Genomic DNA, 57671 nt, shown 5'->3' with positions numbered 1-57671 from the left:
TTCATTATAACTTAAATTTAATTTGGTCAAAGATAAATATAATTATCGAAAAACCACTTATTTATAAATTTTTTATTAAAATTTTTTATCTGAGGCTTCAGGTAAAAATGGTCATTTGAATATGTTGTACAATTATTGACCCTGTAACATTTCCTGCATTCTTTGTTGCATCTCAGGATTTGTTTGTAATGCCATAGCCAGTTTTTCATATCTTTCCATGGTAAAGCCCTGCTCTGTAATTACTTCTTCCATTCTTTCCTGAAACTCACCTTGCATTCCTTCGATTTTCTGAACAATCGCTTTGTACTTTTCCATTTCGTCTGCGCTTGCATCCAGTTCTTCGTTAGGATTCATAGAAGTCTGGTACATTTCATTAAAACGTTGTATTTCAAATCCTTCACTTTCTACCACCTTCACCATCTTTTGCTGAGCTTCCTGGTTTACCATCCTTAGGCCCTGATAAGCTTCTGCAAATTTAGCAAGCTCTTCGTTATCAACATCTACTTCCACTTTTTGCTGTTGCGGCATTGGCTGGGTCTGTGCAATGGCATTCATAGAACCAATAAGTGCGATAAATACGAGTAGGCTTGCAATTTTTTTCATTTTAAGCATAATTTAGTCTCTTTAATTATTTCAATTTTTTCAAACATATAAAAATGTGAGTCGGCTCAAAAGCAAAACAGACGATAATTCCCCTTTTTTTTAAGAAATTAACAATGAATGAGCCTTTTTTGTAGTCATTTTCTTCACTTTAAATAATCAAATCTTTTTTTTTGCAGAAAATTAATACGAGGATACTGTTGTTTTGAAATATCAGAAACCTCTGGCCGATAGCACTTCCAGATTGATAGGTTCCCCAATCTCATCTTCAATCTTTGTTTTTATTTTCCTTATTTCATCGCTTTTTAGTGTCTCCGAATTTACCAGGGTGAGGGAAACACGTAAGGTATCAGAAAACCTTACTCTTACATCCCTTACCACCACATCATTCACTGTGGTTCCTTCCAGCTTTTGAGTAATATTAGCTTCTTTTTTTATTCGGTTAAAAGAAAGGGAAAGGGGGACCATCACCAGCCCAATAACTATTAAGGTGTAGACAAGGCCCATTCGCGCTTTTTTAAAAGGAGCAAAACCAAGTACAAGAAAAGTTATTCCGGCAAACATTATAATTCCTGCAAGATTAGTAAGGTAAAGTAAAAAAGCACCTGAAAAAACTTCCCAATCCCACCAGCCCACACCAATTCCCGCTACTGCTAAAGGTGGGACAAGTGCAACTGCAATTGCGACTCCGGCAAGACTTTTCGCTATTCCTTCTTTAGCATGGGCGTAGGCTGCGGCAATACCAGAGGCAACTGCAATACCCATATCTAAGAGGGTAGGAGAGAGACGGGCAGCAATTTCAGAAGTAGTGATCTTTAACGGAACTGTAATGCTGACTGTTGCGGCAAATAATAAGGACACACCTGTACCTATTAAAATGGTAAGTATTCCCTGTTTCAGCATACGGGTATCATACCTTACCATTCCCATAGAAAATGAAACAATGGGGGCGATAATAGGAGCCAGGATCATTGCGCCTATAATTACAGGAGAGGAATCTGCAAAAAGTCCAAAGGTGGCAATTAGCGTAGAGAGAATCATCATCACTACGTATATAGATGTAGTTCTGGAGTTTTCACGTAAAACTTTAAAAAGGTCCTGGAATTCTTCAGCTGTTGCTCTGGGGAGGATTGGAATTGTTCTTTTTGATAATTCTTTCCGTTTTTCTCCTGTGGGTAAGCCTTCTGTTTTTAAACTCTTTTTTTGTTCAGGTCCATCTTTGGTGGTACAGTAAATACTTGCTTGCTGTATACACAGGGCTTCCTGCTGGATTCTAAATACTATTTCCTTAGCTTCCTCTTTCTTGCCATCGAGCGTAAATTCCACCGGAGCAGGGTTGTCAATTTTCAATTCTGCAGTCCGCAGATGTCCTATAAAAGGAGGTAAGTTGCTAAGTTTTTTTTGAAGGGGAATCAGGCTCCGGAATAAGAACCATAAAAGTTCCAGGAGATTTTGAGGGCTAAGAACAAGAGTGTTAAATAACCCGTCATTCATTGCGTTCTCAGAGATTAAGCGTTTGGCTACTACCGAACCCAGCGGATGTTCTACCACGATGATGCCGAGGGCAGAAGTACTTATTATTTTCTCTTCTCCAGCACTTATCGTAAAAGCCTGGTGGGAAAGCGAAGAAAGCCTCCGGATATTTTTTAGAAAAGAATATACTTCAGAAAAGAAATTATTCGAATTATTATCTTTTGAGAAAATAAAGACATTACCAATGTTCACCGACTGAAACACCGGGATATCATTGCAGAAAAGCATGTCTAAATGTCTTGTTTCTCCCGTCTCTACAATTTCTTCTATTGCTGTTCCAAGATCGCTGGACAGGCCCAGACCTTTTATTGTATGTGTGTTTTCGGGATGTGGAAGTATCCCCACTTTCCATTCGTTTTTGGATGCCTGTGGCAGGAAGTCACGTAGATCTTCACTGTTAAGATAGCAACAAATTATATCATTTTCCAGGGGAGACAGCTCCGTCGGAGGATAAGTTACGGTCTTGACCTCTACAGATTCAAGTAGTGGTAAAATTTCTTCTTTTACCTGTTCCTGATCTTCCGGTTGATGTAATAAATATAGCATAGGCTATGTGATGGTTCTTAAGCCAAATTAATATAAATTACTACTACAGGTAAGTTTTTAACCTCAGTTTTGGAAAACAACTGATCTAAGGTTGAGATCAGGGGCACTTGCTAACGATATCATTAAAGTCAAACAACAGCTATCTCATCTGTTAGCCTGTAATTTTTGATAAACTCTAAAGCTGCGGAGAGTTAATAATGACAGTGTGTTCTTCTGAATTATCATATGAAAAAGGAAGTTCAAAGAAAAAATCATCAAGATTTTCTCCATTATTTACAGCTCTTAAAAGATACGGTGCTTCAGCTTCCAGATCATGAACGACTTTTTCTTCCCCTGTATTAATTATTCCATTGTTCACAAACCCGCGTGTATCCGTCGTATTGTTTACATATATGATAATCTCCTCTTCAGTTTCGTTCCTGACGACAAGGTCATATCGCATTATATCTTCAGTTGCATCATCGTCGTCGCTGCAGGAAAAGCTGCAAACCAGGAAGAGAGTTGCCAATAGGGAAACTATATACTTTTTCATTACTATAATTTTTTGTTTTTAATATAGCAAAGATTTTTTCGTATCTCTCCCAACAAGATTTTAAATTATGTTATAGTTCTCAATTTGACTGGAAAACCGGCAAATAATCATAAAGCTGAAAAGAGAAATGAAGAAAAACAGACTTATGTTACTTCTGAATTATGAAATCAATGCTGTTGTTTCGGCCAGAGAGTTGAAGTTCCCGCTACTTCAACACATATTGTTGATCTGGTTCCACGTGGATAAGCACATCAGAAATTTCAGGAAATTTTTCCTGTAATTCACTTTTTAGGTTATGAGCAATAGCATGACCTTTAGTAACTGTAATATCTCCTTTCACAATAAGATGAAGATCAATATGGAAAAATAATCCGGCTTTTCTCACAAAACACTTTTCAATAGCTATGACACCGTCCACAGAGTCTGAAATCGTCCTGATCTCTTCAATAAAATCATCATAGAGATGCTCATCCATAATTTCGCTTAGAGCAGGACGAAAAATCAGAAACGCATTGTAAACAATAAATCCTGAAGCTAATAAAGCCGCCCAGTCATCTGCAGTTTCGTAACCTTTGCCCATATAAACGGCGATGGAAATTCCAACAAATGCCATAAGGGAAGTAATTGCATCGCTGCGGTGGTGCCAGGCATCGGCTTTAAGGGAAGTACTGTTGGTAGTGTCACTTCTTTTTGAAACAAAACGATAAAAAAGTTCTTTAATGATTACAATAATTCCCAGAACTATAAGTGTATATTTTTCCGGGATTTTATGCGGTGTCTGGATGTTAATAATGCTTTCATAAGCAATAATGGTAGCAGAAACTAATAAAAATCCGACTACTGCAAAGGTGATTAGCGGCTCGGCTTTTCCATGGCCGTAGGGATGATTTTCGTCTGCCGGCTTGGTAGAGTATCTTATCCCGAAAAGCACTAAAACAGAAGAAAAGACGTCTGTAGTAGATTCTATTGCATCTGCAATAAGAGCATAAGAATTCCCGAATATTCCTGTAATACCTTTGGCAAGGGCCAGCAGAACATTCCCCAGTATACTGAGATATGTAGTCCTTATTGCTACTTGTTTTTTGCTTTCCATCTGCCAAAAAAGTGTAGTAAATTTTGGCGCAAGTTACATAAATCAACAGGAAAAATGCTTCTCATATTAGCAGAAACTGCGCTATTGATCCTTTGGAAAAGATTCCTTGCTGAGTAGAATTCCGTAGGGTTTTAGAGCAGGGACATGAAGCAAAATTACGGTGATAATCGCCATAATCGGGATGGCCAATACCATTCCTACAACTCCCCACATCAAGTTGCCAATTACTACAACGAGAATTACAACAAAAGGGTGGAGATTTACACGATCGCCAACTACGTAAGGTTCCAGCACATAACTTTCCAGAAATTGTGCAATTCCAAAGGTAATTAACACTCCAATTAGAACTCCGGTTTCTCCCGAGGTAAGATAACCAAAAGCCATGGCCATGGCGAGCCCTATCATATTTCCTATGTAAGGGATTAGACTTAAAAATGCAGCAATAATACTTACTAATACAAAATTATTAACTCCTGATATTCCTAAACCTACAGCGTACAAAATGGCAAGGAAGGCAATAAGCATTAATCTTCCAACCAGGTATTGGGGTGCAATTTCCGTACACTTACCAACAACTTTCTTTACTTTCTGTCGCTTTTCCTCGGGAAATAAATGCAGAATAAACTCATTCAGTTTATGCCTGTAGTTAAGAAGAAAGAAAATATAAATAAAGGTAAGTAGGTAATTACCAATGGCTCCCGTTAGCGTACCAAGAAAACTGGCTGCTTTTTTTCCTGAATTTTCTCCAGAACCTCCTACAATAGGAATATCAGTGTTTTTAGAAGTACTTCTAGAATCTGATATCTGAAGTTGCTCCTCATTTAAAGGAGTGTTTTTTTGTGCAAAATCCTTTAACTGCTCAATCTTGGGTTTCATGGTTTTCTTAATATCCGGCCACTGCTCTACGAAGTTTTTAAGTTGAAAAGAAACTAACGCAAGAAATCCAACAGAAACAAGAAAAATAAGGAAGGCGCTTATTAAAGATGCCGCAGACCGGCTAATTTTGCGCTCCATGATTCTGGCCAGAGGGAGCATTAAGAGTGAAAGGATAACGGCAGTTATGAAGGGAGATAAAAAGCCTTCCCCCTTTGAAAGTCCAAGAAATAAAAAATATAATCCTACAACAATTATCGTGGGATACAGGAGAAACTTTTTGCCTTTGGACATTTTAATCTGATTTTTTATGAAGATACAAAAGAACTAAGTCTTCATGTTTAAGAATTCGTTAAAGCAGCATCAGAGGATTAGCTCTCTTCTTCCTCAACCACTTTGGTCTTGGCAGGAGCGCTTATGATATTATGAATTTTTATATGCTGCAGGAGCATAATGGTTTTGCCGTCTTTAATTTCTCCTTTCGCTATTTTAGCATAGGCATCCTCAAAATCCATTTCCAATACTTCAATATCTTCCTGCTCTTCCTGCAGCCCACCGCCTTCACTCACCTTCATGTCTTCTGAATATTCTCCAATAAAGAAATGAATAAGTTCTGTGACAGATCCTGGCGACATATAAGAATCAAAGATTTTTTGCGCTTTGGGAATTCTGTAGCCTGTTTCCTCTTCAGTCTCTTTAATGACGCATTTTTCCGGATAATCTTTATCCAGTAATCCGGCACAGGCCTCTATCATCATGCCGCCGGGATTGTTGTTCAGATAAGTTGGTAAACGGAATTGCCTGGTGAGGATTACTTTTTTTGTGCACCTGTTGTATAGAAGTATACAGGCGCCGTCACCCCGGTCATAGGCTTCCCTGTTCTGTATTTCCCAGGAGCCGTCCCTTCTCTGGAAATCATAGGTTATTTCGTTTAATAAAGCCCATCTGTTTGATAATACTTCTGTTTTCTTAATTTTTATCTTTTCGCTCACACCTGTTTTTATTATTTCGTTTTTGTTGAAGGATACGGCCAACAATGTTACGCAAGGCTTTGCAAACTTTCTAATGCATTAGGTTTATTTTATAAAACTTATACCACTTTTAGGAAATTTTTAAATTGTATCTGGTCAGAAGGCCCGGTAAGCTCTCGAGTGAAAATTTGGCATTTTTAAGCCTGTTCTCTTCAGGATTTATCGTGATATTCTCACATTTTCGGAAATCTGCGCCTTCGAGGATAGAATTTCGGAAAGTAGCATTGTTCAGGTCCGCATTGGTGAAGATAGCACCGGTTAAATCTGCTCCGGAAAACTCTACCTGCTCCAGTTTGCAGTTATCAAACCTTGTTTTTTTCATTTTAAGCTGAAAAAATGAAGAAAAACTGAGATCACAGGCTTCAAACCTGAAGGAAAGCAGAAAATCACTGCATTCTTCAAATCTTAAGCCTAAAAGCTTACAATTCTTAAAGTTACAGTCTCTAAACGAAGTACCGTTTAGTGCGGAAGAACTAAAATCACAATCTTCAAATTCACATTCCGAGAAGATAACTTCTCCTAAATTCAGATTGGAAAGAACGCACCCTCTAAAATGGCAATTTTCGTATTCAGTAAAAGGTTTCTCGTTTCTGAAATCCAAACGTTCGTACTCCTGATCTGCTGCGTAGCTTTCATCCATAACGGCTACTCAGGAATTAGTAATCTGAATATTCAGTTGGATACAAAAATAGAATATCTGCATGGGAAACATTGTGGGAAGGATATTCAGGTCGGGAACTGAGTTCCTGCCAGCCTTCAGATGAGCCAAATTGTTCCCAGTGCTTGTCACGGCTTTCTTTATTGGGAAAAGTGGTCATGTACATAAGGTTGGGCATATCTGGTCCAGAAATTACTTCCGCATAAAAAACAGCGTTAAAACCAAGTTCATCAAAAATTTCCACTTCGCCGTCATTAAACATGTCCACCTTATTCTGAAAAAGCGTTTCTGTTGGAGATTCGTAACTACGCAACTCGTAAATCCTGTCTTCCCTTGGAACTTCTAAAGCAGAAGCCTGCATTTGCGGCATATCTTCAAAAGCTTTTAATAAGATGGACTGGAACCGAAGATATGGTGCATCTTCGTAAGCCGAATTTATAAAATTCTCAGCTTTCTCAAGAAAGTCGTGATTCTGTCCAAGTTCCTGGTTTAAATTTTTCCATTGTTCCAGCGAATTAAAAGGAATAAGCACATAAGTTTTTTTAATGGTGTCGTTTTCCTCGTACTGGCGCGGTTTAAATACTCCAATATTTTGGATTCCCGTTTCTTTTAAAGCAGGTAAATAAGCATTTTTTAGATAATCATCTGTTCGCTCTACCTGCGCTTCATCCTCGAAATGGTAAATTTTTAGCTGGTAAAATTCCTGATCTTGTGCATTGGTAATTGCCGTAAACAGTAAAAGGAAAAAAGCAACGGTAGGTTTGATGATTTTGATCATTTCTGAATTTTGAAGGGTGGAGTCACTAAGATATTCTAAAAAATGTAAAATCAGAAAGTAGTCCGGTTTTTCTTTTGTTGAAGCTACCCTCCTAAAGCGAATTCCTTCAGCACATCCCATGTTTTTCCGTTATGTTTAAAAAGCGTAAGGTTTTCGGCCACAAAAGAAGCACTAAATTCACGTTTCTTATATTCCGGCCAGGCATTTTTGAATTCTTTCCGGCTAAGATCACGTGTGGCAATAGTAATATGCGGATGGATATCTAAACTCTTTTCCCGATCTTCCATATAGATTGTTGAAGCTAAAACCTCCTGAATGTTTTTATGTAACTGAAGGACCGGCGAAGGGTTAGATACATTCACATAAATTACCCTGCCCGAAAAATTACCAAAGCCCGATAATTGTAGTTTTAAAGCATTGGCTTTATCGGCTATTTCCTGCAAAGCTTCTGTTAAAGCGCCTTCATTTTCCCCATCCATCTTAAACGGAATCTGAAGCGTGATATGTGCAGGTAATCTCAGTGCTTTTTCAGAATTGTACTTTTCTTTTATCTCTTCTTTTAACCTCCGTATTTCATTTTCCAGTTCATTATCAGGAACAAGAGCGATAAAATAAAGCGGAGCCTTCGTTTTTGCCATTTTCGTGCAGTTGTTCTAGTTCCAGTTTATTTTCAGGTACTTTTTTATACGATTTTTAAAGGCTTTAGGTTTTTCAGCATAAATGAGTGCTCCCTGCAGTTCAGCATTCGTCCTTAGATGGTCGCTGTATTCTTTTATTAAAGCGTGGATCATCTCTTTTTGCTTGTCATCTTTAAAGTTGAAGTCGGAATTCACTAATTTTTCATCCAGCAACATAAGATCGTGGTCGTCACCAAGATAATCGGCTAATAGATGAATTTCTGCCTCCAGAGTTTTGAAGAGTTCCGGCCAAACGTCCTGAAGCAGTTCACTGTGATGCCACAGGTATTTTGCCCTTTTTCGCCATTCATGAAAAGTTTCCGGATTAGGATTGGCATAAGCCTCTTCCAGGGCATTGGCTCCCTTTTCGTAAACCCTCTTAAGACTAGGCAGGATAACTGCAATATCTGAAGATTTTACCGGCCATTCTTCCAGTTTTTCCTTTGCATTCTGCAGTTCTTCTACAAGATGTTGTGAGAAAAAATCTTTTTCCTGAAGCTCTTCTGTCACCGTATCTCTTTCCTTTTCCAACTCCTGTGTAATGCTATCAAAAAATTTCACATAAACATGATCGCCATACCTTTCTTTCAGGATATCCACAGTTTCTATGTGTGCCGTAAGGTCTCTAACTGGCGCGAGTTCCCTTCCAAGATCCCGAAAGTAAACATTGATTTTTTTATATTTTTTCTCACCCATCTCGTCCCTTACAAGCCTGGCAAGTGCGCGGAGCTTCTTAAGGCGTTTGCGAATGTCGTGGACCGCTTCATGAATTTCTGCCTTTTTAAGAGAAGTAAGGCAGGCCTCTATTTCTTCAGAAGCAATTCTAGTAATGTTTTCGTCAAGGCTTTGCTGTTTTTCCAGTTTGTAGCTCATTTCCCGATTTTTTCCTTAAGATACAGAATAGCAGCAAAGAAAAAGGTTAGGATTTTATTAAAACTGAAGGTCTTTCGGGTGAAAGAAACGCTTTTTCAATAAAACTTCAGAAGAAATTACAGAAAACAGAATTTATTTACAATTTATATGTTCCTGCAAGGTTTTTTGAACCTTGTAGGTATGGCAAGTAAATACACCTACAAGGTTTCTCAAACCTTGCAGGAGGTAAAAGAAAAAAAAGAGACTGCTCTAAAATGCCAATTATCGACCTGCAGTTTGATCCATGGCTTATAAAGACTGTGCACTTTCCACATTAATGTCAAGATCTACGGGAACCTGGTGTTTTGACTCGCCACAATTAAAGTAACAGTGTGGTCAATTGGTTACTGTTTTGATCTTCTTATTTTTGTTGGATATTGCTGGGTATCGAAAATATCTACAATTTCGATCTGATTTTTATCTATGTTTATCCAATAAATAATCTTATAAGTCTGATGAACTAAATACCTGAATTTCAGTTTACTGTCCGCTAATAATTCTTCAATTTGTCCAATTTCCGGTTGCTTTAGAAGTCGAAGTGTTTCTGTGACTATTTTTCTGGTTTCGTTTCTTGCAACTCTGAGACTGGCGTTTTCTTTTAAATACTTAAAGTTTTTTTGAAGTTCATTTTTTGCGAAATCGGTCCAGAATATTTTTAGCTCCATTTTTCAATGTCAGCTAATAAATCATGTACCTCGGTAAACTTTCCTTCTTTAGAATCTTTCATGGATTCATCAATTCTTTTATTAAACTCCTTTACAGTCATAGGGGAAAATTCTTTATTTCCTGACAACTTTTGCTCTTTCTTTAAGAGGTTTTCAAACCTGGCAATAGCTTGCTCGCTTTGGAGTTCCAAAAAATCCTGAATAAATTCTATTTTTCTAGCCTCTAAATTCATGTTTCAGCTTTTATCAAAAATACAAATTCTAATTTTATCATTTTGTGCTGAACTAAAAATTTATCTTGATTAACTGGAAATGAAGGTGAAAAAAATGTCCTGCAAGGTTTTTTTGAACCTTGTAGGTATGGCAAGTAAATAAACCTACAAGGTTTCTCAAACCTTGCAGGAGGTAAAAGAAGAAAAAAGGAGACTGCTCCAAAATGCCAATTATCGACCTGCAGTTTGATTCATGGCTTATGAAGACTGTGCACTTTCTACATTAATGACAAGATCTACGGGAACCTGGTGTTTTATAAGATCGTCAAAGGTTTCCCTTTTTCTTATTAAATGTGCTTCGCCTTTGTACCACAAAACTTCTGCCGGGCGATATCTTGAGTTAAAATTGCTGGCCATAGAATAGCTATATGCCCCGGCATTGCTAAAGGCGAGAATATCACCTTCGGTAATTTCAGAAATGCGCCTGTTGCTGGCAAATGTGTCTGTTTCGCAAATATATCCTACCACAGAATAAAAACGTTCTTTCCCTTCAGGATTTGAAATATTGGCGATATGATGATGCGATCCATAAAACATGGGGCGGATAAGGTGGTTGAAACCTGTATCGATTCCTGCAAATACGGTTGAGGTTGTTTGTTTAATAACGTTAACGCGAGCAAGGAATTTTCCGGCTTCGCTTACTAAATATTTTCCCGGCTCGAAGGCTAAAGTAAGTTCCCGGCCGTATTCTTTGCAGAATGCTTCAAATTTTGAGGTAAGTTGTGCGCCAAGATCTTCAATATCTGTTTCGATATCCCCTTCTTTGTAAGGCACTTTGAAGCCGCTGCCAAAATCAAGAAATTCGAGGTCTTTGAAATTCCTGGCGGCATCAAAAAGAATTTCTGAAGCGTGTAAAAATACGCCGATGTCCAGAATGTCACTTCCTGTATGCATGTGGATGCCGTTGATGTTCATTCCGGTATTTTCTACAATCCTAAGCAGGTGCGGCATTTGATGTATGGAAATGCCAAATTTTGAGTCAATATGGCCAACAGAAATTTTGGAATTACCTCCCGCCATCACATGCGGATTTATCCTGATACAAACAGGAGTTTCAGGATGTCTCGTCCCGAATTGTTCTAAAATGGATAAATTATCGATGTTTATCTGCGCTCCCAGAGCGGCAACCTTTTCGATTTCTTCCAGAGAAACGCCGTTTGGTGTATAGATGATCCGGGAAGGATCCACACCGGCTTCAAGACCTAATTTTACTTCCTGGATGGACACCGTATCGAGTCCGCAGCCAAGAGAGTTGAGAAGCTTCAGAATAGAAATATTGGATAGCGCCTTTACCGCATAATGTATGCGCAGTTTTTCTACATTAAAAGCACTGGTTAAGCGGTTGTACTGTGAGATGATTTTTTCAGCATCGTATACATAAACCGGACTTCCAAATTCTTCGGCTACAGCTAAGAGGTCTTGATTGTTCATTTGTTCTGAATTATGAGGTGGCAAAAATACAGGAGAAATTGGATTTTCGGCAAACGGAATTTGAAAAATAACCAATTCAGTAAATTTGTTATATAAATCAGGTCTGCAGCGCTACTCTTTGTGTATTCCTTTTTCTAATCCAGATTACTCCCATGGCAATAAAAATACCTGCCCCTGCCATTCCGGCTCCAACCCAGTCTGCAGAGGTAAACCCATAACCATAGGCGATTGGCAATCCTGCAAGATAAGCTCCGGAAGCATTTCCCATATTAAAAGCACTCTGATTTAAGGAAGATCCCAGCATTTCTGATCCTTTAGCTGAATTTATCACCGCCATCTGAATAGGAGTGGAAAGCGTAAACGCTACCGTTGCGATGATGAAGGTCATCACGAGTACTGCAATTTTATCTGAAGCCAGATAAGTATTGGCAATAAGTACGATCACCATTAAAGCGAGACTGATTAAGACAGAATATATAGGAGAAAATTTTTCAGCAAGTTTAGCGCCAATCAGGTTACCCAGCACCATACCAAGCCCCGCAAGAATCATGGCGTAACTTACTATACTTTCCGGGTGACCTGCAACTTCAGTGATTAGCGGGGCTATATAGCTGTACCAGGCAAAAAATCCGCCGGTTCCCACGGTAGTAAGTAATATTACCATCCACAGTTCCAGTCTTTTTAAAACCTTCAGATCTTTTATAATTCCGTTGTTGGAAGGACGGGATAATTCCGGCATCCAGAATTTAATGCTCAGAACTGCCAAAACTCCGACTACACCCACAGCCATAAACGAGACGTTCCAGCTATAGTTATGTCCTAAATACGTTCCGAAAGGTACTCCCACGACGTTGGCAACGGTAAGCCCGGTAAACATTGTGGCTATGGCCCGTGCAGATTTCCCCGGCTTTGCAAGTTGCCCTGCAACTACGGCTCCAATTCCGAAGAAAGCACCGTGAGGTAAACCAGATAAAAAGCGGGAAATAAGTAGTAAGTGATAAGAATTGGCAAAGGCAGAAAGGGTGTTAAAAACCGTAAACCAAACCATAAGCAACATTAAAACTTTATGTGCAGGCCATTTTGATCCTATTCCGGTGAGCAACGGAGCGCCAACAACAACCCCAAGAGCATAAGCCGAGATGAAATGCCCTGCCTGTGGAATTGTGATATTAAGAGCAGTGGCGACATCCGGAAGGATTCCCATAATCACAAACTCGGTCATTCCAATACCAAATCCTCCAATTGCCAGAGCTAATAATGCTTTATTCATGCAAGAAAGTTAAAAGCGCAAAAATACGGGAGAATTCCTGATTAGAACAAAATAGACAGAGAAAGTTACGATAACCATATAGTTGATGGGGGGTGCTTAAAATATATGCCATATAATTAGAGGTGAGTAGTGGCTTTGTTCTTTAAGAAACTTTTGAGCGGTTATGAGTTAATCAAAAAAGATTGGTACAATACTATTGTATTTGTTACTTTTGTGAACCATAAATAATACAGAAGAAATACCTGATTATGAATATACACGAATATCAAGGAAAGGAAATACTGAATAGCTTCGGAGTTCGAATCCAAAGAGGGATTGTTGCTCACAATGCGCAGGAGGCAGTGAATGCTGCAAAAGAATTAACCGAACAGACCGGGACTGGCTGGCACGTAATTAAAGCACAGGTTCACGCCGGTGGACGTGGTAAAGGTGGTGGGGTGAAACTTGCCAAAAACCTTAAAGAGGTTGAGGAAATTGCACGAAACATTATCGGGATGGACCTGGTAACTCCGCAAACGAGTGCTGAAGGTAAAAAGGTACACCAGGTACTTGTTGCTGAAGATGTATATTATCCGGGGGAAAACGAGCCAGAGGAATATTATATGTCTGTATTGTTAAATCGTTCTACAGGTCGTAACATGATCATGTATTCTACTGAAGGTGGAATGGATATTGAAACTGTTGCTGAAGAAACTCCGCATTTAATTTTTACGGAAGAAATAGATCCTTCTGTTGGACTTTTAGGATTTCAGGCACGTAGAATAGCTTTTAATCTTGGTCTTAGTGGTACAGCTTTTAAAGAGATGGTTAAATTTGTAAGCTCTCTTTATACTGCTTTTGATAAATCTGATTCTTCGCTTTTTGAAATCAATCCGGTTTTAAAAACCAGTGACGATAAAATTATGGCTGTTGATGCAAAGGTAACTTTGGACGACAATGCACTTTTCCGTCACAAGGATTATGCTGAAATGCGTGATATACGTGAAGAAAATTCTACTGAAGTTGAAGCTAAAAAAGTCGGACTAAACTATGTAGCCCTTGATGGAAACGTAGGGTGTATGGTAAACGGAGCCGGACTTGCAATGGCAACAATGGATCTTATTAAGCAGGCAGGTGGTGAACCGGCTAACTTCCTTGACGTTGGAGGTACTGCAGATGCTAAAAGGGTAGAAGAGGCTTTTCGTCTTATACTTAAGGATGATAAGGTAGAAGCTATACTTGTAAATATCTTTGGTGGAATTGTACGTTGTGATCGTGTTGCACAAGGTATTGTAGATGCTTATAAAAATATGGGTGACGCTATAAATGTGCCAATTATCGTAAGGTTACAGGGAACTAATGCAGATGTTGCCAAAAAATTAATAGATGAGAGCGGACTTGGAGTGCACAGCGCTGTACAATTCCAGGAAGCTGCAGATAAAGTACAGGAAGTACTTTCTTAAATAAAGAGCTTAAGCTTAAGATTACTGAAGGCTGTCCAAAACGGGCAGCCTTTTTTATTTGCCCTTTCCCCGTCATCCGGTACAGTTTCTTTTAAGACTGATAAAAGACTATCCTCATAAACCTGAATTACCAGGATCAACAAAATCTGGTCAAAAGTTAAAAATATATTAAAGTAATTTTCTTTTTGTAACAGCGAAGGTTAAGTATCAGTCTTTTAAGTATAACCTTTAAATTTATTTATTATGAAAAGAATTCATGTTTTAATGCTGATGTTTCTATTTTGCATTGGCAGTGTGTTGACCGTAAATGCCAAAACGGTCACAGAAGATCCTAACGCTGTAAAAGTGGAAATCCAGGAGCTCTTAAAAGATCACAACCTGGAATTAGAGGAAGATATTGTCACCAGGGTGCTTTTTATGGTAAACGATGACAAAGAATTGGTGGTATTGTTCATTGATTGCAAGAACGAAAATGTGAAAGCTTATATTAGGAGCAGGCTTAACTACAAAAAGATTAAATCTTCCATGGACACCGACTTTGATAAGATTGTAATACCTGTTAAAATAAAAGCTTAACATCATTCATCTATTTATTTCAGTCAAAAAACGTTATTACACAAAAAAAGCTGACCAATTTGGTCAGCTTTTTTCTTTTTTTGAGAATTTTGATCTGTAGGTTATTCCCTCTCCGGATACCAATCCGCAAGAACTACTTCAATATCTTCATTTTCCTGGTTGACCAGTTCTTTAAACTTTTCAACGTCTGCCAGTCCGTCCTGTCCTCTGTAGTGGTAAGGGTAAACCTTATCTGGAGCAAATGCCAAAACTCCTTCCGCAGCCTGATCTACCGGCATTGTGTATGGTAAATTCATCGAAACCAGCGCTACATCAATATTCTGTAGATTTCTCATTTCCGGAATATCTTCAGTATCACCAGAAATATAAAGACGTGTACCATCTTTTTCCAACACGTAACCATTTCCGCGGCCTTTCACGTGCATGGCGTCTTCAGCTTCAGGTAAATTGTACATCGGCACAGCTTCAATAGTAAATCCCATATGCGCCATGCTTTCTCCGTTGTTCATTACAACAAGCCGATCGCTCATTTCCGCAGGTAATTGATCTTTTACCGCCTGTGGAACTATAATTTTAAGGCTATCGTCCAGTTCCATCGCCTGCAGGGTTTCGGCATCCATATGATCTCCATGAATGTCTGTTATTAAAATAAAGTCAGGCTCTTCAGCATCGCTAAATGCTTCAGCTCCACCAACAGGATCTGTATAAAATACTGCGTCACCCCATTTAAACACTGCAGTAGCATGAGAAATGGGTTCAATGTCTATTGAAACAGAATCCATTTCCTCCTCTACGGTGGTTCCTGTCATTTCTGTGACATCATTTTCTGCCTGCTCTTTTTGTTCATTTTTACAGGAGACAAGTAAAATAGCAAGCGTTAGAAGTGTAAATATTCTTTTCATAATTTGAAGTTTAAATGTAATTTATTGAACTTAAAAAGAGTATCAAAAAATGACAATTATTAGCATTATAGCTGCATGCGCTGCATAACAGCAGATTAGGTATAAATTTACGCAACCTGATATTGAATGGGTTTTCGTTTAATAAAGATTTAAGAAAGGTTCAGCTTTAATTTAATGTCTCCACGTGCATATGGGTTGTTTTCCTCTATGGGAATCTCCTCAAAACCGTACTTTTTATAGATGTAAAGGGCGTTTTCAAGTTTGCGACTGGAATATATAATAAGATGATCCCAATGCTGATTTTTGGCAAATTTCAGCGTATGTTCCATCAGTTTTTGCCCAATCTTCTTTCCCTGATATTCTGGTGCGACGGCCATTTTAGTGAGTTCATAAACTCCTTTCTTCATTTTCATCAAAGCCACGGTAGCGATAATCTTACCGGCGTCTTTTACGAAGAAAATGTTGCCTCCGGGTTGGATAATGTATTTATCGGGATTTCCCAGCACTTCTTCATCATGTGGTTCTACAGAGAACAGTCGTTCCAGCCATGCGAGGTTTAAATTTTTAAAGTTTTCGGCATATTGAGGAGCATAGGTGAGTATTTCCATTATTGATTGCAATTTTTCGGACAAATTTAGGAATTACTTATTTCTGAAAAGTTAATTTTCAACTTCTATTCTATACATAGCTGTGGTTCAGGATTAAAATTTTTAATTTAAGCTGAAAATCCTTCTTTTATGTATAAAGCAAAGCACATTGGCCTCCTTTATTCTTTAATGGTCATTTTCCTTTCGTCCTGTTCTGCAGTTTCAACAGAACAGCAGGACGAAATTATGATTCTGCCGCCGGAGGAACTTTACGGAGAGCTTTTTTATGACGTGCAAACCAAAGAAATCTTTCCCGATAGCAAAGCTTTTGTAGATGCCATACCAAAAAAGGATGTAGAGGAGATTAGAGAAGAATATCGTAAGCTGGATGATAAATCTGTAAACTCAATTTCAGCATTTGTAAAATCTAATTTTGAAATTCCGGGAGACACTGATATTTATAAGTCAGATTCTTCGTCAATTAATCAGCACATAAAAAAGTTGTGGAAAGTTTTAAAACGCCCTGCAGATGAACAAATTTCCGGTACACTTATACCTTTGCCCAATCCATACATCGTGCCCGGCGGGAGATTTAGGGAAATATATTACTGGGATAGTTATTTCACGATGTTGGGACTACAGGAAGATGGAGAGACAGAGACCATCCGGAATATGGTGGATAATTTTGCATACCTGATTAACACTTACGGATTTATTCCGAACGGAAACAGAACCTATTACCTTGGTAGATCTCAACCGCCATTTTTTGCAATGATGGTCGAGGTTTTGGCTGAAGAGGAAGGAGATGAGGTTTACTTGGAATATCTCGAGGAAATGCAGAAGGAGTATAATTTCTGGATGGCCGGTGTGGAAAATTTGAGTCAGGAGAATCCTGCCCATCGTCGTGTGGTTCAGATTGCTGAAGGAGAAATCCTGAACAGGTATTGGGATGATAATCCCGAGCCAAGACCCGAAAGCTATCGTGAAGATATTGAAACGGCTGAAGAGGCCGTAGCCGCTTTTCCTGAGTTAACCAAAGAGGAAGTCTATAGAGATTTGAGGGCCGGCGCAGAGTCCGCTTGGGATTATTCCAGCAGATGGCTGGATGCAGATGCTTCAGGCGATTTTAGTCTCTATACAATTTATACGACAGACATCATTCCGGTAGATCTTAATTCATTGTTGTATAACCTGGAAGGAACAATTGCTAAAGCATATCAACTTTCCGGCAATACTTTTGAAGCTGAAGAATTTAGAAATAAACAGCAAAGGAGAAAGAAACTTCTAGATAAATACTGCTGGAATAGTCAAAAAGAATTCTATATGGATTATAACTTCAGAAGAAATAAGAATACTGAAGTAGTATCACTCGCAGGAGTTTATCCGCTCTTTTTTGAGGTTGCAGCCCCCGGGAAGGCCGGCGAAGTAGCAGAAAAAATTCAGAGTGATTTTCTGAAATCAGGAGGTGTAGTGAGCACACTTAGTCACACCGGGGAGCAGTGGGATGCTCCAAATGGATGGGCGCCCTTACAATGGATTAGTATTAAGGGCCTAAGAAATTATGGAAAGGAGGCATTGGCAAATAAAATTAGAAATCGCTGGCTGGGGATTAATGAAGCTGTTTATGCCCGCACTTATAAGATGCTGGAAAAATATAACGTAGAAGACCTAACAAAGAAAAGTGGCGGGGGAGAATATCCTACACAGGACGGTTTTGGATGGACCAATGGCGTATACCAAAGGTTATCTGGTGAAAAGTAGTGGTCCGGTTTAATAATTAATTTATAACTTTAAGAAAAAAGCAGCATTTAGTAATTATGGAAGAGCTACAAGTTTATATAGAATACACAGCAAAATTTATAGAAGTAGCGGGTATACTCACTATTGTGATTTGGACTTCAATTGCCCTTGGCAGATTTCTCTTTTCTATACAGGGAACCAAACCACGTTCTTACCGGCTGCTAAGACAGGAATTAGGTAAAGGAATTCTTCTGGGACTGGAAATACTTGTAGCGGGAGATATAATTGCTACTGTAGTGACAGAGCCTACTATGGATAGAGTCCTCGCTCTTGGTGTAATTGTACTAATTAGAACCTTCCTTAGTTTTTCTATTGAACTGGAAATTGAAGGTAAATTTCCCTGGCAAAGAGAAAGCCATGAGAAAAGGCTTGATCGGGATGAATAAAAGGATGTCTTCTTCAAATTAAAATCAATTCTAATTTCTAAAGCACATCCTGATTCTAAAAGTGATAATTGCGTTTTGTAAAATCTACAGCGTGAATTCAGCTAACAATTTCTGAACTTCATAAATGTCCACTTTTTTGTTAAAACGTTTTGAAATGGAAGGTGTCTGTTCTCCTGAAATCCAGATTTTTAATTCTGCATCCAGGTCAAAACTTCCTGCAGTTTCTACACTAAACCTGGAAATACTTTTATAAATTACAGAAAAATATTCAATTTTTCTACCCGTTAATCCCTGCACATCAATAATAATTAATCTTTTGTTGGTGAAAATAAAGGTGTCTCTAATGATTTTGAATCCTGCTTCAAGAGTTTCAGAAGGAATTAAAAGTTTACCGTAATCTGCCTGAAGTTGATCTTTATCAATCGCACCGGCATTTCCTAAGAGGGAAGAAAGTATACTCATATCTACAGCAGTAATTAATTTGGTATACAAGTATATTCTAATTTGATGAAATTAGGAACTTCCCTACAATGTTTTTTCAAGAATAGAACGGTTATGGTGCCAACAAAAAAGAACATCAGCTGTTCCAATTCGGAGTCAACTGATGTCCTAATCCATTCTAAATAATCAAGCTAAAGTTTTTAAAGAAAAGAAGAGTATTTATTTTGTAAAGCTGGTTACAACGTCAACTTCATCTTCCTGTTCAAGTGTGCCGCGGTGTGTATTTATGCTACTACCATTTTGTACAACTACTACCCAATTAATTGGTCCGGTAGAAAAATAGTCGGAATAATAATGGACTTTAACAGTGTATTCACCACTTAACAAAGTTGATCCTTCGGGATAAAAAATGTTTTCGGGGCCAAAGCCTTCTACGTTGTCGTAATCAAGAAATCCTCCGGTTTCAGAAGCCTGATTAGCATAATAAATTTTATTCCCGTCCGGCTCTTCCAGCCAAAGGTCCACGTCTGAGTTGTCCTGATCCCAGGTAAGGGTAATGGTGACATTTCCTGTTCCTGTAGGAACTGCTCTTATCTGTACCTTTTGGGGTGGAGACCATAGCTGTAGATTGCTGAAATCTACGGGCGCGCCCTGCATAGGCATTTCAAAGGTCTGCACCGTTGCTTCCTGGCTGATAGTATTTGGTATCAATGCGTGAGCTGTTAATCTTATTGGAGGATTAGGCCTACACCAGTTTACTTCTGTTTCCTTAGAAGTTGCCATGCGTTTCATTGCTCGCCGGGCCACTTTTGGGTCCGAGGACATTCTCAGGTTATCATTATCATCGCGGGAGTAGGGAATTTCAAAATATTCATCGGTGCCGTCAACCTTTAGAAAGAGAATTCCTGCTTCACCTTTTGCTCTTGCAGTAAAGTTGAATTCAGAATTAGGAGTCACGATTACACTTGTGGTCTGAACCTCTAGCTCACCTCCGTATTCGCCGTTACCAGGGTATGGGATATCTCCTGTTTTTCTTGTTCCGCCTTCTACTTCAAGAGCTTTGCTTAAAGAAGTAGCATCGGTTATTTGGATTTCGGAATTTTCTTCTTCCTCTTTGTCAGCCTCACTACAGGAAATCGTGAAGATGAACGCCGGAAGGCACAGTAATAATAGTAATTTGTTTTTCATAAAAAAAGGAATTGATTGGTTAGTGTTAAAGATCATTTTACTAGTTGGTTTTTCTTAAACTGTATAAATAAAAGTACCCTGAAAGTGTGCAGGACACAATACCCAGTTTTAGGTATATTTAGAAATGAGCTCAGGTATGTTCTTAAAGCTTTCAACATTGACTAATTTTGGAGAAAGGAAACAAGTGTTAACCAAAGCTCTTTTTAAATTATTCTTTTTACTTTAGAAAAAAATTAAAAATAGGGTTATAATAATCGGAATATGATGAAGAAATACAAAGGTATTAATACCATCTGTACCCACGTGGGTGAACTAAAGGACGAACAGTTTAAGGGAGCAGTTTCCCCTCTTTACATGTCCACTTCTTATGCTTTTGAAGATGTTGAAGTTAAGCGTTATCCGCGCTATTTTAACACGCCAAACCAGGTTGCCCTGGCCCAGAAAATGGCAGCTTTGGAACATGGTGAAGCTGCGCTTATTTTTGGTAGCGGAATGGCTGCAGTGAGTACTTCAATGATGGCTTTTTTACATAATGGAGATCATGTGGTACTCCAGAACACGCTGTACGGAGGGACGAGCAACCTGGTAGTGGAAGAATTTGACAAATTTGGGATAGAATATACGTTTACAGAAGATTATAGTCCTGAATCTTTTGAGAAGGAGATAAAAGATAATACGAAGGTGATATACATTGAAACTCCTTCTAATCCGCTGCTCACAGTTACAAATATAGAAGCTATAGCGAAAATTGCCAGAAAACATGGGCTGGTAAGTATGATCGATAATACGTTTGCCTCACCGGTAAATCAAAATCCTATAGATTTTGGTATTGATATCGTGATCCACTCCGCAACTAAATATATGGGAGGGCATAGTGATATTCTCGCCGGTACTGTAATTTCTTCGGAAGAACATATCGACAAAGTGTTTCAACTAGCCAAAAATTTTGGTGGCAGTCTGAGTGACTATACAGTTTGGCTCCTGGAAAGAAGTTTAAAAACCATGGGGCTTCGCGTTAAGGCGCAAAACGAAAACGCACAGGAATTGGCAGAATTTCTGGATAAAAATGAAGATGTGGCAAGGGTTTATTATCCCGGCTTGCAATCTCATCCAGATTACAAGGTTGCGGCTGCTCAAATGAAAGGTTTTGGCGGAATGCTTTCTTTTGAACTAAATGAAGAGTTGAATGCAGATTTATTTCAGAAGAAACTGAAGCTGATCAAATCCTCAATGAGCCTTGCCGGTGTCGAGTCAACGATTTTGTCTCCATCCAAAACTTCCCATGGATTACTATCTCCGGAAGAAAGGGAGAAACAGGGAATAAGAGACGGATTACTGCGATTTTCAGTAGGCATTGAAGAAAAAGAAGATCTTATAGAGGATATTAAACAAGCCATTGAAGCAGTGAGAGCTTAGGAAAAGCAGAAAGTAATTGAAGGTTATTTCGGATTCAATCGGTATTGGCGAAAAGTAAAAAGAAAAAATGAAATTAGATATATTGGCTGTAGGATCACATCCAGACGATGTGGAGCTTAGTTGTTCAGGAACTATAGCAAAAGAAGTAGACCGGGGGAAAAAAGTAGGGATCCTGGATTTGACAAGGGGAGAACTGGGTACGCGCGGTACTGCAGAAACACGTGACAAAGAAGCAGCAGATGCAGCGAAAATACTTGGTGTAAAAATGCGTCATAACCTGGAATTCAGTGATGGTTTTTTTGTAAACAATACTTCACACCAGCTGGAAATCATTAAAATCCTAAGGAAATATAAACCTGAAATAGTGCTTTGCAATTCCGTGGAAGATCGCCATATCGATCACGGGAAAGGAGCAAAATTGGTAAGTGACGCATGTTTTTTAAGCGGCTTAAGAAAAATTGAAACTTATCATGAAAAAGTAAAGCAGGAAGCCTGGCGCCCAAAACATGTTTTTCACTATATCCAATGGAAGAATCTGGAGCCTGATTTTGTGGTGGATATTTCGGGTTATATGGATATAAAAATGGCAGCTGTCAAGGCCTATAAAACTCAGTTTTTTGATGCGGAAAGTAAAGAGCCGCAGACGCCTATTTCCAGTAGTAACTTTTTGGAGAGTATTACTTATCGGGCAAGGGACTTAGGCAGACTTATTAATAAAGAACATGCTGAAGGCTTTATCGTAGAGCGGCATGTAGCCGTAGATTCGGTATTTGACCTGATATAAATAATAATTTTTTCTTTGGGAAATTATAGAAATAACTTACATTTGCAACCGCAATTAAAATGGTGGTTGTAGCTCAGCTGGTTAGAGCGCCTGATTGTGGTTCAGGAGGTCGCCGGTTCGAACCCGGTCTTCCACCCTTTAGAGGCTCCTTAGGAAACTAAGGAGCTTTTTTTTGCCCAAATCCGGAGTAAAAGGAGCCATAAACAACTCGATTTGATTTACAATACACTGTTTGATTAGTTTTTTAAAGCTCCTGTAAAACCCGGATCTAAAAGATTGTAAAGGGTCATGCCTTCAAAATGACAATTATCCACTCAGTAATTTCTTCTTCTCTCTATTTCTTTAAGCGCGGCGTTCTATATGTTTTATAAAATTTTAATAGAAATACCTTTACCGCACGCAACCTTCTAGTGGAAATTGTATCTATTATTAAACGATAAATTATGAAACTATTTCTTCAATTAACTGCGTTAGCCTTTGTTTTACTTTTTTCCGGATGTGAATCTGATGATGAAGAACAGTTAAAAGTTTTGGATTTAACCACTACCAATCTTGTAGGTACGTGGAAACTTTCAGAAACCTATGTAAGTCCTGGTGGAGAAACTTCGTGGCAGCCTGTAGAGGATGGAAGCTCTTATACTTTTACTCAGGAAGGAACTTTTACTTCAGATAACAATGAGAATTGTGCAGAGGGAGAATATACAGTAGCCGATGATAATCTGACGCTAACTTACACTTGCGAAGATTTGGAGGAAGGACAAGCTGATGTTTGGAATCTGGCAGTGCATTCACTTACAGAGGAAACACTTATTCTAAGCGGCATTGGTTGCATCGAGGCCTGTTTGTATAAGTACAAAAAAATCTGATTCGGAATTAATCTACCTTAGTTTTTAAGTTCTCTGGCAATTATTCACCTTATCTTCTTTAGCGTCTCTTTCTTTTATCTTGTATTTTTGGAAAAACTGAAGAAACACAATGAATTCAAGAGAGGAGCAATTAAAGGCCTTCGAGCGCCTTCTGGATATTATGGATGAACTACGGGAAAAATGCCCGTGGGATCGTAAACAGACGATGGAATCGCTGCGACACCTCACCATAGAAGAAACCTATGAGCTGGGTGACGCCATTCTGGATAAGGACATGGATGAGATAAAGAAAGAACTGGGAGATGTTTTGCTACACCTTGTGTTTTACGCAAAAATTGGAAGTGAGACTAATGATTTTGATATTGCCGATGTTTCTAATTCAATTTGCGAGAAACTCATTTCCCGGCATCCGCATATTTATGGGGATGTAAAAGTAGCTGATGAAGAAGAGGTGAAGAAGAACTGGGAAAACCTGAAGCTGAAAGAAGGAAAAAAAAGTGTGCTGGAAGGTGTTCCCCGTTCCCTGCCGGCCATGGTCAAGGCTAACCGGATACAGGATAAAGTAGCCGGAGTTGGATTTGATTGGGAAGAACCGCAACAAGTATTTGAAAAGCTTCAGGAGGAGCTGGGAGAACTTCAGCACGAAGTAAATTCTGATAACAGAGACGAAATAGAAGCGGAATTTGGTGATGTTTTGTTCTCGATGATCAATTACGCCCGCTTCCTCAAGGTCAATCCGGAAAATGCCCTGGAAAGAACTAATAAAAAGTTTATTAAGCGTTTTCAGTACCTCGAAGAAAAAGCAAAGGAAAACGATAAAGCATTAAAAGATATGACGTTGGCTGAGATGGACCTTTTCTGGAATGAAGCTAAAAAGCTTTAGTGCGGAGCAGTAAAGGGTGGAGAGTGAAGAGTCGATAATTTTTACTCTTCACTCTTCACTTTCCATTTTATAACCTAGTACAAGGACTTCACTTTTTGTAACTTCTTTTTCCAGACTTCCAACTGTGCTTTGTGGTCATTAATATTCTTGTGTACGTCCTGTACCAGTGGGTTATCTTCATCTACATTAGAAAAGAACTGAAGGTTGTTCTCGAGCTGTCTAATTTCGGCAGTGGTTTCTTCAATTTTCTTCGTTAAGAAATAATGCTCATTTCTGATTTTTTTCTCGTCATCTTCATCATTTAGCGCCTGGATCTTGTTCTCGTACTTCATCATTTCAGCTTTAGTACGGTTCACATCAAGTTTTCCGAATAACTGATCTAAGACTTTATTGAATTTCCCTTCAATAAAACGCTTGCTGTAAGGCACTTTACCAACGTTTTTCCATGCGGCAATATATTCCTTTATTTTTGCCAGGTCATCTTCTTTTTTGCCTGTAAATTCAAGAGCTTTTAATTTGTCCAGGATATCTTTTTTCTGTTCAAAAGCTTCGGTTTCTTCTTTGTTTTCTTCGTTTTTACTGGCATGTAGTCTGTCAAAATAATGGTTGCATGCAGCCTTAAACTGTTTCCAGACTTTATCACTGTCTTTTCTGGGAACATGTCCAATCTTTTTCCAGTCTGCCTGGATTTTCTTCATTAAGGGAGTGACAGTTTTGAAATCGTCACTGTCTTTATTATCATCTGCAATTTTTATAAGCTCACGCTTTTTCTCAAGATTGTCGTACTGCTGCTTTTTTAGGTTTTTGTAGAAGTTGTTTTTGTTCCGGTTAAATTTGCGAACGCTCTGTTTAAATTCGGTCCAGGTTTCTTCATTTTTAGCTCTTGGAACTTTTCCGGCTTTAAAGAATTCTTCTCTTAAAGCCTCAAGTTCCTTGATCTTTTGTTGCCATTTGTTATGGCTGTTATAATCCTCTTCAGCAATTTCCCGGATCTTACCTATGATTTCCTGTTTTTTAATCCAGTTCTTTTCATAAACCTCATCTAGGTTATTAAAGTACTGCTGTCGCTTATCGTGTATTTTTTTGGTCGCATCACTAAACCTTTCCCAAATATCTTCCCGGTATTCCTTTCCGACAGGCCCCAGCTCTTCTTTCCACATTTTGTGAAGCATTTGTAGTTCACGAAAGGCGCGGTTAACATCTTCCTCTTCTGCCAGCTCTTCTGCGCGATCTATAACTTTGAGTTTTTGCTCCAGGTTGTGTTTAAAATCTAAGTCTCTGAATTCTCTGTTTAGATGGAGGAAATCATAAAAATTCTCTACGTGGTGATGGTAAGTATTCCAGACATTATTGTAACGATCACGGGGGATTGCACCCGCCAACCTCCATCGATCCTGTAAATCCTTAAAATGTTTATAGGTGGTGTTAATATTTTCTTCAACATCGATAAGCCCTTTGAGCTCCTCGATAATTTCAAGACGCTTATTCAGATTTTGATTGAGGTCCTGCTTAAGTTTTTTATAGTAAAGATTTCTTTTCTCCTTGTAATCAAAGTAAAGATCATTAAACCTTTTCTTGAGTGGAGTGGAGTAGTGGAAGTCAATAATATTACCGCCATCTGCAAGAAACTCTTCTTTCTTCTCTTCCAGCTCTTCATCAAACTTAGCATTAAACTCCGCTCTTATTTCAGTAACGTGATCTTTAATTGCCTGCACCTTTTCCTTTTTCAGTAAAGCTTCCAGTTCGTCCGTCAGCTGTTCCTTACTCATGGAATGGTAATCTTTCTTCTCAATATCGTGTCTTTCAACTGCACTTTCATCCTCGCTGTCTTCAGCGACTGCTTCATCAACGTCTTCCTGGTGACTTTTAAAAGTCTTTCGGTTTTCATTCACCATTGCACCGGCTACATCTCCCTCCATATCTTCATCGTGCTCAGTCTCGCTGTTCCTGTTTTTAGCAGATAAATCTTGCTGTTTTTTGTTTTCCTGAACAAAGGCATCTGCAGAATCATTGTCAGAATCCTTGCCTTTTTCAAGTTCTGAAACTTTAGAAGCTGCAGCACGTTTTTCTTCTTCTGAAGCGGGGTCTGCCTCAATCGCGTCCGGCTTTGCAGTGTTTATCTTCTCCTCCAGGCTTTTCGACTGCTCCTCTTCTTTATTACTGTCAAAAGTAGGGTTCGCAGCAGTTACGTCTTCCTGCTTCATATTTTCCTGTACGATAGCATCTGCCGTGTCATTCTCGTTCTCTTCATTTTCTTCTTCGGAAGCTGAAGATGCCGCAGTGGATTTGTCTTTAGCTGAAGCAGGCGCGTTAGAATTGCCATTTCCAGCAGGCTGAGCTTTTTCTGTATTCTCAACAGGTTCAGAAAATGAATTTTCATCAGTGCTTTCTTCTGCTGCCTTACTTTCACTTTCCTTCATAGCTCCTTTTTCTGAATTGGTATTTTCAGAAGCATTAGGATTAACGCCGGAAAGGTTTTTATTTTCCTTATCATTTTCTTCGTGAGACATATCGTTCAGTGTTAACGTTCGTCGTAAAGTTTATGCCTGAAAGATAACAACTCCCCTAAAATTGGGCAAGGGATTGAGTCTATTTGTAATGAGATGGAATAAAAGGAAGAGGATATCAGATATTCCAGATTTCCCAGGCTTTTTCTGCTTGTAATTGCAGCATTTGCAGACCGTTACTGGTAGAAGCACCGTTTTTTGCCGCCAGTTCCATGAATTTTGTGGTCGACGGATTGTAAATTAAATCGTAAGCCAGATGATCCTGAGTTAAATAGTGGTAAGGAATATCGGGATGATCTTCAGTATTTGGAAAAGTTCCTAAAGGAGTGGTGTTGATTATAATTTTATACTTCTGAAGGATTTCCTCATTTAGATCCTGATATGAGACCTGGTCTGGCCCGGGTTTTCTGGAAACGTAAAGGTACTTTATTCCGAGTTTTTGAAAGGCAAACGCAACTGCTTTCGAAGCTCCGCCCGTACCCAGGATTAAAGCACGATAATTGCCATTTTTAAGCATCGGCTTTATTGCGGCTGTAAATCCAACATAATCTGTATTATACCCGGTAAGGCTTTTGTCTTCTTCAATTTTAACGGTATTTACCGCTCCAATAGCTTCAGCATTCTCATCAAGACGGTCCAGATAGTCCATAACCGACTGTTTATACGGAATTGTAACATTTAAGCCCTTCAAATCTTCATTTTGCTGAATTACAGATTCAAATTGGCCAATTTCGGCAATATCAAAATTACGATATTCAGCATTTATAGCTTCCTTCCGAAACTTTTCAGAAAAATAGCTTCTGGAGAAAGAATAATCAATGTTTTTTCCGAGGAGTCCGAATAATTTCATGGTTTTTTAGCTTTTTTCTCATACCACGCGAGCGCAAATACGATAAATATTCCAAATAATATAAAGAAAATGGCAATCCAGGTTTGCTCATTGGCAAAATCAGGAAAATACCTGTCATAGTTGTCAATAATTCTGTTTCCCTGGCTGTCCGTAAGAATATTTCCGAAGTTGTCTACTTTAAAAATGGCTTCTTTCCACGGCCAAACCACTCCAAGTGATCCCGTGATAAAGCCAATTATCACTGCGAAGGTATCTTTTTTATAACGTTTTAAAACGTAACCGAGCAAATGCGACAGAGAAACAAGGCCGGCCAGCGAACCCACTGAAAAAACCACCAATACCTGTAACATTCTTAGCCGTTCCTGGTTGTTGAGAAAGTCGAAATGCAAGCTTAAGATGTCGGCTACTGTATCGTACAAAGCATTTACAGATTCTACGAGTAACAGTACATAATTGCCAAGTAAAATGAGAATAAAAGATCCGGAGAGGCCTGGAAGTGTCATCCCGGAAACACTAATCATCCCGCAGAAAAAAACAAACCATAAATTGTCATTTTCTTTAGCGGGTTCCAAAAAACTAATTGCGACGCCTAGAGTTATTCCCGCCAGGACAAAGAGAATGCTTCTTTTGCTCCACTCATCAAAATCTTTACTGATGTAGTAAATGGAGCCAATAATCATCCCGAAAAATGCGGCCCAAACGTAGAGCTCGTAATAAACAATAAGGTAATCGAGGATTTTGGATACACTAAAATAACTTATTAGCATACCTAAAATAAGAAGCCCAAGAAATTTTCCGTTTATATATTGAAAAAGACTCCGAAACCTGCCGCTTACAAGCAGTTTAAAAGCTTTAAGATTTACCTTTTGAAGAGAATAAATAAATTCTTCATAGAAGCCGGCGACAAAAGCAACGACACCGCCAGAGACACCGGGTACCTTGTTGGCAGCTCCCATGGCAAGGCCTTTGAGCACTAAAAAGAATTTATCGGTAAAGGTCCTAGTCTGCTGCATTAGCACTCAAAGGTTTTTGACTGGCAAAATATTCGAGGGCCAAAATAAGTAAGAAACCTGCCAACATTAGGATAACTGCAAAGAAGGTGTTAGGTTCTCCTTCAAAATTCCATGGTAATACAGATGTTTCTCTTAACACAACTTCTTTGTCACCATAAGTGGCTGTTTCCAATACTTTTTTCCAGGGCCATATTTTATTCAGCGAGCCGGCTATAAAACCTGTAAGAACAGCCAGGGTAATGGTGCTATAATTTGTAAAAAGCCATTTAAGTAAGCGGGAGAAGGTAAGTAAACCAAAAACAGCTCCAGTGGCAACGACCGCCAGGGTCTTGATATCGAAATTATGCGCTGCTTCACTAATCGTCTTGTAAGATCCCAGAAGTAATAAAATAAAAGCTCCAGAAATCCCCGGCAAAATCATGGCGCACACTGCTACAGCCCCGGCAAAGAACAAAAAAAGAGAACTGGAACTACCGGCCATTGGCGGGAGAGAGACGATATAAAAGGCAACCAATGCTCCAATAAGTAATGCTATCACAACCTTAAAATTCCATTCAGGGATCTGTTTTGCCACAAACCAGATGCTGGCCAGGACCAGGCCAAAAAAGAAAGACCAAATTAGGACGGGATGAGCTTCCAGAAGATAGTTGGTAAGACGCATGACAGTGAAAATACTGATTAAAATCCCTGATAAAAGAGCAACAAGAAAAGAACCATTCAGTTCCTTCCACATTGCAACGAATCCGTCTTTTTTCCAGATTTTAAGCAAGGAAATATTTACTCCGCCAATGGTGCCAATAAGTTCTTCGTAAATCCCCGAAATAAAAGCTATAGTTCCCCCAGAAACACCAGGAACAACGTCTGCAGCCCCCATAGCCATACCTTTTAATGTAATTGTAAAATAATCCCTGATACTTCGCTGCATGTTCTTAAATTAAGATTCAACCAAAGGTATAAAAAAGTTAAAGGTGGAAAGTTTAAAGTAAAACGTAAATATAGAAACTTAACGAGACAGGAATAAAATGATTTACAAAAATATATGCATTCTATGTTATCAGTTTCTCAGATTTAAGACAGCTTTTAGATATCTGAGTGATTTAAAGGAAGAAAAGTAGTTGTCAAAGGTTATAGAAATGAAAGTTTATCTTTGGTTGAAAGCTGGATGAAAAAAAATAAAGAGATATATCCACAGGAATTTTATGTTTTTCCGGGAAACTTAGGAGGTTTTTACGTAGGAATTGATAATCTCCTTTACGCTCTTGCGCCTAAAAATAGTAGGAAATAATTCTTCTATAATGATGTAGTATTCTGCATCAAGTTTAAGGCCGTTCTTCAAATGGAAATATGCTTTTTCTCCTTCGTTAAGGGAGAAGAATAATCCCGCGAGGCGGTATTCAATTTCGGCAGTTTCAGGATAAAATTCCATTGCCTGCATCAGGTTTTGAATGGCAGTTTCAAATTCTCCCAAATCTATGAGAATGTCACACCGTTTGATCCAGGTTTCCAGCTCATAATTTCCCAATTCCAGGCTTTTCTTGTAGCCTTGTTCAGCTTCTTCGTAAAAGTTTAACCGATTATTAATTTTCGCGTATCGTTTCCAGTAAAGCACGTTTTCTTCATCTATATTAATTGCTTTGTTGATATAGTAAAGTGCTTTTTGATAGTTGCGTTTTTTGATGTAGAAATCTGTAATGGCAATCCAGCCTTTGTCAAGAAGCGGATCTTCATGTACCGTCTTTTTAAAATTATCCAGCGCCAGCTTGTCTGCTCCAAGTTTCTCAAAACATTTTCCAATTCTCAGATAAGCAAAAGAAGTGGGGTCGTCCAGCTCCAGTGTTATACGGTAATTCTCAATAGCTTCATTGTAACGGCCAAGCTTTTCCAGCACCTTTCCTTTTTCAAGGTAGGCACCAATAAAATAGTCGTCACTAATAATGGCGAAATCAAATGCTGTAAGTGCTTTTTCGTAGTCCTTTAGATCAAAATACTGTTTTCCAACCTGGTGCCATGCCACTTCGCAATATGGATTCTTGTTCAGGTACATGTTGAGATACTCAATTGCTTCATTTTTTTGATCAAGAAAATCAAAGCAGTACATCGCGTTATACAATGCCGAATAGTCTTCCTCATCTGCTTCCAGGCACTTCATAAAACTATACTTGGCATTTTCGAAATCTTCAAGAAAAAGATATTCCATTCCTATTAGGGAATGCACATCGGCTTCATCTAAGGTTATTTCAAGAGCCATTTCGAGCGCATGAATAGCAGCCTGGTGGTTGTCCCTCTTAGATAATATTTGTGCTTTTTGAATATACACCTCTTCATTGGAAGCTTCCAGTCCCTGGAGCTCATTAAGCAATCCATCGGCCAGATCCAATTTATCTTCAAAAACAAGGATTTCTACCTTAAAGAGCTTAAGATTTGTGGAGGTTGGGTGTTGCGCGAGCCCTAATTTGACAGCCTTTTTTGCCAGTGCAATTTTGCCGTTCTCCAAATAATGATGAATGATGTTCTCAAACTCATTCGAGTCAAAGAAAAGAACATCGTTTGTTTTCAGCATCGATTCAAAGCGGGTAAGCGAGAAATTGTTTTCTTCGTTATGGCTCAATTGCATAAACAAGGTGTTACGGGATTTCTACTGTAATAAAATTAAAAATCATAACAAGCGTTTCCGGCAAATGGTAATTTTGTTGTTAACAATTTAATCAACAGGAGCGGCCGCGCTCATATATTTCTTCCAGTAGGTCAATAATAATGCCACAACCTTCTTTTATTTCTTCTACTGAAATAGTTAGTGGAGGAGTGATACGAATTGCTTTCTTTTCAAATAAAAGCCAAAATAAAATTAGTCCTTTATCTTTTGCTTTAAGTATGATTTCTGAAGCAATTTCCTCAGAAGGTACAAGGGCTGCGAGCATCAAACCTTTTCCGCGTACTTCCGCTATTAGCGGGTGCACGAGCAATTCGCGGAACAATTTCTCTTTCTGCAGAGTTTCAGGAATTAAATCTGTTTCCGTTATTTCTTTTAATGTTGCCAAAGCGGCAGCCGCAATTACCGGATTGCCCCCAAAAGTGGTGATATGTCCCAGTTTCGGATTGTCTGCCAAAAGGTCCATTAATTCTTCTGAAGCAGCAAAAGCACCTATAGGCAACCCGCCACCCATACCTTTTCCTAAAGCAACAATATCTGGTGTAACATCGAAATTTTGAAAGCCAAATAGTTTGCCTGTTCTTCCAAATCCCGGCTGAATTTCATCCAGAATTAATAATGTTCCGGTTTTTTCGCAACGCTCTTTCACCTTTTTCAGAAAATTGTTTTCCGGAAGAATAAAACCCGCACCTCCCTGGATCGTTTCCAGGATAACACCTGCTGTGTTTTCAGTAATTTTCTCCAGATCGGCTTCATTATTAAAAGTAATAAAGGAAATATCTCCAATTAATGGTCTAAAAGGAGCCATGCGTTCTTCCATGCTCATAAGGCTTAGCGAACCCATGGTGTTGCCGTGGTAAGCATCTTTGGCTGCGATAATTGCACTACGTCCTGTAGCTCTTCTGGCAAGTTTTAACGCGCCTTCAATAGCTTCGGTTCCCGAATTGGTCAGGTATGTTTTTTTGATATTATCGGGAAAGTATGTGGCGAGAAGCTTTGCAAGTTCCACCGCTGGTTCCTGGGCATATTCTCCATAGACCATCACGTGCAGGTATTTCTCTGCCTGATCTTTTATTGCATTTACTACTGCAGGATGGCAATGACCTAATGAACATGCCGAAACTCCAGCCACGAAATCGAGATGTTTTCTACCGTCTGTAGTATAAATATAAGAACCCCTGGCATGTGAGACTTCCAGCCCCAGTGGATGTGGAGTGGTTTGCGCCTGGTATTTTATAAAATCTTCTTTCAAATCTGCTCATTTTCGTCCTCAGAAGATGTGTTCTTCAATTGGTTTACAGGCTGGATTTCTTCCTGTTCTCTTCTGGGCAGATTTCTGGAATTCTGAAGATCTTCGGGTTGCAGTCTGGAATTTTCATTCAGCAAAAGATCATCGTCTTCCCGCTCATCAAAAAATTCTTCCTGCTCTTCCGGTAAAGGAATGCCCTGAATCCGGACAAGTTGAGGTACAGGCTTTCCTTCAAAAAGGTCTTCCTTTGTCGTTAGCCTTTCTTCGCCCCGCCAGTTAAAACCAATAAGTAGTCTTTGATTTATGGGAAATTCTTCTTCGGGATATAATCCGCCTTCAGGATCGTCAAAATAATAAATTTCATCTATATCCTGCTCACTGAACAAAATCCTTATAGAACTTGATACTGTTCGGTTTATCCCTATAAGTTCCTGTTGTTCGTTGCGCATGTAATTCAGCGTTTCAGTATTCTTGTTTATGTCTACCTGATAAATGTCGTTTTCGCGAAACAGTCCTACCAGTTCCATACCCTTTACCTGATTGTAACCTTCAACAGTATCCTTTTGAACCAGAAAAGCATTGTCGAATACCATTAATGAGTCCAGTTGTTCGGTATCAGGATTAGATTTAAGATGAATAGTGTCTCCGGTCATCTGGCTTTCTCCAGACCAAATCACGGGATTTCTTCTTTTCGTCACAGAAGTAACCGGGCCGCTGGTTATATTAATAAGTTTGGTTAATCCGGTTCTTTGATCTACATAAATAGAGTCGCTCTTCCCGCTCATATCTGTTTTAAATATCCTTACATCATAAAATCCGCGAATCACTCTTTCCTCAGGAACGCCTGTGATCATGAGAGTGTCACTGTGTATAAATACGGAGTCTTTGTCCTGTAAAGTAGCCGCTACGGGTCTCTTAGTAATAATTACTGAATCTCTTTCGCGAAATACTTCAGCGTAGTGACCTTTTACCACACTTTGATTTCTGGTATCTGTAATTATAATGTTATTCGTGGCTGAAGCAAAATTTCTGTTCCTGTCAAAATAAAGGCTGTCTCCTTCTACCTGTCTGTTTTTATAGTCGATCTGGGAATTTTTAACAAAATATCCGGTATCGCCACGGGTATCATAAAAACCTCTTTCGCAATAAACTGTGCTGGTTTCGCTTTCGATGGTTGTAGGACCGTAGAGATAAGCGTGGCCGGTATCAGAATAGAAATCAAGTTGTTCAGAATTGATGACATATTCCGGGTTCGTTAAAACAACATCAGAGAGAAAGGAATATTTATCCTGCTCCATGTAATACCTGCCAACAAGGCTGGTAAGTACACTGGCGGTATCGGTTACCTGGCCTCCACTGCGATAATATGCCTGTTGTTTTACACGATCAAAAAACAAACTATCTGTTTTTAAAGTCGTTTGCGGCCTTTGCATAACCACTTGACCACTGGCAAAAGCAAATTGTGTAGTACCATTATACTCGGCATAACTACTGGCCATGCTCACAGTATCTCCCTGCTGCATTCTTACATTTCCAAAAGCTTTAAAAAAATTATCCTGATTGTAAAAAACTGCATTGTCGCACCATACCTCGATTCCCTGATGAGTAAAATGTACTTGGTTCTCAACTTTACTAAGAATAATAGCGCCAGGATACCTCTCTTCATTTTTTACCTGCCGGTCACTGGTGTAATTAATTTTCTTCCCATCCTGAGCATAACTGAAACAGGTACAGAACAGGATAGAAAAAATGAGGAGAAATCTGAAGTAATTCAAAAGAAAAAGTTTTAGCGAAAATAATGAAAATTCTGTGTAAAAAAGTATATACTTTTTCTGAATGCAGCGTAGATTCAATTAATATTAAAAATGATATCCACTCAAAATACCAGCCAATTATACTTGAACAACTCATAAGATAATCTTAATATAACACAATAAAATATTAAAAACGTCTCTGCTGCGGCTGGTTTTTGAAAATATTAACATGCGCTAGCGGCCATCCAGCTAATAAACCTGTAAGTTTAGGCGTGAACTAAAAATTATATTATGAAGAAACCAGTTGTAAAGGTTGATTTTGTTGATGAATCGCCAAAAAATGGAAAATTTAAGTCTCGAAGGAGATTTATAAAAATTGGAGGATTAGCTTTTGCAGGCTCCAGCTTTTTAATGTATTCCTGCAGTGAAGATGATGATTTTAACCCGGGCCAACAACAAGGTCCCGATCCGGAGCCGGAAGAACCGGAGGAGCCAGAAGAACCAGAAGAACCCATGGAGCCGGAAGAACCTGCTGCTTTTGACTTGGGTAGCGGTGACGTAGGGATTCTTAATTACGCTTATGCGCTGGAACAATTAGAGGCAGCTTTTTATACTGCGGTAAGAGCAGGAGATTACTATTCAGGAGCTCCGGCAGAAGAACAGGAACTTATAGATGATCTTTATAACCACGAAGTGATTCACCGTGAATTTTTTAGAGCGGCAATTACAGCTGCAGTAGGAGAAGGAAATGAAGATATGGTATTACCAGATCTTGAATTTAATACTGATTCCATTGACTTTAACGATAGAACATCTGTATTGGAAACAGCAAGATTACTGGAAGATACCGGTGTAGCTGCCTATAATGGTGCAGGGGATAGACTGGAAAGTGCTACTTACCTTACTATTGCTGGTAAAATTGTTTCTGTAGAGGCCAGGCATGCTTCTGCAATTCGTTCCTTACTTAATCCACAATCTGCGGATTTTGCAGGTGATGACATTCTTGTAGATATTCAGGGTACAGGTATAGCTTATGACAGAGCTGCTGATCCATCTGAAATTATTAGTGAGGCCGGTGGTTTCATTGCTACAGAATTTACAGCAGATAATTTACCGTCACCAATGACCGGAGCGTAAGCGATAACAATCAAAAAAGAAAAAAATTATGAGTATTATAAAAATGTTGGATGAATTTACATCCGAAAACTTAACCAAAAAAACAAGTTCACGCCGTGAGCTTTTCAGCACATTTGGCTCTCTGGGCAAAAAAGCTGCTGTTGCAGCAGTTCCTTTTGGACTTGCAGGAAAATCTGCAAGTGCGAGTACTTTTTTTCAGCAAAGAGCTCATGAGGAGCCGTTTAGACTAGCTTTAACTCTAGAATATCTTGAAGCTCAGTTTTATATGATGGCACTTGAGTCTGGAGTTCTGGAAGGTGGAAGTCGTGAAGAAATTGCTTTCATGAAAATTTCAGAACACGAAGATGCGCATGTTGCACTCTTACAGGCTGTTTTAGAAGAGGCTGAAGTAAATACAGATTCACCTTCTTTTGATTTTACCGTCGGTGGAATGTTTGATCCTTTTAATGAGAACGGAGACATAGAAACTGCGAGAGCTCAGGTACTGGCACTTGCTCAGGCTTTTGAAGACACGGGAGTAAGAGCTTATAAAGGTCAGGCTCCAATGTTAATGGGAACACCATGGCTTGAACCGGCCTTACAGATCCATTCTGTAGAAGCACGACATGCTTCAGAAATTAGAAGAATAAGAGGCCTTAAAGGTTGGATAACCGGAAGTGAACGTGGTGCAGGAATGCCGGAAGCAACCCAGGCTGTCTATGATGGCGAAGATGTTGTGACCCAGGGAGGTGTAGATTTAACTACTCTGGATTATGGGGATTCTCCTATAGTTGGTGATGTTACTGCGGCAGTAACCCAGGCTTTTGATGAGCCAATAACAGGTGAGACTGCAACAGCTATTGCCAGCCTGTTCATTGTTGCAGATGATAATGGTGGTGAAGAAGATACAGAAGGATAAAAAGGATAAATTTATTCAAAGAAAAAGGCTGCTTCTCTCGAAGCAGCTTTTTTTATATATTCTAAAAAAGTAATTACCGGGTAATCGTTTGTTTACGATCCGGTCCAACCGAGACTACAGAAATTGGTACTTCAAGTTCTTTTTCTAAAAACTTCACGTAATCATTAAATTCTTTTGGTAACTCAGATGCTTCGGTCATTCCGGTAAGATCAGCAGCCCAGCCTTTCATTTCAGTGTAAACAGGAGTAATATTTTCTGCTTCTATATTGTATGGCAGATGTGTAATTTCTTCTCCTCTGTAGTTATAAGCAGTACAAACTTTTAGAGTTTCAAATCCGCTTAAAACATCACCTTTCATCATAATTAGCTGCGTAATACCGTTCACCTGCACAGCATATTTTAGTGCAACAAGATCCAGCCAGCCACACCTTCTTGGTCTACCCGTGGTAGCTCCAAATTCATTACCTACACGCGCCATAGTTTTTCCGTCTTCATCAAAAAGTTCGGTAGGGAAAGGACCACTACCTACGCGGGTGGTGTATGCTTTAAAGATTCCGAAAGCTTCTCCAATCTGTCTTGGTGCCACACCCAAACCGGTACAGGCTCCTGCTGCAGTGGTATTGGATGAGGTAACAAAAGGATAGGTTCCAAAGTCGATATCCAGTAAAGATCCCTGTGCGCCTTCAGCTAAAATACTTTTATTGTCGGCCTGTGCTTTTTGGAGGTAATCTTCACTATCTATAAACGTAAGTTCCTTCAAGGTTCTTACAGCATCAAAAAATTCTTTTTCGAGTTCTGCCAGGTTGTACTGTACATCCACATTATAGAACTCAATCATTTTTTCATGCTTATTGGCAAGGGAACGATATTTCTCCTCCCAGCCGTCAAGCTCAAGATCTCCTATTCTAATTCCATTTCTTCCGGTTTTGTCCATGTAAGTTGGACCAATACCTTTTAAGGTAGATCCAATTTTGGCTTTACCTTTAGAAGCTTCAGAAGCTGCATCGAGTAACCGGTGTGTTGGTAAAATTACGTGCGCTTTTCTGGAAATAAGGAGCTTGGATTTATAGTCGACTTTGTGTTTGTCGAGATTCAGAAGCTCTTTTTTAAAGATTACCGGATCGATTACGACCCCGTTACCTACTAAATTAATTGTACTGTCGTGGAAAATTCCGGAAGGAATAGTATGCAACACATGTTTTTGTCCGTCGAATTCGAGCGTGTGTCCGGCATTTGGACCACCCTGAAAACGTGCTATAATGTCATACTTGGAGGTGAAAACATCAACAATTTTTCCTTTTCCCTCGTCGCCCCACTGGAGCCCGAGAAGTAAATCTACCGCCATGAAATATTTGGGTTAATTAGTTTCTTCTTTTTTGTTGCCGTAAAAATATAAAGAATGTTTGGTAATTTCGATATCAAAAACCTCTTCTATGGTTTTTTTGATAGTCTGTATCCTCGGATCGCAGAATTCGATAACTTCCCCGGTATCGGTAAGGATAATATGATCGTGATTACGGTCAAAATAGGATTTTTCGTATTGTGCCTGGTTCTGCCCAAACTGGTGCTTTCTTACCAGTCCGCAGCCCAACAACAACTCGATAGTATTGTATAAAGTAGCCCGGCTAACGCGGTACTTTTTATTCTTCATTTTGATATAAAGGGATTCAATATCAAAATGATCGTCATTATTGTATATTTCCTGGAGTATCGCAAAACGTTCCGGGGTCTTTCGATGGCCCTTATCTTCCAAAAATTTGGTAAATACGTTTTTTACGACAGCCTGGTCGTTCTTATTTACAACTTTTTTACTCATAATTCTTTCTCCAAAGCAAAGATATGGGATTATTCACGGCTTACCTTGTCTATGCCGTTAATTTTTTTAAGCCGGCTAATGATGGTGGAAAGGATGGAATTGTTCTTGACCACCAGGGTAATCCTCCCACTAAAAATACCATCTGAACTTTCAAAATTGATGTTTTTCATATTCACATGCAGGTTACTGGAAATCTCTTTGGTAATCTCGCTTACCAAACCTAAATTATCGATTCCGGTAAGTCTAATTACCGCCTTAAAGTCCTGTTGGGAACTATCAATCCATTTCGCCGGAATTATTCTGTAGGCATAGTTACTCTGAAGCTGGATCGCATTTGGACAATCTTTTTTATGTACCTTAATTCCATCGCTAACGGTTACGAAACCAAAGACATTATCTCCCGGAATCGGGTTGCAACAACTGGCGAGTTTATAGTCCAGTGTTTCGTCCTGATCTTTGCCAAATACCAGCTGATCGTATTTGGAAGTAATTTCATCTTTATCAAGATCTTCGGCCACAACCGGTTTTTTGATCTTGCTCTTAATATAGCTAACCAGGGCATTACTTCTGGAGGAAGCAAATTCTTTTATTTTCTGGTTATCGATTTTACCGATTCCCACCCGGTAGAAAAGATCCAGACTGGTTTTTAAATGAAAAAATACAACCAGCTCGTTTACTGTTTTTTCGTTGAATTGTATCTTCTGAGATTTTAATTTTCGGGTAAGGATAGCTTTTCCTTCTTCGGCGATTTCCTTTTTTTCATCTTTAAGCGAAGACTTTATCTTAGCTCTCGCCCTTGCTGTAGTGGCATAATCCAGCCAGTTAACATTCGGTTTGGCGTTTTCGGAAGTTATTATTTCTACCTGGTCCCCGCTTTTTAATTCGTGACTTAGCGGGACAAGTTTATTGTTAACCCTTGCACCACGAGTGTGCGTTCCAACTTCAGTATGAATACTGAAGGCGAAATCCAGCGGAGTAGCTCCCTTTGGAAGGGACTTCAAGTCTCCTTGTGGTGTAAACACGAAAATTTCTTTAGAATATAAGTTGAGTTTAAACTGTTCTACAAAATCAACGGCATTAACTTCGGGATTTTCGAGAGCTTCCTGCAAACGGTTCAGCCATTCCTCAATTCCCTGTTCTTCCTGGACACTTCCCTGTTTATATTTATAATGGGCAGCATAACCCTTTTCTGCAATTTCATTCATTCGCCGGCTCCTTATCTGCACTTCTACCCATCTTCCTTTTGGGCCCATTACGGTGATGTGCAGCGCTTCGTAGCCTGTAGACTTCGGAGAAGAAATCCAGTCTCTTAATCGGGTAGGATTTGGCCTGAAGTGATCGGTTACTATAGAATAAATTTTCCAGGCAAAGAATTTCTCATCATAAGGCTCGCTTTTATATATGATCCTAATCGCAAACTTGTCGTAAACTTCATCAAAGCCCACGTTTTGGTTGAGCATTTTGCGATGAATAGAATAGATCGATTTTGGCCTTCCTTTGATTTCATAAACAAATTCTTCCCGTTCAAGAGAGTTTTCTATAACCCGGGAAAATTCCCTGATGTACGCATCCTGTTCCTCTTTACTCTCTTTTATTCTGGTGAAAATATCATTGTAGACTTCGGGTTCAGTATATTTTAGTCCAAGGTCTTCAAGCTCAGTTTTAATGTTATAAAGCCCGATTCTGTGGGCCATGGGAGCATAAATATATAATGTTTCTGAAGCGATTTTCACCTGTTTATCCGGACGCATGGCGTCCATCGTTTGCATATTGTGCAGCCTATCTGCTATTTTAATGATGATTACCCTAATATCATCATTTAATGTGAGCAGCATTTTTCTGAAGTTTTCGGCCTGCAACGAAACATCCTTGTCTTTTTTCAGACTCGAAATTTTGGTGAGTCCGTCCACAATTTTTGCAACGGTTTCACCAAACATTTCTTCAATTTGCTCCAGCGTATAAGGTGTATCTTCAACTACATCATGAAGTAGAGCTGCAGCTATCGAGGTCGCATCCAGCCCAATTTCCGCAGCAACAATCTTGGCCACTGCAATAGGGTGGAAAATATAAGCTTCACCAGATTTCCTACGCTGGTCTTTGTGCGCATCTACGGCTGTATCAAAAGCAGAACGAATTAATACTTTATCCTCGGAGGTGAGTGTCTGGTAACTTATACGCAGGAGCTCCTTGTATTGTCTCGCAATATCCTTGTTTTCCTTTTTTATAGCGGCTTCTGTCATCATGTTTTAAAAGTACAATTAAGATTATAAAGAAACAACTACAAATCTCCTTGCAGGTTTCTAAATCTCTGCAATAGTGTAGGGTGCGAGTAATGTACCTTAACATAAGCTTTATGCGGAGTCAGATTACTCAGGCTGTTTTTGGATAGCTTTTTAAGACTGGAAATGAGGTGATTACCATCATAGGTGTCTTTCGCAAAATCATCTGCCTGATATTCGAATTTTCGGGAAAGATAGTTCATGATAAAACCTGTAATTTCAGAAATGGGGCTATACAATATTCCGAAGGCAACAAGGCCAATGTGAAAACCAGGCTGTGAAACTCCCAAAGCTTCAGATAGCACTGGATTTCCCACAAAAAGAGATAACAGCCATAATGTAAATCCGGTGGTAAGGATAGAAGCGGTAAGATTTACGATAATATGGTTTTTTTTATAGTGACCTACTTCGTGCGCAAGTACCGCGACAATCTCTTCATCTTTCAGGTCGTTTACCAGTGTGTCATATAAAGTAATCCTTTTTTCCTTCCCAAATCCCGAAAAATAGGCATTTGCTTTTGTACTTCTTTTAGAACCGTCGATCACAAAAATATTGTCTAGCTTAAAACCAACGTTTTCAGCGTATCTCTCTATTTTTTCCCTTAACGAACCATCCTTTAAAGGAGTTTGCTTGTTGAAAAGCGGAACAATAAGTTTCGCATAAAACATGTTCATAAAAATGGCAAATATCGCCACGAGAATCCAGGCATACCACCAAAAATTATCTCCGGCAATCTGGTAAAACCAGATAATAAGTGCCAGTATTACGCCGCCCAGGATAGCCATCATCAGCCAGCCTTTGAGTTTATCCAGCAAAAAAGTTTTTTTAGTGGTTTTGTTGAATCCGTATTTTTCTTCAATCACAAAAGTACTGTACCAGGAAAAAGGAGTGGTAAGAATATCACTGCCAAACATAATTATTCCGAAGAAAATAAGTGCTACCAAAATCGGGTTATCACTAACACTCCTTGCAATTTGATCTGCCCATTCAAAACCTCCGAAAATAATAAAACCTAAAGTCAGCAGCACTGAAAAAGTTGACGTAATTATTCCGAATTTGTACCGCTCTTTTTTGTACCGCTGCGATTTCTCATATTCTTCGGAATTGTATACATCTTCTAATTCCTGTGGAACGGGATCGTCAAAATGTTTTGCGTTTAAGGCATCCAGGATTTTATCGAATATAAAATCGATAATTATGATCCCGATAATGATATAATATAAAGTCTCTGAGCTCAAATGTGTTTCTTTTTAAATGAAAGTATTCTTTCCTGAACAAGTTTATTGTATAAATTTCTACAGCCTACAGCCTACAGCCTAATTTAAAAATCCCCGTTGCCGCTTGGCTTCAAAAATAAGGATCCCTGCTGCAACCGAAACATTCATAGAATCTATTTCACCACTCATGGGAATTATGATATTTTGATCTGAATTTTCAAGCCATTCGCTGCTCAAACCGGTCGCTTCTGTTCCTACAACGATGGCCGAACTTTCCCTAAAGTCGACTTCAGCATAATTTTTTGAATCCTGCAGCGCGGCGGCATAAATTTTAATATTTTGTCGTTTTAGGAACGCAATAATTTCAGAAGTAGAGCCGGTGGCAATTTGATTGGTAAAAACACAGCCCACGCTGGACCGTATGATATTTGGATTGTAAAGATCGGTCTTTGGATTGGCAATTATCACGGCATCTGCATTTGCAGCATCTGCCGTTCTTAATAAAGCGCCGATATTTCCTGGTTTTTCGGGTGCTTCAGCAATAAGAATCAGTGGTTTTTCTGAAGAAAACTGCAAATCCTTCAGCGTCGAGGTTTTAGACTGAAAAATGGCAATTAAGCCTTCAGTACTTCCGCGGTACGCAAGCTTTTTATAAACTTCAGAAGAGATTTCAGTAATATCAGGTCGAAAATTGGCATTTTCGAGCATTGACTTTATTTCATCTTCGGAAGATAATCCAGGTTGAAAATAAATTTCCTTAAGCCGAAAACCACCTTTTATCCCTAACTGAATTTCCCGAATTCCTTCCGCTGTAAAAACACCTTCTTTTCTCCTGTTTCGGGATTTTTCCTGTAACTGAAGAATTCGTTTTATTGCAGGATTCTGTAAGCTCGAAATTTGTTTGTGCATACAGCAAAGATAATAAAAGAGTCTCCCGCCTTACACAATCCTGAATCTAAAGTTAAAATAGCTTAGACCTGGGTTAAAAAATAACCGATATTAATATAAAATTTTGTGTATCAGTCGGAAAACAGCTAATTTGTGTATTATTACTATAAAAAGAAAAAGTAATGTTAGTAGAAAAAACAACAAAGAATAAGTTACCTATAAAAGAAGGTTTTAGAATATTGAGTTTTATTTTTGCAGCCATCTTAGTAAGCGCATGCTCAAGCACCATAAACTTTCCTAATTCTGAAGTTATCCCCGCCGCCGATGCAAAGCTGAAGGTCGAGAAAAATGATAATAATAACTACGAACTGGAATTTGAGGTAGAAAATATGGCTGAACCCGACCGTCTAACCCCTGCCAGAAGAAATTATGTAGCATGGATGGAAACTGAAAAGCACGGAACCATTAATATTGGAAATTTAAGGATAAATCGTAAGAACAGCGGAGAAATACGTACCGTTACACCTTATAAACCGATTAGAGTTTTTATTACGGCAGAAGATCGACAGGATGCGGTAACTCCTTCTACACAGGTAGTACTTAACTCCGGAGAATTTAAGGTGAAATAAAGAGAGGCCCCGAAAATGCCAAATATCGTCCCACTGAAATTTTACTGCTGAAGAAGGGATTTGAACCTAAAACCTGTTTTCTTCTTCTTCAAAATAATTTACCAGCAGTGCCACGACGTAACTGTAACTTTTTAAACCTTCAGACTGGTTGTTGGCAATCAAGTATCGATTATAGATAATCTGAAAAATTGGCTCAAACGGATTCTTATGCGCCATCCAGAATTCTTCTACTTCTCTATAATTAGCCAGAATTCCCGGATTAAGGGTTGCAATCAATTCTTCAGAAACTGCTTTATCCCTTCTATGTAATTCATTTAAACAATACCGTAGTGCAAATGTAAAACCTGAATATCTAAAGTAAGGGTCGGGATGGTTCATTGTCACCAGACAGGCAATAAAATTTGCTTCATTTTCTTTTGCAAAACCAAGCTGGTGACCAAGTTCATGACTGGCCGTTGTTGGAATTTTGTACGGAACAATGAGCGTGTTAACTTGAGCCTCGTTGGTAAGCGGATTTAAGTATCCATTAAAGCCCATATACGACAATGGCATGCTGTAGATAGAGGATTTTAGGCTTTCCCCACGGTATGCCAACTCAGGAAATTCTTCGCTTACACTCTCGTAACCTTCAATTGTTCTTTCAAAAATTTCTGATGTGATATAGGGAATTGTGATTTTCAGCGAGTCGTTTTCAGCAAGTTCAGAATGGATTTCATTAGAACGTTCAATGAATTGCTTTGTGAGGATAATTAACCTTTCTGTAGTGTATTCATTATCAATTTCTAATGACCGGTGCAACGGCAAACGGTAATAATTATATCCCCAGAAGAGATTAAAACAGAGATAAATAATAGACAAACTGGCAAAGGCTTCTATTAACCATTTTTTAGGATTTCTAAATCGTTCTTTTATCCTGATAATGATCCACCTGATTAATAGGATTACCAAAAATGCGTAAAGCAAATCGCCAAGTGAAAATGGAAGAATTCCCAAAGAAACTCGCATTATTCCGGAAATCTTTGGATAAAGGAAATTGCTGTACCAGATTTCAATAAAAAGGGGGTGATTGGATAAAATCTTGATAATGATGATCTGCAGGGGTAGGAATAAAGCAAGAACTAAGGTGGTTTTTCTCTTCACGGCGCTATATTACAATTTTTATAACTTTTCAAATTTTCCAGCTTACGCAATTACCAATACATTTGTGAATATACCAAAATATTAAGATTATGAATGAAGAAATAAGAGAGTTAGAACCGCGCGAATTATGGAAAAACTTTGCAGATTTAAACGAAGTTCCAAGGGCTTCCAAGAAGGAAGAGCAGGTGATAGAGTTCATTAAAAACTTCGGAAATAATCTTAATCTGGAAACATTGGTAGACGATACCGGGAATGTGGTTATCAGGAAAACTGCCACTGCCGGTCTGGAAGATAGAAAACCAGTGGTGCTTCAGTCTCATCTTGATATGGTGCACCAGAAAAATAATGACACAAAGTTCGACTTCGCCACTCAGGGGATAGAAATGTATGTAGACGAAGATTGGGTGCGGGCCAAAGGAACCACGCTTGGTGCCGATAACGGTCTTGGTGTGGCTACAATTATGGCAATTCTCGAGAGTAAGGAAATTGAACATCCTGCAATGGAAGCTCTTTTTACAATAGACGAAGAGACGGGAATGACCGGGGCAAAAGGCCTTGATCCCGATTTACTTAAGGGAGAAATTCTGCTTAACCTGGATACTGAAGAAGATGACGAAATAGGAATTGGTTGTGCAGGAGGTGTGGATATTACGGCAATCAGGGAGTACGAGCAGGAAAACACCCCCGAAAATTCTGTGGGTTACCTTATAAGCGTAAAGGGGCTGAAGGGAGGACATTCCGGTATGGATATCGACAAAGGTCTTGGGAATGCGAACAAATTAATTACCCGTGTACTTTATGATTCCTTCCGTGATTACGGTTTGCGGTTATCTACACTACATGGTGGCGGATTGCGAAACGCCATTCCGCGTGAAGCTGAAGCTGTTGTGGTTGTAGATAAATCTGATATCGAACCTTTTCTGAATGAAAATCTCATTTTGATCGACGACATTAAAGCGGAATATAAAAGCCTGGAACCAAACCTCGATATAAGTATTTCTGAAGCTGACGTGCCGGAACATGTGATGAAGGTTGAAGATCAACAGGATTTGCTGAAGGCGGTTTCTACAGCGCATAACGGAGTCTACAGAATGAGCCCTGAAATTGAAGGACTTGTTGAAGCATCTAATAATATCGCAAGGATTTCTGTTGAAGACGGAAGGGTTGAAGTTAACTGTCTCACAAGATCTTCAGTAGAATCTTCCAGGAATGATTTATCCAACAGCGTGGAGGCTGCTTTTGAACTGGCGAAGTTTAAAGTTAAACTTTCGGGGGAATATCCGGGCTGGGCACCAAACAGAGAATCTGAAGTTTTAAAAGTTGTAGATGAAACTTATCAGAAGCTGAATGGTGAAAAAGCCAAAATAGAAGCCTGTCATGCAGGACTGGAATGTGGAATAATAGGAAATCACTATCCGCACATGGATATGGTTTCCTTCGGGCCTACTATAAGAGGCGCACATTCTCCAGATGAGCGCGCCAGCATTTCTTCAGCAAAAAAATACTATAAACTGGTTCTTGAAGTTCTGAAAAATATTCCGAAGAAATAATTGTAAATAGCTTTTAGATAGGGTGCTGAAAATGGCAATTTTCGACCTGTAAATAAAAATGACCTAAAGATTAGTAATTAAAAAAGCCCCAAAATGGGGCTTTTTCAATTGATGTTCGGGAGAGTTTTACTATTCCTGAATATCTGTGAGTTCCAGTTTAAAAACAAGATCTGTGTTTGGTGGAATAGGACCGCGGCCTCTTTCTCCATAAGCCAAATGACTTGGGATAAACGCTACAGCTTTGTCACCAACCTTCATTTGTTGTAGTGCTTCATTAAAGCCTGGAATCATAGGGGCATCTGGTCCGTACTTGATGTACATAGGGCCATATCCTCCCTGTGCAGCACGTTGCTCATTAAAAGCACCTAATTCCCGTGCAATGTCTTCTTTATTAGTATCGAAATAACCTCCGTCTTCAAAATAACCTTCATATAAAACGCCAACAGTTTGCCCTACTTCAGGTTTTTCACCGTCGCCTTTTTCTTCAAAGTATATTTTGAGTCCGCTATCTAATGAATCTGCCTGTTCCTCTAAGTTCTGAAGTTCTTGTGCAGTTTCAGCTTTGGCTTCTTCCATTTTCCTTGCAGCTTCCTCTTTTTCAGCTTCTATTTCCTGAAGTCCGGTTTCAAAAGTTTCGGCAGCATCAAAATTTTTAGCTTCTCTTCCTTTTCTGATGATATTTAGGGAATTTATCACCACATCTTCCACAGGTTTGTCCCTTGGTCCGGTCTCGACCTGGCCGATAGAATCAACAACATCAAGGCCTTTTACCACTTTTCCAAAAACGGTATGTCTTCCGTCGAGATTAGGAGTAGGAGCCAAGGTGATAAAAAACTGACTTCCGTTGGTTCCCGGGCCTGCATTTGCCATAGAAAGAATTCCTTTGGCATCATGACGAAGACTGTCGTTAGTCTCATCTGGGAAACGGTAACCTGGTCCTCCTGATCCGGTTCCTGTAGGATCTCCTCCCTGGATTACAAATCCATCAATTACCCGGTGAAAAATGATTCCGTCATAAAAAGGTTTATCCTGGTAAGTGCTGTCTACCTGTGGATTTGTGCCTTCAGCAAGGGAAACAAAACTTCCAACGGTAATTGGGGTTTGCTCAAAATAAAGCTCTGCAACAATAGGACCTTTAGAAGTATTAAATTCTGCATAAAGTCCATCTTCTAAGTCTGGATATTCATCATTACAGGAGAAAAGGGAAAGTGCTATTGCAAATAAAAATAATAAATTCGTTTTTTTCATTTCTTAATTATTGATTTCGTTATCGGTTTTCGTTTTTATTGAATGTAAAGTTACTTTTGTTTTAAGGGGAACATTAGTCCCAATTTTTCCTTTGTCACCATAGTAGCCAAAAGCCTGATAAGAAGGAAAGAGAAAAGTTACTGTTTCCCCTTCTTTCATAAGTTTAAGGCCTTCGCGCAGACCGCTGAAAAGCTTTTCCTGGTCTATTGCATATTCCCTGGTAGGTTTTTCACCTTCAGCGTAAATTGGTTCTCCATCCAATGTGGAAATGCTATAATCGAAGACCACAACATCACCAAAGTCTGGAGTTACCGTATTTGTGGAATCGGTAGATTTTTGGTTATAATAGTACCAGAAATTATTGCTTGAAGCAATATAATTTTGGGTGCAATCCTGTGCGATAATAAGCTGAATTTTTTCTTCTTCCTGTGTAAGTAAATCTTTATTGCGTTGTGCAGATTCGTTTATATAGGAGCCGGAACTCTGAGTTACAGGGTACCTTGCTTCCGGAGACTTGCAGGAAGCCACGGCAATTACAAATAAAATCAGCAATTTCAGTTTCATAGCGATAATTCCTTTGAATATTCCGGCAGAATTCTATTAAACCTCACCACAGTTTCTTCAAGGGACAAATCACTTTTTCCACCGGCTGCGTTAATATGTCCGCCGCCGTCAAAATGTTTTCTTGCAAAATCATTTACAGAAAAATCCCCTTTAGAACGGAATGAGATTTTGATCATATTTTCTGCTCTGTGTTCTATAAAAATTACAGCAAAAACTATTCCTGCAAGAGACAGGCCATAATTTACAAAGCCTTCTGTATCCCCTTTTTTAAAGTTGTGTCTATCCAGTTCTTCCTGAGAGAGTGTGATATAAGCGGTTTTCAGCTCCTGATTTACCTTTAAATTCTGAAGTGCAACACCAAGCAGCTGCAATCCGTTTTGTGAATTGGTGTCGAAAACATTGTTATGAATAATGGAATTGTCAGCTCCTTTTTCAATTAGATCTGCAACAACGCGATGCGTATCGCTTGAAGTGGAGCTAAACCTGAAAGAACCGGTGTCTGTCATTATTCCCGTGTAAAGACAGGTTGCGATTTCAGGAGTAATTTTTTTAACGGCCATTAATTTCTCGATAAAATGATAGACCATCTGGCAGGTGGAACTCATGCTGGCATCGCTATAGGTGTAATCTGCATACTCTGCCGGTTCCTGGTGATGGTCGATCATAATAAAAGTAGCTTCAGACTGCTCCAGTTGTTCCACCATTAAGCCTGATCGGGAAAGTGTATTAAAATCTAGAGTAAAGATAATATCTGCCTCCGCAATTAATTTCTTCGATTTTTCCTGGTTACTTTCATAAATAATAACTTCTTCATTTCCCGGAAGCCATTTTAAAAAGTGCGGATAATCATTAGGTGCGATCACGTGCGCATTATGTCCTTTCTCTTTCAGAAAATGCCATAGTGCCAATGTAGAACCCATTGCATCGCCATCGGGACCTTTGTGCGGGACAATAACAATATTATTGGCTCGTGAAAGTTCTGCTGTTATTTCTAATATATTCTGTTCGATCATACCTGGTGGTAAAGATACGATTTATTAGATTTCGCTAATAAACGGACCTTATTTTTTGGTTATTGACAAAGCAACAAAAAATGAGCTTTAAATCTACTTTTTTCTATTTTTTTTCTAATCTTCCGTTCTTTAACGCATCAAAATTGTTGAAAGTGGTGCAAGAATAAAAATAGATTACTTAAGATAAAGTAATTATGAGTTTGTAATTGATCTGAATTGTCTATTTTTGCACCAAAATTTAAAAAGATAAAAATGGCAGGAAATAAAACATTCACCATGCTGAAGCCAGATGCTGTTGAAAATGGGCACATTGGAGCAATCTTAGAACAAATCACAGCTTCAGGATTTAGGATAGTAGCAATGAAGCTTACGCAAATGACAAAAGCTGATGCTGAAAAATTCTACGATATCCATAAGGAGCGTCCGTTTTTTGGAGAGTTGGTGGAATTTATGACTCGCGGTCCTATTGTGGCAGCTATTCTTGAAAAAGAAAATGCAGTTGAAGATTTTAGAACCCTTATAGGTGCTACAAATCCTGAAGAGGCTGCTGAAGGTACTATCAGGAAAAAATACGCTGCTTCTATCGGGGAAAACGCGGTACATGGAAGTGACAGCGATGAAAATGCAGCTATAGAAGGTGCTTTTCACTTTGCCGGAAAGGAAATGTTTTAATTCTCTTAAACAAATATTATTCTGAAGAGCCATCGGGAAACCGGTGGCTTTTTTGGTTGTGAAAATTTAATTTCATTGTAGAACATTCTGCTAACGGAAGCCAAAAAAATATGAAGGTCGAAAATTGGCAATTTTGGCCCCGTCTTTCGGCGGCCCGTAAATATATCAGCATAAAGTCTGTTTCGTCAGGCTTTCAATTTTATTTGTGTTCTAGCTCATCAGTTTCTCTTATAACTGAGAATGGATTCTTCTACTTTTCTTCACATTTCTACGGCAAAACCTTCATATTCAATTGGTGTAATCTTATTAAAAATAATAATATCGCTTCGCAGCAAAAAACAAGAAAAAAATATGTTAAAAACGTCAAATTTTCAGATTTTAGGTGACGATTCTTGCTTTTTTTACAAAAAACAGATCTTTTCAGATTCTGAATCATTCTTATCTGTATATGATTTTTACTACAAATTGTTGAATTCATTAAAAAAAGTGGTATTTGGTAGTAAATATTTACTTTTCATATGTATTTAGCATTTTTTTAACTTTTAGAGGAATGAATTCGCTATGTTTAGCATGTATATTTATATTCCCCCCGATATTTATTAACCATTCTAATTTATTAATGATGAAAAGACCAATTATTAAGGTGCGGCATTCTGATGCTACACCAGATGGGGGCAGTACGTCCCGTCGCAAATTTTTAAAACTCGGTGGTCTGGCTCTTGCCGGAGGTAGTTTATTACTTTATTCCTGTGATGAGGAAGAATTGTCCAAACAAGAAGATATTCTTGGTAGAGACGCCAACGGTGGGGATGCCTTTAATTTAGGAACAGGAGATTTGGCTATTTTGAATTACGCTTATATTCTGGAGCAGCTGGAAGCAGCCTTTTATACCAGGGTCTTGGACGGTTCCTATTGGGCGTCGGCCGACCCGGTAGAAAAGCTTTATTTAAAAGACCTTCAGGCGCACGAAGTAATCCATAGAGAATTCTTTAAAGCCGTTTTAAGTGCGACATTTTCATCAGAGGAAGTTGCGCCAGATTTAGAATTCGATTTTAGTACTATTGACTTTAGTGATCGTGATTCCGTTTTGGGAACTTCCATTGTTTTGGAAGATACAGGGGTTTCAGCATACAATGGGGCAGGAGATCTCATTGAAAATCCTGCATACCTGGTGGCTGCGGGAAAAATAGTTTCAGTAGAAGCAAGGCATGCTTCGGCTTTAAGATCTATTTACCTGCCGGGATTTACAGAATTTGCGGGTGATGATATTATAGATGAAAACGGGCTGGACCTCGTAGCAGAGCCAAAGGATGTACTGGACACTGTGGTTTCTACCGGCTTTATAGAAAATGAATTAATCTATAACAACATTCCAAACGGATAATTATTTCAACTAAAAAAATAGTATAATGGATATTCTAAACTTTTTGAACGAATTTACCTCGCACGACCTTATAGAGAAAAGCTCCTCAAGGCGTCAAATGCTTGGGACTTTTGGATCTTTGGGAAAAAAAGCAGCTTTAGCAGCTATACCATTTGGTCTTGCCACCGGCAAAGCAAAGGCTGCAACACAAGCTAATGAAGCTATAAGCGCGCTACAACTGGCACTTACCCTAGAGTACCTGGAAGCCGATTTTTATGTAAAGGCGTTGGATTCCGGCGTATTGCCCTCTGGGAGACCGGAGGCCGTATATATGCAAATTTCCAAACATGAAACCGCACATGTCAATTTTTTGAAAGCCGGACTGGGTGATGCTGCATTTGACTCTCCCGATTTTGATTTTACCGCGGGAGGGGCGTTCGATCCCTTTAACCCGAACAATGATGCTGCTTATGCACAGCTCCTTGTGCTTGCTCAGGCTTTTGAAGATACCGGGGTAAGGGCTTATAAAGGGCAGGCAACCAATTTAATGGGAACAGCCTTCTTACAACCTGCACTGCGCATTCACTCTGTTGAGGCGAGACATGCGGCTGAAGTGAGAAGATTAAGGGCTGCTTTTCTTGATGATCCCCTTAATGAAGATCTTCTTCCATGGATTACACTTAATAACAGGGGACCTGGTATGCCTCCTGTCACACAACCTGTTTATGATGGGGAACAAAATGTTGTGCAGGCAGGAATAGATTTAACCACTATTACAGATTTTGGTGCAGTTTCTGTTTCACAGTCTTATGACGAGCCAATTTCCGGAGAAGTCGCAATTCAAATAGCCATTCTGTTTTTTGACAGTTGTGCTAAATGTCCGTCTTTTTAAGCAGATATAATTAAAGTTCACACTTTAATGAATACTTTCTCCCCCGGGAAAGTATTTTTTTATATACGGAGATATTTCGTAAAGAATTGAATTGTAGGACTTTTATAAATTGAGCTCTGATTTTTACCGTTTTCTGCTTTTGTTTTTTTGCAGTTTTTTATTTTCTGTCACCTTTATAGTTGTTTATTCCCGGGCTTTTTTAGTCATGGGTACAAAAGTTTACGAGCAAAAGGATCTTTTTTTTATAAGTATTCTCTCCCGGTCCTGCTAATCAGCACCAGTTCCTGAGATCTTTGGCCTACAGGAGCCAATAGCCGGCCTTCAATTTTAAGCTGTTCTTTTAAAGTTGTGGTATTTCGGGCGGGGCTGCGGTAATAATAATGGCATCAAAAGGAACTTTTTCAGATCAGGCTTCCTAACCGTCAGCATTCCGGGTTTGGATATTTCTCACACCAGAATTATTAAAGTTTTTGACAGCAAACTTATGTAGCCATTCAATAATTTCTATACTATAAATTTCTTTTGTTGGCTTTGAAAGTACAGAGGCATTATAGCCACAACCTGTGCCAATTTCCAGTACTTTTTCATGAGGCTGCAGTTTCGGGTGCTGTGCCATATAGGCAACAATGTAAGATTGACTTAAAGTTTGTCCTTAGCGGCCCGTCATCATAAGTCTTGTGCTTCATGTCATCAGGAATAAAATCTATTCTGTCTGTTTCTCGCATGGCCTGTAAGACTCTTGGATTATCAATACCTCTTATTTCTTCTTTTGAAGTATTCAACTTTTGATTTTTAGAAAAATGGAGTATTTAAAGATAAGAAATCTACACAATGTTACCTGCGGAATCTCTTGGCTCTACTTTACGATTAAAATAAACCTGTAGGAGCTTATCCTGAATTTCAAAATTTGCATTATTTACTATAGCTCAAAAACTTTTCCTGATATCATTTTGAATTTTAAGTACTACCCAAGTACTAGCTTTTTCACAAGCTCCCGTCCAAGTTCTTTATTAAGCATTTTAATGATTTTTTCCCTTCCGTAGCTTAATTCTTCACGTAATACTGAAGAACTTAGCTGAACAAAGAGGGTAGAACCCTCTAATTTAATTGCTGTAGTGTATTTTTGAATTGCAGGGCCCATTTGCTGGTTCCAAACATCCTTAACTGTCACTTTATCGAGGCCTTTTTGTAGTTTATTATGATCTACAAATTCCTGTAACACCTCGCTAATACTCATATTTTCATTATTCCGCTTCTTCATTTTTGGTGACATTTATAGGTTCATATCTATTGTAGTGGTAGATAACTCCTTCCGGATCTAAAATTCTCATTTTATTTTCTTCAGCAGAAATTATAGTTTCTTTCCATGTAGCATAAGGAGTTTTATGATATAGTCGTAAACTGTCATTTTCGACTATGGCTTGAATTTCTTCAGTCGTACCGGCAACAAAAGGCGTACCATCAAAGTTAGGTTTGACTTTTCTCCTGAATCCTTTTTCGTCTTTAAATTCAAGATAATCAACATAAGGGCTAATGGAATATTCTTTTATGGAGTCTTCAGAAAATTCCACTTTGTCAATCTCCCAATATCCTGAAAGATATTTTAACTGTTCTTTTGGATCCTTCTTTTCACAGCTTAAAATCACAAATCCCAGCATTAAAAATGGCCATAATTGCTTCACAACTTAAATATTTTATAGGATTGATTGCTTTCTTTTACCACCTTTTCTGTCCTGTCCGCATGGGTGTCACTAATAAAAATTTGTCCGAGTTCATCGGTTGCTACAAGGGCAACAATGTGGGAAACCCGTTGTTCATCCAGTTTGTCAAAAATATCATCCAGAAGTAAAATTGGATTTACCTTGCTTATTGCTTTTATAAAATCGAACTGCGCCAGTTTAAGAGCCACTAAAAAGGACTTTTGCTGTCCCTGGGAACCGAATTTTTTAATAGGATGCCCTTCGATCTCAAAACTTAGGTCATCTTTATGAGTACCAACGCTGGTGTACTGCAACGCCATATCCTTCTGAAGGTTTTCCTCAAGCAATTTACTTAAATCCTTCTCGAATAACTGACTTTTGTAACTGATATTTACCGGTTCTTTATTGTTGGTGATGTCGCCGTACCTTTTGTTAAAAATCGGGATAAACTCCGTCAGAAATTTCTTCCTTTTTTCGAATAAATTTTGTCCGAGCTCCGATAATTGCATGTTGTAAACTTCCAGCGTATCCCGATCGAAAGAATTGTTTGCTGCAAAAAACTTCAGTAAAGAATTTCTTTGCGAGATGAGCTTGTTATACTGCAGAAGATGGTTAAGGTAAAAATTGTCGCTCTGGGAAATTACGCCATCAATAAACTTTCGGCGGGTTTCGCTACCTTCAATGATCAAATCCCTGTCTGCGGGAGAAATAATAACTGTTGGAATAAAACCTATATGCTCACTAAATTTATCGTAAGGTTTATTATTCCGTTTAATCACCTTTTTCTGCCCGCGTTTAGCGCTTACCAGGATATGCTCTTCTTTTTGATTTTTCTCAAATTCCCCTTCCACTACAAAAAATTCAGAATCGTGATTAATGTTCTGACTTGTAATGGGATTAAAGTAGCTTTTTCCGAAGGAGAGATGGTAAATACTGTCCAGAACGTTAGTTTTTCCAACTCCATTATGTCCTACCAGGCAATTGATTTTTGCATCGAATTCAAATGCAATGGAATTTAGGTTCTTGTAATTGAGTAATGATAGTTGTTTTAAAAACATAAAATACTGTGAATCAGCTATTTTTTAGAATTAAACTTGGGGGCTCCCGACACTGCGAATGACCCGAAAATATCGAAAAAATACAAATAAATTCTCTTTTAATTTTCAATAAAAATTCTATTTTTGCCACGCATTAAACAGACTATATGGCAACGTACAAGAAAAAAGGCTATAAACCTTCTAATAAAGAGGAAGAAAAAAAACATGTAGAGGAAGAATCTACAACAGCAGAAGTTTTTAATTCTCTTGATGAAGGTGCCGGCAGAACTGAAACCTGGGTGGCCGAGAACCAGAAATACATTTACATTATTGTAGGTGTAGCCATTATTGCAGTCCTTGGCTATTTAGGGTATGAGAGGTTCGTACAGGAACCAAGAGAGGCTGAAGCGGCGAATGAAATGGCACAGGCTCAAAATTATTTTTCCGGAGCTCTTAATTCTACAGGAGCGCAAAGTGATTCATTGTACACAATGTCATTAAATGGAGGAGAGGGAAAATATGGTTTTGTTGAAATTATAGAAAATTACGGTGGAACAGACGCTGCTAATATTGCTAAATATCATGCCGGATTCGCTAATTTACGAATTGGAAATTATCAGGAAGCGATAGATTATCTTGAAGATTACAGTGCAGATGATCAAATTACTGCTGCGTTGGCTAAAGGCGGGATAGGAGATGCGTTTATGCAATTAAACCAGCCAGAAGAAGCTTTAGATTATTACGCTGAAGCTGCTTCTATGCGATCCAATTCCTTTACCACGCCGAAGTTCCTGCTTAAAGCAGCAATTACTGCTCTTGAACTAAATCAGGCAGGACAGGCAGAAGAGTATCTAACGAGAATTAAAGAAGAATATCCTGATACTCCTGAAGCAGATAAGGTGGCGATCCATATGGGACGCGCCCAGGCAATGAAATAAATAAAATATGGCTACTGAAGGAAATAACCTATCAGAATACGACAAGAGTACAATCCCAAACGCGAGCAATTTTCGGTTTGGGATTGTTGTTTCAGAATGGAACGAGAAAATTACCGAGGGGCTTTTTCAGGGAGCTTTCGAGGCACTGAAGGAGCACGGAGTGGTGAATGAAAAGATAGTTCGCTGGAATGTTCCGGGAAGTTTTGAGCTGATTTATGGCTGTAAAAAAATGCAGCAGAGTTATGATATGCTCGATGCTATTATTGCGATAGGAAGCGTTATTGAAGGGGAGACAAAGCATTTTGACTTTGTTTGTGAAGGAGTGACGCAAGGCATTAAAGATTTAAATGTTCAGAATGATACTCCCATTATATTCTGTGTTTTAACAGATCAAAATATGCAGCAGGCCATTGATCGTTCGGGCGGGAAGCATGGTAACAAGGGAACAGAGGCTGCCATTGCAGCAATTAAAATGGCCCAGCTTAGAAAAGACGCACGCTTTTAAGTGAAGAGTGAAAAGTGATTGGTGGAGAGCGAAAGTTTGGAACCTGAACCTCTCCAGCCTTGCCGCAAAACTTTGAACTTTAAATCTGAAAACACCAATCTCAAAACTTTAAACTTTAAACCTTCAACCATTAAACTTCGAAGGCGGCATTATTCTTGTTAATTCTATTTTACTCAAAGTAGCTTCGGAATTTAGGAGCTTTTTGAGTAAATTTGAAGTACCACCATCTAAATTTCCATATTTTGAAAGTCAATTTTTTAAACAGCAAGAAGAATACCCGCTATAACTACACTCCCAGGTATTATAAGGGGAAAGAGACGGGGAATATTTACAACTTTGATTCGAAATTCAACAAGTACAAAGAAGCTACAAACGCTATAGATTTTGGATCCCAATGGTCTGAAGTCAGAAAATCCAGCAGGACCCGGGGCAACAGGGAAATTAATAAAAGAGTAGTGTATATCATTATCGTTCTGCTTTTCATTTTTCTTTGGATTATAGATTTTGATTTGTCCATCTTTACGAATGCGCGTTAAATGGGCGATTTTATTCAACTTTTACCAGATCACGTAGCGAATCAGATTGCCGCGGGAGAAGTGGTTCAACGTCCTGCGTCTGTTATTAAAGAATTACTTGAGAACTCAATTGATGCCGGCGCCAGTCATATCCAGGTAGTAATAAAAGATGCAGGGAAAACTCTTATCCAGGTGGTGGATGACGGAAGAGGAATGGGTCTTACCGATGCCAGGATGAGTTTTGAGCGCCATGCGACTTCCAAAATAAAAACAGCAGAAGATTTATTCAGTTTAAAAACAAAAGGCTTTAGAGGAGAAGCACTTGCTTCTATTGCAGCAATTGCACATGTAGAGTTAAAGACAAAAACTGAAGAAGAGGAGGTGGGAACCTGTATTAGGATTGAAGGTAGTACAATAAGTTCCCAGGAACCCTGCGTTAATCCAAAGGGAACTTCTATTTGTGTGAAAAACTTATTTTATAATATTCCTGCCCGAAGGAATTTCCTGAAGTCCGATGCGGTAGAATCGCGTCATATTATAGATGAATTTCAACGGGTAGCTCTTGCCCACCCTCATATAAATTTTTCCCTTCACCATAACGGGAGTGAGCTTTTTCAGCTTCCCGACACCAATTACAGGCAACGTATTACCAACATTTTTGGAGGAAAAACAAACGAAAAGCTGGTTCCGGTGAACGAGGATACCGAAATTGTGAAAATTTCGGGCTTCGTTGGGAAACCGGAATTTGCAAAGCGCAGCAGGGGAGAACAATTCTTTTTTGTGAACGACAGGTTTATAAAAAGCCCATATCTTAATCACGCTGTTGTTGCTGCTTTTGAAGGTCTCCTAAAAGATAAAGCTTATCCCAGTTATTTTCTTTACCTGGAGGTAGATCCAAAAAGTATAGATATAAATATACATCCCACTAAAACAGAAATTAAATTTGATGATGAGCATTCCCTCTACGCAATGTTGCGGAGTGCAATAAAACATAGCCTGGGGCAATTTAATGTTGCACCGGTTCTGGATTTTGACCGTGATGCTAATCTGGATACTCCATATTCTTATAACAATAAAAATGCAGAGACGCCTAAAGTGGAGGTGGACCGAAACTTTAATCCGTTTAAGAATGACGGTAGAGCCAGCAATTATAACCCCGGAGATTCTTCCTATAGAAAAGAATTTAGCCCTTCCTGGGAGAGCCTTTATTCAGGAATAGAGAATGAGAATCCTTCAGGTTCCGGACCGGATCAGATGGAGTTTGAGAGCGAAGAAGTCACCGGAAGTCTGTTTAGTACACAGGAGGAGAAACCTGAAGCATCTACGTTTCAGCTTCAGAAGAAATATATTGTAAGCACCCTCAAGAGTGGAATACTGGTTATAGATCAAAATCGTGCACACAGCAGGATACTTTATGAAGAATTACTGAAAAATATAACGATTTCAGCAGCTGTGAGTCAGCAATTATTATTTCCTTTGAAACTTCCGTTTAGTACGCAGGAAAT

Annotated in this window: 57 protein-coding genes, 1 tRNA gene and 1 pseudogene (2 of these 59 only partly in view); 20 read left to right on the top strand and 39 right to left on the bottom strand. The window is 38.9% G+C overall.

Annotated elements, in window-relative coordinates; all coding sequences use genetic code 11:
- The 15 genes from RM545_RS00990 to RM545_RS00920 all read right to left on the bottom strand — a co-directional run.
- A protein-coding gene (locus RM545_RS00990; protein WP_311484924.1) for a cold-shock protein crosses the window boundary here: on the bottom strand, window positions 1-5 show its 5' portion. It extends 187 nt beyond the left edge of the window; only the first 5 of its 192 coding nucleotides appear in the window; the start codon lies at window positions 3-5; the stop codon falls past the left edge of the window.
- A gap of 127 nt (window positions 6-132) precedes the next feature.
- A complete protein-coding gene (locus RM545_RS00985) occupies window positions 133-603 on the bottom strand; it encodes a DUF4168 domain-containing protein (RefSeq protein ID WP_311493396.1) in 471 nt (156 codons plus the stop codon).
- A gap of 210 nt (window positions 604-813) precedes the next feature.
- On the bottom strand, window positions 814-2679 hold the full coding sequence (locus tag RM545_RS00980; RefSeq protein WP_311493395.1) for a TIGR00341 family protein: 1866 nt from the start codon (window positions 2677-2679) through the stop codon (window positions 814-816).
- Between the two features lie 175 nt (window positions 2680-2854).
- Window positions 2855-3211 carry a hypothetical protein gene (locus RM545_RS00975; RefSeq protein WP_311493394.1) on the bottom strand — a complete coding sequence of 119 codons (357 nt, stop codon included), beginning with the start codon at window positions 3209-3211 and terminating at the stop codon, window positions 2855-2857.
- A 205-nt stretch (window positions 3212-3416) separates the two neighbouring features.
- Window positions 3417-4304, bottom strand: a complete 888-nt coding sequence (locus RM545_RS00970; protein WP_311493393.1) for a cation diffusion facilitator family transporter — start codon at window positions 4302-4304, stop codon at window positions 3417-3419.
- An 81-nt stretch (window positions 4305-4385) separates the two neighbouring features.
- Entirely contained in the window at window positions 4386-5471 is a 1086-nt protein-coding gene (locus RM545_RS00965) for an AI-2E family transporter (RefSeq protein ID WP_311493392.1), read from the bottom strand.
- Window positions 5472-5548: 77 nt separating this feature from the next.
- On the bottom strand, window positions 5549-6169 hold the full coding sequence (locus RM545_RS00960) for an NUDIX domain-containing protein (protein ID WP_311493391.1): 621 nt from the start codon (window positions 6167-6169) through the stop codon (window positions 5549-5551).
- 109 nt (window positions 6170-6278) lie between these two features.
- Window positions 6279-6848, bottom strand: a complete 570-nt coding sequence (locus tag RM545_RS00955; protein ID WP_311493390.1) for a pentapeptide repeat-containing protein — start codon at window positions 6846-6848, stop codon at window positions 6279-6281.
- A gap of 16 nt (window positions 6849-6864) precedes the next feature.
- Complete coding sequence (locus RM545_RS00950) at window positions 6865-7644, bottom strand: NIPSNAP family protein (RefSeq protein ID WP_311493389.1); 780 nt, start codon at window positions 7642-7644, stop codon at window positions 6865-6867.
- 83 nt (window positions 7645-7727) lie between these two features.
- The gene (locus RM545_RS00945) at window positions 7728-8282 is read right to left on the bottom strand and encodes a 2'-5' RNA ligase family protein (protein WP_311493388.1); all 555 of its coding nucleotides are present in this window, start codon (window positions 8280-8282) and stop codon (window positions 7728-7730) included.
- A gap of 15 nt (window positions 8283-8297) precedes the next feature.
- Window positions 8298-9194, bottom strand: coding sequence for a CHAD domain-containing protein (locus tag RM545_RS00940; RefSeq protein WP_311493386.1), 897 nt, complete (start codon window positions 9192-9194; stop codon window positions 8298-8300).
- A 383-nt stretch (window positions 9195-9577) separates the two neighbouring features.
- Complete coding sequence (locus RM545_RS00935) at window positions 9578-9898, bottom strand: type II toxin-antitoxin system RelE/ParE family toxin (protein ID WP_311493385.1); 321 nt, start codon at window positions 9896-9898, stop codon at window positions 9578-9580.
- Window positions 9889-10131, bottom strand: a complete 243-nt coding sequence (locus tag RM545_RS00930) for a hypothetical protein (RefSeq protein WP_311493384.1) — start codon at window positions 10129-10131, stop codon at window positions 9889-9891. The genes RM545_RS00935 and RM545_RS00930 overlap by 10 nt, the downstream gene beginning before the upstream one ends.
- A 237-nt stretch (window positions 10132-10368) precedes the next feature.
- Window positions 10369-11601 carry a diaminopimelate decarboxylase gene (lysA, locus tag RM545_RS00925; protein ID WP_311493383.1) on the bottom strand — a complete coding sequence of 411 codons (1233 nt, stop codon included), beginning with the start codon at window positions 11599-11601 and terminating at the stop codon, window positions 10369-10371.
- A 97-nt stretch (window positions 11602-11698) separates the two neighbouring features.
- Window positions 11699-12871 carry an MFS transporter gene (locus RM545_RS00920; protein ID WP_311493382.1) on the bottom strand — a complete coding sequence of 391 codons (1173 nt, stop codon included), beginning with the start codon at window positions 12869-12871 and terminating at the stop codon, window positions 11699-11701.
- A gap of 248 nt (window positions 12872-13119) precedes the next feature.
- Between RM545_RS00920 and sucC the strand changes: the two genes are divergently transcribed.
- Together sucC and RM545_RS00910 are read left to right on the top strand one after the other, a co-directional pair.
- Window positions 13120-14313: an ADP-forming succinate--CoA ligase subunit beta gene (gene sucC, locus RM545_RS00915; protein WP_311493381.1), complete on the top strand. Its 1194-nt coding sequence runs from the start codon at window positions 13120-13122 to the stop codon at window positions 14311-14313.
- Window positions 14314-14556: 243 nt separating this feature from the next.
- Entirely contained in the window at window positions 14557-14889 is a 333-nt protein-coding gene (locus RM545_RS00910) for a hypothetical protein (RefSeq protein ID WP_311493380.1), read from the top strand.
- A 101-nt stretch (window positions 14890-14990) separates the two neighbouring features.
- Here RM545_RS00910 and RM545_RS00905 read toward each other — a convergent pair whose 3' ends face one another.
- Together RM545_RS00905 and RM545_RS00900 are read right to left on the bottom strand one after the other, a co-directional pair.
- On the bottom strand, window positions 14991-15791 hold the full coding sequence (locus RM545_RS00905) for an MBL fold metallo-hydrolase (RefSeq protein WP_311493379.1): 801 nt from the start codon (window positions 15789-15791) through the stop codon (window positions 14991-14993).
- A gap of 149 nt (window positions 15792-15940) precedes the next feature.
- Window positions 15941-16399, bottom strand: a complete 459-nt coding sequence (locus tag RM545_RS00900; protein ID WP_311493378.1) for a GNAT family N-acetyltransferase — start codon at window positions 16397-16399, stop codon at window positions 15941-15943.
- Between the two features lie 129 nt (window positions 16400-16528).
- On the opposite strand from RM545_RS00900, the gene treF reads away from it, so the two are divergent.
- The gene (gene treF / locus RM545_RS00895; protein ID WP_311493377.1) at window positions 16529-18139 is read left to right on the top strand and encodes an alpha,alpha-trehalase TreF; all 1611 of its coding nucleotides are present in this window, start codon (window positions 16529-16531) and stop codon (window positions 18137-18139) included.
- Window positions 18140-18195: 56 nt separating this feature from the next.
- Window positions 18196-18564: a DUF1622 domain-containing protein gene (locus RM545_RS00890; protein ID WP_311493376.1), complete on the top strand. Its 369-nt coding sequence runs from the start codon at window positions 18196-18198 to the stop codon at window positions 18562-18564.
- Window positions 18565-18648: 84 nt separating this feature from the next.
- Here the strand turns inward: RM545_RS00890 and RM545_RS00885 are convergent, their stop codons facing one another.
- Window positions 18649-19026, bottom strand: a complete 378-nt coding sequence (locus tag RM545_RS00885) for a PH domain-containing protein (protein ID WP_311493445.1) — start codon at window positions 19024-19026, stop codon at window positions 18649-18651.
- A 198-nt stretch (window positions 19027-19224) separates the two neighbouring features.
- Window positions 19225-20193, bottom strand: coding sequence for a YfaP family protein (locus RM545_RS00880; protein WP_311493375.1), 969 nt, complete (start codon window positions 20191-20193; stop codon window positions 19225-19227).
- A gap of 261 nt (window positions 20194-20454) precedes the next feature.
- Between RM545_RS00880 and RM545_RS00875 the strand changes: the two genes are divergently transcribed.
- From RM545_RS00875 to mazG, 5 genes are all read left to right on the top strand, one after another.
- Window positions 20455-21609, top strand: coding sequence for a trans-sulfuration enzyme family protein (locus tag RM545_RS00875; protein ID WP_311493374.1), 1155 nt, complete (start codon window positions 20455-20457; stop codon window positions 21607-21609).
- 67 nt (window positions 21610-21676) lie between these two features.
- On the top strand, window positions 21677-22393 hold the full coding sequence (gene bshB1 / locus RM545_RS00870; RefSeq protein WP_311493373.1) for a bacillithiol biosynthesis deacetylase BshB1: 717 nt from the start codon (window positions 21677-21679) through the stop codon (window positions 22391-22393).
- A gap of 61 nt (window positions 22394-22454) precedes the next feature.
- Window positions 22455-22530 (top strand) — tRNA-His (locus tag RM545_RS00865).
- Between the two features lie 306 nt (window positions 22531-22836).
- The gene (locus RM545_RS00860) at window positions 22837-23259 is read left to right on the top strand and encodes a lipocalin-like domain-containing protein (protein ID WP_311493372.1); all 423 of its coding nucleotides are present in this window, start codon (window positions 22837-22839) and stop codon (window positions 23257-23259) included.
- 109 nt (window positions 23260-23368) lie between these two features.
- Window positions 23369-24142 (top strand): nucleoside triphosphate pyrophosphohydrolase, encoded by a 774-nt coding sequence (mazG, locus tag RM545_RS00855; RefSeq protein WP_311493371.1) that lies wholly within the window; start codon window positions 23369-23371, stop codon window positions 24140-24142.
- Window positions 24143-24216: 74 nt separating this feature from the next.
- On the opposite strand, the gene RM545_RS00850 is transcribed toward mazG, so the two are convergent.
- From RM545_RS00850 to RM545_RS00820, 7 genes are all read right to left on the bottom strand, one after another.
- Entirely contained in the window at window positions 24217-26652 is a 2436-nt protein-coding gene (locus RM545_RS00850; RefSeq protein WP_311493370.1) for a DUF349 domain-containing protein, read from the bottom strand.
- A gap of 115 nt (window positions 26653-26767) precedes the next feature.
- Window positions 26768-27499 (bottom strand): shikimate dehydrogenase family protein, encoded by a 732-nt coding sequence (locus RM545_RS00845; RefSeq protein ID WP_311493369.1) that lies wholly within the window; start codon window positions 27497-27499, stop codon window positions 26768-26770.
- Window positions 27496-28512, bottom strand: a complete 1017-nt coding sequence (locus RM545_RS00840) for a DUF368 domain-containing protein (RefSeq protein WP_311493368.1) — start codon at window positions 28510-28512, stop codon at window positions 27496-27498. The genes RM545_RS00845 and RM545_RS00840 overlap by 4 nt, the downstream gene beginning before the upstream one ends.
- The gene (locus RM545_RS00835) at window positions 28499-29437 is read right to left on the bottom strand and encodes a DUF368 domain-containing protein (protein WP_311493367.1); all 939 of its coding nucleotides are present in this window, start codon (window positions 29435-29437) and stop codon (window positions 28499-28501) included. Before RM545_RS00835 ends, RM545_RS00840 begins: the two co-directional genes overlap by 14 nt.
- Before the next feature lie 291 nt (window positions 29438-29728).
- A complete protein-coding gene (locus RM545_RS00830; RefSeq protein ID WP_311493366.1) occupies window positions 29729-31126 on the bottom strand; it encodes a tetratricopeptide repeat protein in 1398 nt (465 codons plus the stop codon).
- Between the two features lie 91 nt (window positions 31127-31217).
- On the bottom strand, window positions 31218-32414 hold the full coding sequence (locus RM545_RS00825) for an aspartate aminotransferase family protein (protein ID WP_311493365.1): 1197 nt from the start codon (window positions 32412-32414) through the stop codon (window positions 31218-31220).
- Window positions 32411-34186, bottom strand: coding sequence for an OstA-like protein (locus RM545_RS00820; RefSeq protein ID WP_311493364.1), 1776 nt, complete (start codon window positions 34184-34186; stop codon window positions 32411-32413). The genes RM545_RS00825 and RM545_RS00820 overlap by 4 nt, the downstream gene beginning before the upstream one ends.
- A gap of 270 nt (window positions 34187-34456) precedes the next feature.
- On the opposite strand from RM545_RS00820, the gene RM545_RS00815 reads away from it, so the two are divergent.
- Both RM545_RS00815 and RM545_RS00810 read left to right on the top strand, forming a co-directional pair.
- A complete protein-coding gene (locus tag RM545_RS00815) occupies window positions 34457-35302 on the top strand; it encodes a ferritin-like domain-containing protein (RefSeq protein ID WP_311493363.1) in 846 nt (281 codons plus the stop codon).
- 28 nt (window positions 35303-35330) lie between these two features.
- On the top strand, window positions 35331-36200 hold the full coding sequence (locus RM545_RS00810) for a ferritin-like domain-containing protein (protein WP_311493362.1): 870 nt from the start codon (window positions 35331-35333) through the stop codon (window positions 36198-36200).
- Window positions 36201-36273: 73 nt separating this feature from the next.
- On the opposite strand, the gene RM545_RS00805 is transcribed toward RM545_RS00810, so the two are convergent.
- The 5 genes from RM545_RS00805 to RM545_RS00785 form a co-directional block, all read right to left on the bottom strand.
- Window positions 36274-37545, bottom strand: coding sequence for an adenylosuccinate synthase (locus RM545_RS00805; RefSeq protein ID WP_311493361.1), 1272 nt, complete (start codon window positions 37543-37545; stop codon window positions 36274-36276).
- A 12-nt stretch (window positions 37546-37557) separates the two neighbouring features.
- Window positions 37558-38016 (bottom strand): Fur family transcriptional regulator, encoded by a 459-nt coding sequence (locus RM545_RS00800; RefSeq protein WP_311493360.1) that lies wholly within the window; start codon window positions 38014-38016, stop codon window positions 37558-37560.
- A gap of 29 nt (window positions 38017-38045) precedes the next feature.
- Window positions 38046-40256 carry a RelA/SpoT family protein gene (locus tag RM545_RS00795; RefSeq protein WP_311493444.1) on the bottom strand — a complete coding sequence of 737 codons (2211 nt, stop codon included), beginning with the start codon at window positions 40254-40256 and terminating at the stop codon, window positions 38046-38048.
- A gap of 38 nt (window positions 40257-40294) precedes the next feature.
- On the bottom strand, window positions 40295-41533 hold the full coding sequence (locus RM545_RS00790) for a M48 family metallopeptidase (RefSeq protein WP_311493359.1): 1239 nt from the start codon (window positions 41531-41533) through the stop codon (window positions 40295-40297).
- Window positions 41534-41611: 78 nt separating this feature from the next.
- Window positions 41612-42421, bottom strand: coding sequence for a TrmH family RNA methyltransferase (locus tag RM545_RS00785; RefSeq protein ID WP_311493358.1), 810 nt, complete (start codon window positions 42419-42421; stop codon window positions 41612-41614).
- A gap of 161 nt (window positions 42422-42582) precedes the next feature.
- On the opposite strand from RM545_RS00785, the gene RM545_RS00780 reads away from it, so the two are divergent.
- Complete coding sequence (locus RM545_RS00780) at window positions 42583-43029, top strand: hypothetical protein (protein ID WP_311493357.1); 447 nt, start codon at window positions 42583-42585, stop codon at window positions 43027-43029.
- Between the two features lie 66 nt (window positions 43030-43095).
- On the opposite strand, the gene RM545_RS00775 is transcribed toward RM545_RS00780, so the two are convergent.
- Window positions 43096-44169 (bottom strand): DUF3810 domain-containing protein, encoded by a 1074-nt coding sequence (locus RM545_RS00775; RefSeq protein WP_311493356.1) that lies wholly within the window; start codon window positions 44167-44169, stop codon window positions 43096-43098.
- 89 nt (window positions 44170-44258) lie between these two features.
- Between RM545_RS00775 and RM545_RS00770 the strand changes: the two genes are divergently transcribed.
- Window positions 44259-45719, top strand: a complete 1461-nt coding sequence (locus RM545_RS00770; RefSeq protein WP_311493355.1) for an aminoacyl-histidine dipeptidase — start codon at window positions 44259-44261, stop codon at window positions 45717-45719.
- A gap of 129 nt (window positions 45720-45848) precedes the next feature.
- On the opposite strand, the gene RM545_RS00765 is transcribed toward RM545_RS00770, so the two are convergent.
- The 3 genes from RM545_RS00765 to RM545_RS00755 are packed head-to-tail and all read right to left on the bottom strand — an operon-like array spanning window position 45849 to window position 48544.
- On the bottom strand, window positions 45849-46967 hold the full coding sequence (locus tag RM545_RS00765; protein WP_311493354.1) for a peptidylprolyl isomerase: 1119 nt from the start codon (window positions 46965-46967) through the stop codon (window positions 45849-45851).
- 3 nt (window positions 46968-46970) lie between these two features.
- A complete protein-coding gene (gene gldI / locus RM545_RS00760) occupies window positions 46971-47531 on the bottom strand; it encodes a gliding motility-associated peptidyl-prolyl isomerase GldI (RefSeq protein WP_311493353.1) in 561 nt (186 codons plus the stop codon).
- Entirely contained in the window at window positions 47528-48544 is a 1017-nt protein-coding gene (locus RM545_RS00755; RefSeq protein ID WP_311493352.1) for a DHH family phosphoesterase, read from the bottom strand. The genes gldI and RM545_RS00755 overlap by 4 nt, the downstream gene beginning before the upstream one ends.
- A 252-nt stretch (window positions 48545-48796) precedes the next feature.
- Here RM545_RS00755 and RM545_RS00750 point away from each other — a divergent pair, with 252 nt between their 5' ends.
- The 3 genes from RM545_RS00750 (at window position 48797) to RM545_RS00740 (ending at window position 51471) form a co-directional block, all read left to right on the top strand.
- Entirely contained in the window at window positions 48797-49216 is a 420-nt protein-coding gene (locus tag RM545_RS00750) for a nucleoside-diphosphate kinase (protein WP_311493351.1), read from the top strand.
- A 619-nt stretch (window positions 49217-49835) separates the two neighbouring features.
- Window positions 49836-50600, top strand: a complete 765-nt coding sequence (locus tag RM545_RS00745) for a ferritin-like domain-containing protein (RefSeq protein ID WP_311493350.1) — start codon at window positions 49836-49838, stop codon at window positions 50598-50600.
- 25 nt (window positions 50601-50625) lie between these two features.
- On the top strand, window positions 50626-51471 hold the full coding sequence (locus tag RM545_RS00740) for a ferritin-like domain-containing protein (protein WP_311493349.1): 846 nt from the start codon (window positions 50626-50628) through the stop codon (window positions 51469-51471).
- Window positions 51472-51886: 415 nt separating this feature from the next.
- Here the strand turns inward: RM545_RS00740 and RM545_RS00735 are convergent.
- From RM545_RS00735 to recF, 4 genes and pseudogenes are all read right to left on the bottom strand, one after another.
- Window positions 51887-52253 (bottom strand): annotated as a pseudogene (locus RM545_RS00735) (protein-L-isoaspartate O-methyltransferase family protein).
- A gap of 182 nt (window positions 52254-52435) precedes the next feature.
- Window positions 52436-52732: a DciA family protein gene (locus RM545_RS00730; protein WP_311493348.1), complete on the bottom strand. Its 297-nt coding sequence runs from the start codon at window positions 52730-52732 to the stop codon at window positions 52436-52438.
- Window positions 52716-53153: a lipocalin family protein gene (locus tag RM545_RS00725; protein WP_311493347.1), complete on the bottom strand. Its 438-nt coding sequence runs from the start codon at window positions 53151-53153 to the stop codon at window positions 52716-52718. The genes RM545_RS00730 and RM545_RS00725 overlap by 17 nt, the downstream gene beginning before the upstream one ends.
- Window positions 53150-54229, bottom strand: a complete 1080-nt coding sequence (gene recF / locus RM545_RS00720; protein ID WP_311493346.1) for a DNA replication/repair protein RecF — start codon at window positions 54227-54229, stop codon at window positions 53150-53152. The genes RM545_RS00725 and recF overlap by 4 nt, the downstream gene beginning before the upstream one ends.
- A 146-nt stretch (window positions 54230-54375) precedes the next feature.
- Between recF and RM545_RS00715 the strand changes: the two genes are divergently transcribed.
- The 4 genes from RM545_RS00715 to mutL form a co-directional block, all read left to right on the top strand.
- Window positions 54376-55146 (top strand): tetratricopeptide repeat protein, encoded by a 771-nt coding sequence (locus RM545_RS00715; RefSeq protein ID WP_311493345.1) that lies wholly within the window; start codon window positions 54376-54378, stop codon window positions 55144-55146.
- Between the two features lie 7 nt (window positions 55147-55153).
- Window positions 55154-55651: a 6,7-dimethyl-8-ribityllumazine synthase gene (gene ribH / locus RM545_RS00710; RefSeq protein ID WP_311493344.1), complete on the top strand. Its 498-nt coding sequence runs from the start codon at window positions 55154-55156 to the stop codon at window positions 55649-55651.
- A 239-nt stretch (window positions 55652-55890) separates the two neighbouring features.
- Window positions 55891-56187, top strand: a complete 297-nt coding sequence (locus tag RM545_RS00705; protein ID WP_432264566.1) for a hypothetical protein — start codon at window positions 55891-55893, stop codon at window positions 56185-56187.
- Window positions 56188-57671: the 5' portion of a DNA mismatch repair endonuclease MutL gene (mutL, locus tag RM545_RS00700; protein WP_311493342.1), read on the top strand. The gene runs 370 nt beyond the window's last position; the window shows 1484 of its 1854 coding nt (coding positions 1-1484); it begins with the start codon at window positions 56188-56190; its stop codon lies beyond the right edge, outside the window.

This window comes from Autumnicola lenta (assembly GCF_031846515.1).
Classification (GTDB): Bacteria; Bacteroidota; Bacteroidia; order Flavobacteriales; family Flavobacteriaceae; genus Autumnicola; species Autumnicola lenta.
This window is presented reverse-complemented; position numbering and strand designations above follow the sequence as displayed.

Excerpts from the sequence above, each read along its gene's own strand:
- RM545_RS00740 (WP_311493349.1), top strand. The coding sequence starts at position 50,626 with ATGGATATTCTAAACTTTTTGAACGAATTTACCTCGCACGACCTTATA.
- ribH (WP_311493344.1), top strand. The coding sequence starts at position 55,154 with ATGGCTACTGAAGGAAATAACCTATCAGAATACGACAAGAGTACAATC.
- RM545_RS00715 (WP_311493345.1), top strand. The coding sequence starts at position 54,376 with ATGGCAACGTACAAGAAAAAAGGCTATAAACCTTCTAATAAAGAGGAA.
- treF (WP_311493377.1), top strand. The coding sequence starts at position 16,529 with ATGTATAAAGCAAAGCACATTGGCCTCCTTTATTCTTTAATGGTCATT.
- RM545_RS00850 (WP_311493370.1), bottom strand. The coding sequence starts at position 26,652 with ATGTCTCACGAAGAAAATGATAAGGAAAATAAAAACCTTTCCGGCGTT.
- gldI (WP_311493353.1), bottom strand. The coding sequence starts at position 47,531 with ATGAAACTGAAATTGCTGATTTTATTTGTAATTGCCGTGGCTTCCTGC.
- RM545_RS00880 (WP_311493375.1), bottom strand. The coding sequence starts at position 20,193 with ATGAAAAACAAATTACTATTATTACTGTGCCTTCCGGCGTTCATCTTC.
- RM545_RS00785 (WP_311493358.1), bottom strand. The coding sequence starts at position 42,421 with ATGCACAAACAAATTTCGAGCTTACAGAATCCTGCAATAAAACGAATT.
- recF (WP_311493346.1), bottom strand. The coding sequence starts at position 54,229 with ATGTTTTTAAAACAACTATCATTACTCAATTACAAGAACCTAAATTCC.
- RM545_RS00920 (WP_311493382.1), bottom strand. The coding sequence starts at position 12,871 with ATGAATAAAGCATTATTAGCTCTGGCAATTGGAGGATTTGGTATTGGA.
- RM545_RS00930 (WP_311493384.1), bottom strand. The coding sequence starts at position 10,131 with ATGAATTTAGAGGCTAGAAAAATAGAATTTATTCAGGATTTTTTGGAA.
- RM545_RS00935 (WP_311493385.1), bottom strand. The coding sequence starts at position 9,898 with ATGGAGCTAAAAATATTCTGGACCGATTTCGCAAAAAATGAACTTCAA.
- RM545_RS00910 (WP_311493380.1), top strand. The coding sequence starts at position 14,557 with ATGAAAAGAATTCATGTTTTAATGCTGATGTTTCTATTTTGCATTGGC.
- RM545_RS00780 (WP_311493357.1), top strand. The coding sequence starts at position 42,583 with ATGTTAGTAGAAAAAACAACAAAGAATAAGTTACCTATAAAAGAAGGT.
- RM545_RS00840 (WP_311493368.1), bottom strand. The coding sequence starts at position 28,512 with ATGCAGCAGACTAGGACCTTTACCGATAAATTCTTTTTAGTGCTCAAA.
- RM545_RS00815 (WP_311493363.1), top strand. The coding sequence starts at position 34,457 with ATGAAGAAACCAGTTGTAAAGGTTGATTTTGTTGATGAATCGCCAAAA.
- RM545_RS00965 (WP_311493392.1), bottom strand. The coding sequence starts at position 5,471 with ATGTCCAAAGGCAAAAAGTTTCTCCTGTATCCCACGATAATTGTTGTA.
- RM545_RS00770 (WP_311493355.1), top strand. The coding sequence starts at position 44,259 with ATGAATGAAGAAATAAGAGAGTTAGAACCGCGCGAATTATGGAAAAAC.
- RM545_RS00885 (WP_311493445.1), bottom strand. The coding sequence starts at position 19,026 with ATGAGTATACTTTCTTCCCTCTTAGGAAATGCCGGTGCGATTGATAAA.
- RM545_RS00890 (WP_311493376.1), top strand. The coding sequence starts at position 18,196 with ATGGAAGAGCTACAAGTTTATATAGAATACACAGCAAAATTTATAGAA.
- RM545_RS00730 (WP_311493348.1), bottom strand. The coding sequence starts at position 52,732 with ATGAAGAAGCGGAATAATGAAAATATGAGTATTAGCGAGGTGTTACAG.
- RM545_RS00975 (WP_311493394.1), bottom strand. The coding sequence starts at position 3,211 with ATGAAAAAGTATATAGTTTCCCTATTGGCAACTCTCTTCCTGGTTTGC.
- RM545_RS00860 (WP_311493372.1), top strand. The coding sequence starts at position 22,837 with ATGAAACTATTTCTTCAATTAACTGCGTTAGCCTTTGTTTTACTTTTT.
- RM545_RS00755 (WP_311493352.1), bottom strand. The coding sequence starts at position 48,544 with ATGATCGAACAGAATATATTAGAAATAACAGCAGAACTTTCACGAGCC.
- RM545_RS00905 (WP_311493379.1), bottom strand. The coding sequence starts at position 15,791 with ATGAAAAGAATATTTACACTTCTAACGCTTGCTATTTTACTTGTCTCC.
- lysA (WP_311493383.1), bottom strand. The coding sequence starts at position 11,601 with ATGAACAATCAAGACCTCTTAGCTGTAGCCGAAGAATTTGGAAGTCCG.
- RM545_RS00940 (WP_311493386.1), bottom strand. The coding sequence starts at position 9,194 with ATGAGCTACAAACTGGAAAAACAGCAAAGCCTTGACGAAAACATTACT.
- RM545_RS00810 (WP_311493362.1), top strand. The coding sequence starts at position 35,331 with ATGAGTATTATAAAAATGTTGGATGAATTTACATCCGAAAACTTAACC.
- sucC (WP_311493381.1), top strand. The coding sequence starts at position 13,120 with ATGAATATACACGAATATCAAGGAAAGGAAATACTGAATAGCTTCGGA.
- RM545_RS00805 (WP_311493361.1), bottom strand. The coding sequence starts at position 37,545 with ATGGCGGTAGATTTACTTCTCGGGCTCCAGTGGGGCGACGAGGGAAAA.
- RM545_RS00765 (WP_311493354.1), bottom strand. The coding sequence starts at position 46,967 with ATGAAAAAAACGAATTTATTATTTTTATTTGCAATAGCACTTTCCCTT.
- RM545_RS00980 (WP_311493395.1), bottom strand. The coding sequence starts at position 2,679 with ATGCTATATTTATTACATCAACCGGAAGATCAGGAACAGGTAAAAGAA.
- RM545_RS00985 (WP_311493396.1), bottom strand. The coding sequence starts at position 603 with ATGAAAAAAATTGCAAGCCTACTCGTATTTATCGCACTTATTGGTTCT.
- RM545_RS00830 (WP_311493366.1), bottom strand. The coding sequence starts at position 31,126 with ATGCAATTGAGCCATAACGAAGAAAACAATTTCTCGCTTACCCGCTTT.
- RM545_RS00955 (WP_311493390.1), bottom strand. The coding sequence starts at position 6,848 with ATGGATGAAAGCTACGCAGCAGATCAGGAGTACGAACGTTTGGATTTC.
- RM545_RS00875 (WP_311493374.1), top strand. The coding sequence starts at position 20,455 with ATGATGAAGAAATACAAAGGTATTAATACCATCTGTACCCACGTGGGT.
- RM545_RS00795 (WP_311493444.1), bottom strand. The coding sequence starts at position 40,256 with ATGACAGAAGCCGCTATAAAAAAGGAAAACAAGGATATTGCGAGACAA.
- RM545_RS00945 (WP_311493388.1), bottom strand. The coding sequence starts at position 8,282 with ATGGCAAAAACGAAGGCTCCGCTTTATTTTATCGCTCTTGTTCCTGAT.
- RM545_RS00950 (WP_311493389.1), bottom strand. The coding sequence starts at position 7,644 with ATGATCAAAATCATCAAACCTACCGTTGCTTTTTTCCTTTTACTGTTT.
- mazG (WP_311493371.1), top strand. The coding sequence starts at position 23,369 with ATGAATTCAAGAGAGGAGCAATTAAAGGCCTTCGAGCGCCTTCTGGAT.
- RM545_RS00745 (WP_311493350.1), top strand. The coding sequence starts at position 49,836 with ATGATGAAAAGACCAATTATTAAGGTGCGGCATTCTGATGCTACACCA.
- RM545_RS00900 (WP_311493378.1), bottom strand. The coding sequence starts at position 16,399 with ATGGAAATACTCACCTATGCTCCTCAATATGCCGAAAACTTTAAAAAT.
- RM545_RS00750 (WP_311493351.1), top strand. The coding sequence starts at position 48,797 with ATGGCAGGAAATAAAACATTCACCATGCTGAAGCCAGATGCTGTTGAA.
- RM545_RS00970 (WP_311493393.1), bottom strand. The coding sequence starts at position 4,304 with ATGGAAAGCAAAAAACAAGTAGCAATAAGGACTACATATCTCAGTATA.
- RM545_RS00835 (WP_311493367.1), bottom strand. The coding sequence starts at position 29,437 with ATGCAGCGAAGTATCAGGGATTATTTTACAATTACATTAAAAGGTATG.
- RM545_RS00845 (WP_311493369.1), bottom strand. The coding sequence starts at position 27,499 with ATGAAATTATTCGGACTCCTCGGAAAAAACATTGATTATTCTTTCTCC.
- RM545_RS00800 (WP_311493360.1), bottom strand. The coding sequence starts at position 38,016 with ATGAGTAAAAAAGTTGTAAATAAGAACGACCAGGCTGTCGTAAAAAAC.
- bshB1 (WP_311493373.1), top strand. The coding sequence starts at position 21,677 with ATGAAATTAGATATATTGGCTGTAGGATCACATCCAGACGATGTGGAG.